At 54.6% G+C, this 56274-nt stretch carries 56 protein-coding genes, 2 other RNA genes, 1 pseudogene and 1 riboswitch (1 of these 60 cut by a window edge); of the genes and pseudogenes, 49 read left to right on the top strand and 10 right to left on the bottom strand.

Annotated elements, in window-relative coordinates:
* Positions 1-215: 215 nt before the first annotated feature.
* Both htpG and NQ490_RS00815 read left to right on the top strand, forming a co-directional pair.
* Positions 216-2117 carry a molecular chaperone HtpG gene (gene htpG / locus NQ490_RS00820; RefSeq protein ID WP_007046892.1) on the top strand — a complete coding sequence of 634 codons (1902 nt, stop codon included), beginning with the start codon at positions 216-218 and terminating at the stop codon, positions 2115-2117.
* 156 nt (positions 2118-2273) lie between these two features.
* Positions 2274-3137: a helix-turn-helix domain-containing protein gene (locus NQ490_RS00815; protein WP_050764692.1), complete on the top strand. Its 864-nt coding sequence runs from the start codon at positions 2274-2276 to the stop codon at positions 3135-3137.
* Positions 3138-3182: 45 nt separating this feature from the next.
* Here NQ490_RS00815 and NQ490_RS00810 read toward each other — a convergent pair whose 3' ends face one another.
* Both NQ490_RS00810 and NQ490_RS00805 read right to left on the bottom strand, forming a co-directional pair.
* A complete protein-coding gene (locus NQ490_RS00810) occupies positions 3183-3797 on the bottom strand; it encodes a thymidine kinase (protein ID WP_007046890.1) in 615 nt (204 codons plus the stop codon).
* 17 nt (positions 3798-3814) lie between these two features.
* Positions 3815-4453 (bottom strand): redox-sensing transcriptional repressor Rex, encoded by a 639-nt coding sequence (locus NQ490_RS00805; protein ID WP_007046889.1) that lies wholly within the window; start codon positions 4451-4453, stop codon positions 3815-3817.
* A 303-nt stretch (positions 4454-4756) separates the two neighbouring features.
* Between NQ490_RS00805 and NQ490_RS00800 the strand changes: the two genes are divergently transcribed.
* From NQ490_RS00800 to NQ490_RS00615, 38 genes are all read left to right on the top strand, one after another.
* A complete protein-coding gene (locus NQ490_RS00800) occupies positions 4757-5476 on the top strand; it encodes a ClpP family protease (RefSeq protein WP_007046888.1) in 720 nt (239 codons plus the stop codon).
* Between the two features lie 147 nt (positions 5477-5623).
* Positions 5624-8776, top strand: a complete 3153-nt coding sequence (locus tag NQ490_RS00795) for a DNA translocase FtsK (RefSeq protein WP_242654986.1) — start codon at positions 5624-5626, stop codon at positions 8774-8776.
* Positions 8754-9761 carry a ComEC/Rec2 family competence protein gene (locus NQ490_RS00790; protein ID WP_007046886.1) on the top strand — a complete coding sequence of 336 codons (1008 nt, stop codon included), beginning with the start codon at positions 8754-8756 and terminating at the stop codon, positions 9759-9761. The genes NQ490_RS00795 and NQ490_RS00790 overlap by 23 nt, the downstream gene beginning before the upstream one ends.
* Before the next feature lie 36 nt (positions 9762-9797).
* Positions 9798-10661 carry a methylenetetrahydrofolate reductase gene (locus NQ490_RS00785; RefSeq protein ID WP_007046885.1) on the top strand — a complete coding sequence of 288 codons (864 nt, stop codon included), beginning with the start codon at positions 9798-9800 and terminating at the stop codon, positions 10659-10661.
* Positions 10661-11329: a hypothetical protein gene (locus NQ490_RS00780; RefSeq protein ID WP_007046884.1), complete on the top strand. Its 669-nt coding sequence runs from the start codon at positions 10661-10663 to the stop codon at positions 11327-11329. The genes NQ490_RS00785 and NQ490_RS00780 overlap by 1 nt, the downstream gene beginning before the upstream one ends.
* A 72-nt stretch (positions 11330-11401) precedes the next feature.
* On the top strand, positions 11402-13744 hold the full coding sequence (locus tag NQ490_RS00775; protein WP_007046883.1) for a homocysteine S-methyltransferase family protein: 2343 nt from the start codon (positions 11402-11404) through the stop codon (positions 13742-13744).
* 62 nt (positions 13745-13806) lie between these two features.
* Positions 13807-14007, top strand: a riboswitch (cobalamin riboswitch).
* Positions 14008-14210: 203 nt separating this feature from the next.
* The gene (locus tag NQ490_RS00770; RefSeq protein WP_007046880.1) at positions 14211-15245 is read left to right on the top strand and encodes an ABC transporter substrate-binding protein; all 1035 of its coding nucleotides are present in this window, start codon (positions 14211-14213) and stop codon (positions 15243-15245) included.
* Positions 15242-16336, top strand: coding sequence for a FecCD family ABC transporter permease (locus NQ490_RS00765; protein ID WP_007046879.1), 1095 nt, complete (start codon positions 15242-15244; stop codon positions 16334-16336). The genes NQ490_RS00770 and NQ490_RS00765 overlap by 4 nt, the downstream gene beginning before the upstream one ends.
* Positions 16333-17106 carry an ABC transporter ATP-binding protein gene (locus tag NQ490_RS00760; protein ID WP_007046878.1) on the top strand — a complete coding sequence of 258 codons (774 nt, stop codon included), beginning with the start codon at positions 16333-16335 and terminating at the stop codon, positions 17104-17106. Before NQ490_RS00765 ends, NQ490_RS00760 begins: the two co-directional genes overlap by 4 nt.
* A complete protein-coding gene (locus tag NQ490_RS00755; protein WP_007046877.1) occupies positions 17103-17873 on the top strand; it encodes a sirohydrochlorin cobaltochelatase in 771 nt (256 codons plus the stop codon). The genes NQ490_RS00760 and NQ490_RS00755 overlap by 4 nt, the downstream gene beginning before the upstream one ends.
* Before the next feature lie 3 nt (positions 17874-17876).
* Complete coding sequence (cbiD, locus tag NQ490_RS00750) at positions 17877-19037, top strand: cobalt-precorrin-5B (C(1))-methyltransferase CbiD (protein WP_007046876.1); 1161 nt, start codon at positions 17877-17879, stop codon at positions 19035-19037.
* Positions 19038-19063: 26 nt separating this feature from the next.
* Positions 19064-19702, top strand: a complete 639-nt coding sequence (locus tag NQ490_RS00745) for a precorrin-2 C(20)-methyltransferase (RefSeq protein ID WP_007046875.1) — start codon at positions 19064-19066, stop codon at positions 19700-19702.
* A gap of 3 nt (positions 19703-19705) precedes the next feature.
* Entirely contained in the window at positions 19706-20467 is a 762-nt protein-coding gene (gene cobM / locus NQ490_RS00740; protein ID WP_007046874.1) for a precorrin-4 C(11)-methyltransferase, read from the top strand.
* Positions 20464-21450: a cobalt-precorrin 5A hydrolase gene (locus tag NQ490_RS00735; protein WP_007046873.1), complete on the top strand. Its 987-nt coding sequence runs from the start codon at positions 20464-20466 to the stop codon at positions 21448-21450. Before cobM ends, NQ490_RS00735 begins: the two co-directional genes overlap by 4 nt.
* Positions 21440-22177 (top strand): precorrin-3B C(17)-methyltransferase, encoded by a 738-nt coding sequence (gene cobJ / locus NQ490_RS00730; RefSeq protein ID WP_007046872.1) that lies wholly within the window; start codon positions 21440-21442, stop codon positions 22175-22177. Before NQ490_RS00735 ends, cobJ begins: the two co-directional genes overlap by 11 nt.
* Positions 22141-22920 (top strand): precorrin-6A reductase, encoded by a 780-nt coding sequence (gene cobK / locus NQ490_RS00725; RefSeq protein WP_320415297.1) that lies wholly within the window; start codon positions 22141-22143, stop codon positions 22918-22920. The genes cobJ and cobK overlap by 37 nt, the downstream gene beginning before the upstream one ends.
* Complete coding sequence (locus tag NQ490_RS00720; protein WP_007046870.1) at positions 22911-24113, top strand: bifunctional cobalt-precorrin-7 (C(5))-methyltransferase/cobalt-precorrin-6B (C(15))-methyltransferase; 1203 nt, start codon at positions 22911-22913, stop codon at positions 24111-24113. The genes cobK and NQ490_RS00720 overlap by 10 nt, the downstream gene beginning before the upstream one ends.
* Positions 24106-25479: a cobyrinate a,c-diamide synthase gene (locus tag NQ490_RS00715; protein WP_007046869.1), complete on the top strand. Its 1374-nt coding sequence runs from the start codon at positions 24106-24108 to the stop codon at positions 25477-25479. Before NQ490_RS00720 ends, NQ490_RS00715 begins: the two co-directional genes overlap by 8 nt.
* A complete protein-coding gene (gene cobT, locus NQ490_RS00710) occupies positions 25458-26531 on the top strand; it encodes a nicotinate-nucleotide--dimethylbenzimidazole phosphoribosyltransferase (protein ID WP_007046868.1) in 1074 nt (357 codons plus the stop codon). Before NQ490_RS00715 ends, cobT begins: the two co-directional genes overlap by 22 nt.
* Positions 26531-27070 carry a bifunctional adenosylcobinamide kinase/adenosylcobinamide-phosphate guanylyltransferase gene (locus NQ490_RS00705; protein WP_007046867.1) on the top strand — a complete coding sequence of 180 codons (540 nt, stop codon included), beginning with the start codon at positions 26531-26533 and terminating at the stop codon, positions 27068-27070. Before cobT ends, NQ490_RS00705 begins: the two co-directional genes overlap by 1 nt.
* On the top strand, positions 27067-27843 hold the full coding sequence (locus NQ490_RS00700; protein WP_007046866.1) for an adenosylcobinamide-GDP ribazoletransferase: 777 nt from the start codon (positions 27067-27069) through the stop codon (positions 27841-27843). The genes NQ490_RS00705 and NQ490_RS00700 overlap by 4 nt, the downstream gene beginning before the upstream one ends.
* Positions 27840-28178 carry a bifunctional adenosylcobinamide kinase/adenosylcobinamide-phosphate guanylyltransferase gene (locus NQ490_RS00695; RefSeq protein WP_007046865.1) on the top strand — a complete coding sequence of 113 codons (339 nt, stop codon included), beginning with the start codon at positions 27840-27842 and terminating at the stop codon, positions 28176-28178. Before NQ490_RS00700 ends, NQ490_RS00695 begins: the two co-directional genes overlap by 4 nt.
* Positions 28175-28774 (top strand): histidine phosphatase family protein, encoded by a 600-nt coding sequence (locus NQ490_RS00690; RefSeq protein ID WP_007046864.1) that lies wholly within the window; start codon positions 28175-28177, stop codon positions 28772-28774. Before NQ490_RS00695 ends, NQ490_RS00690 begins: the two co-directional genes overlap by 4 nt.
* Positions 28771-29739, top strand: a complete 969-nt coding sequence (gene cbiB / locus NQ490_RS00685; protein ID WP_007046863.1) for an adenosylcobinamide-phosphate synthase CbiB — start codon at positions 28771-28773, stop codon at positions 29737-29739. The genes NQ490_RS00690 and cbiB overlap by 4 nt, the downstream gene beginning before the upstream one ends.
* Positions 29740-29742: 3 nt before the next feature.
* Entirely contained in the window at positions 29743-30795 is a 1053-nt protein-coding gene (locus NQ490_RS00680; RefSeq protein WP_007046862.1) for a pyridoxal phosphate-dependent aminotransferase, read from the top strand.
* Entirely contained in the window at positions 30792-32288 is a 1497-nt protein-coding gene (locus tag NQ490_RS00675; RefSeq protein ID WP_007046861.1) for a cobyric acid synthase, read from the top strand. The genes NQ490_RS00680 and NQ490_RS00675 overlap by 4 nt, the downstream gene beginning before the upstream one ends.
* Complete coding sequence (locus NQ490_RS00670) at positions 32285-32959, top strand: precorrin-8X methylmutase (RefSeq protein WP_007046860.1); 675 nt, start codon at positions 32285-32287, stop codon at positions 32957-32959. The genes NQ490_RS00675 and NQ490_RS00670 overlap by 4 nt, the downstream gene beginning before the upstream one ends.
* Before the next feature lie 4 nt (positions 32960-32963).
* The gene (locus NQ490_RS00665; RefSeq protein WP_040917677.1) at positions 32964-33977 is read left to right on the top strand and encodes a FecCD family ABC transporter permease; all 1014 of its coding nucleotides are present in this window, start codon (positions 32964-32966) and stop codon (positions 33975-33977) included.
* Positions 33970-34719: an ABC transporter ATP-binding protein gene (locus NQ490_RS00660; protein ID WP_007046858.1), complete on the top strand. Its 750-nt coding sequence runs from the start codon at positions 33970-33972 to the stop codon at positions 34717-34719. The genes NQ490_RS00665 and NQ490_RS00660 overlap by 8 nt, the downstream gene beginning before the upstream one ends.
* A 90-nt stretch (positions 34720-34809) precedes the next feature.
* Positions 34810-34908, top strand: an RNA gene (gene ffs / locus NQ490_RS00655) — signal recognition particle sRNA small type.
* Positions 34909-34971: 63 nt separating this feature from the next.
* Positions 34972-36693 carry a DNA polymerase III subunit gamma/tau gene (dnaX, locus tag NQ490_RS00650; RefSeq protein WP_040917675.1) on the top strand — a complete coding sequence of 574 codons (1722 nt, stop codon included), beginning with the start codon at positions 34972-34974 and terminating at the stop codon, positions 36691-36693.
* Between the two features lie 18 nt (positions 36694-36711).
* On the top strand, positions 36712-37053 hold the full coding sequence (locus NQ490_RS00645; protein WP_007046856.1) for a YbaB/EbfC family nucleoid-associated protein: 342 nt from the start codon (positions 36712-36714) through the stop codon (positions 37051-37053).
* A gap of 11 nt (positions 37054-37064) precedes the next feature.
* Positions 37065-37661, top strand: a complete 597-nt coding sequence (gene recR / locus NQ490_RS00640) for a recombination mediator RecR (protein ID WP_007046855.1) — start codon at positions 37065-37067, stop codon at positions 37659-37661.
* Positions 37662-37733: 72 nt separating this feature from the next.
* Positions 37734-38201: an SsrA-binding protein SmpB gene (smpB, locus tag NQ490_RS00635; RefSeq protein ID WP_007046854.1), complete on the top strand. Its 468-nt coding sequence runs from the start codon at positions 37734-37736 to the stop codon at positions 38199-38201.
* A gap of 48 nt (positions 38202-38249) precedes the next feature.
* Positions 38250-38602: a transfer-messenger RNA gene (gene ssrA, locus NQ490_RS00630) on the top strand.
* A 130-nt stretch (positions 38603-38732) separates the two neighbouring features.
* Positions 38733-39020, top strand: a complete 288-nt coding sequence (locus NQ490_RS00625) for a hypothetical protein (protein WP_259951348.1) — start codon at positions 38733-38735, stop codon at positions 39018-39020.
* Positions 39017-39691 (top strand): hypothetical protein, encoded by a 675-nt coding sequence (locus tag NQ490_RS00620; protein ID WP_259951347.1) that lies wholly within the window; start codon positions 39017-39019, stop codon positions 39689-39691. Before NQ490_RS00625 ends, NQ490_RS00620 begins: the two co-directional genes overlap by 4 nt.
* A 404-nt stretch (positions 39692-40095) precedes the next feature.
* On the top strand, positions 40096-41874 hold the full coding sequence (locus NQ490_RS00615) for a GmrSD restriction endonuclease domain-containing protein (RefSeq protein WP_040918073.1): 1779 nt from the start codon (positions 40096-40098) through the stop codon (positions 41872-41874).
* Between the two features lie 170 nt (positions 41875-42044).
* On the opposite strand, the gene NQ490_RS00610 is transcribed toward NQ490_RS00615, so the two are convergent.
* Positions 42045-42599 carry a 6-carboxytetrahydropterin synthase gene (locus NQ490_RS00610; RefSeq protein ID WP_007046850.1) on the bottom strand — a complete coding sequence of 185 codons (555 nt, stop codon included), beginning with the start codon at positions 42597-42599 and terminating at the stop codon, positions 42045-42047.
* A gap of 308 nt (positions 42600-42907) precedes the next feature.
* Between NQ490_RS00610 and NQ490_RS00605 the strand changes: the two genes are divergently transcribed.
* The 4 genes from NQ490_RS00605 (at position 42908) to pta (ending at position 46142) form a co-directional block, all read left to right on the top strand.
* A complete protein-coding gene (locus NQ490_RS00605; RefSeq protein WP_007046849.1) occupies positions 42908-43162 on the top strand; it encodes an ATP-binding protein in 255 nt (84 codons plus the stop codon).
* 925 nt (positions 43163-44087) lie between these two features.
* The gene (locus NQ490_RS00600; protein WP_147644670.1) at positions 44088-44429 is read left to right on the top strand and encodes a hypothetical protein; all 342 of its coding nucleotides are present in this window, start codon (positions 44088-44090) and stop codon (positions 44427-44429) included.
* 46 nt (positions 44430-44475) lie between these two features.
* The gene (locus tag NQ490_RS00595; RefSeq protein ID WP_007046845.1) at positions 44476-44742 is read left to right on the top strand and encodes a DUF1294 domain-containing protein; all 267 of its coding nucleotides are present in this window, start codon (positions 44476-44478) and stop codon (positions 44740-44742) included.
* Positions 44743-45176: 434 nt separating this feature from the next.
* Complete coding sequence (pta, locus tag NQ490_RS00590) at positions 45177-46142, top strand: phosphate acetyltransferase (protein ID WP_040917673.1); 966 nt, start codon at positions 45177-45179, stop codon at positions 46140-46142.
* A 117-nt stretch (positions 46143-46259) separates the two neighbouring features.
* On the opposite strand, the pseudogene NQ490_RS00585 reads toward pta, so the two are convergent.
* From NQ490_RS00585 to pyk, 4 genes and pseudogenes are all read right to left on the bottom strand, one after another.
* Positions 46260-47108 (bottom strand): annotated as a pseudogene (locus NQ490_RS00585) (IS3 family transposase); the annotation flags it as partial.
* A complete protein-coding gene (locus NQ490_RS00580; protein ID WP_007046840.1) occupies positions 47099-47452 on the bottom strand; it encodes a transposase in 354 nt (117 codons plus the stop codon). The gene NQ490_RS00580 and the pseudogene NQ490_RS00585, both read right to left, overlap by 10 nt.
* A 100-nt stretch (positions 47453-47552) precedes the next feature.
* Positions 47553-48014: an S-ribosylhomocysteine lyase gene (locus NQ490_RS00575; RefSeq protein ID WP_007046839.1), complete on the bottom strand. Its 462-nt coding sequence runs from the start codon at positions 48012-48014 to the stop codon at positions 47553-47555.
* Positions 48015-48024: 10 nt separating this feature from the next.
* On the bottom strand, positions 48025-49770 hold the full coding sequence (gene pyk, locus NQ490_RS00570; RefSeq protein ID WP_007046838.1) for a pyruvate kinase: 1746 nt from the start codon (positions 49768-49770) through the stop codon (positions 48025-48027).
* 244 nt (positions 49771-50014) lie between these two features.
* On the opposite strand from pyk, the gene NQ490_RS00565 reads away from it, so the two are divergent.
* The 4 genes from NQ490_RS00565 to NQ490_RS00550 are packed head-to-tail and all read left to right on the top strand — an operon-like array spanning position 50015 to position 54319.
* Complete coding sequence (locus NQ490_RS00565; RefSeq protein WP_007046836.1) at positions 50015-51190, top strand: phosphopentomutase; 1176 nt, start codon at positions 50015-50017, stop codon at positions 51188-51190.
* The gene (locus NQ490_RS00560; protein ID WP_084759117.1) at positions 51174-52010 is read left to right on the top strand and encodes a YdcF family protein; all 837 of its coding nucleotides are present in this window, start codon (positions 51174-51176) and stop codon (positions 52008-52010) included. The genes NQ490_RS00565 and NQ490_RS00560 overlap by 17 nt, the downstream gene beginning before the upstream one ends.
* A gap of 12 nt (positions 52011-52022) precedes the next feature.
* Positions 52023-52784 (top strand): esterase family protein, encoded by a 762-nt coding sequence (locus tag NQ490_RS00555; RefSeq protein ID WP_007046834.1) that lies wholly within the window; start codon positions 52023-52025, stop codon positions 52782-52784.
* A gap of 26 nt (positions 52785-52810) precedes the next feature.
* Entirely contained in the window at positions 52811-54319 is a 1509-nt protein-coding gene (locus NQ490_RS00550) for a DUF6056 family protein (protein ID WP_007046833.1), read from the top strand.
* A 66-nt stretch (positions 54320-54385) separates the two neighbouring features.
* On the opposite strand, the gene NQ490_RS00545 is transcribed toward NQ490_RS00550, so the two are convergent.
* The 3 genes from NQ490_RS00545 to rpmB all read right to left on the bottom strand — a co-directional run bounded on the left by NQ490_RS00545 (position 54386) and on the right by rpmB (position 56049).
* Positions 54386-55579: an ATP-grasp domain-containing protein gene (locus NQ490_RS00545; protein ID WP_040917670.1), complete on the bottom strand. Its 1194-nt coding sequence runs from the start codon at positions 55577-55579 to the stop codon at positions 54386-54388.
* A gap of 33 nt (positions 55580-55612) precedes the next feature.
* On the bottom strand, positions 55613-55786 hold the full coding sequence (locus tag NQ490_RS00540; RefSeq protein ID WP_187118509.1) for a DUF4250 domain-containing protein: 174 nt from the start codon (positions 55784-55786) through the stop codon (positions 55613-55615).
* Positions 55787-55860: 74 nt separating this feature from the next.
* Positions 55861-56049 (bottom strand): 50S ribosomal protein L28, encoded by a 189-nt coding sequence (rpmB, locus tag NQ490_RS00535; protein ID WP_040917667.1) that lies wholly within the window; start codon positions 56047-56049, stop codon positions 55861-55863.
* A gap of 206 nt (positions 56050-56255) precedes the next feature.
* Between rpmB and NQ490_RS00530 the strand changes: the two genes are divergently transcribed.
* Positions 56256-56274, top strand: partial view of a site-2 protease family protein gene (locus NQ490_RS00530; protein WP_407084114.1) — the start only. The gene runs 644 nt beyond the window's last position; only the first 19 of its 663 coding nucleotides appear in the window; the start codon lies at positions 56256-56258; the stop codon falls past the right edge of the window.

Below are 56274 nucleotides of genomic sequence, written 5' to 3'. Positions count from 1 at the left end.
CATCACAATCCTTTTTGTTTGATAGAAAATCCAAGTACAGAATACCCCAATTCCAGGCATTTGAAAAGAGGAAAACACGTTTTTTTCGCAGTGGGATTTTAAAATTTTTGTTAAATGCCCAAGAAAGACTTGCACATTGCGGAAAAGAGTGCTAAACTACCATTAGCAGTTAAAAACAAAGAGTGCTAATTCAACCAAAAGCGAGGTCATATTTTATGGCAATGCGTCAGTTCAAGGCCGAAAGCAAAAAACTGCTCGACCTGATGATCAACTCTATCTATACCAACCGTGAAATTTTTCTGCGTGAATTGATTTCCAATGCATCGGATGCCTGCGACAAGCGCTACTTCAAGAGTCTGACCGATACTTCCATCGGGATTACCAAGGAGGACCTGAAGATTCACATCCAGCCGGATAAGGACAGCCGTACCCTCACCATCAGTGATAACGGCATCGGCATGACCAAGGATGAGCTGGAAAAGAATCTGGGTACCATTGCAAAATCCGGTTCTTTGGACTTCAAGACCGAGAACCAGAGCGACAATATCGACATTATTGGTCAGTTTGGCGTCGGCTTCTATTCTGCGTTCATGGTAGCCAGCAAGGTGACGGTCATTTCTCGCGCTCAGGGCGAGGATACCGCCTGGCAGTGGGAGTCCAAAGGCGTGGAAGGCTATACGCTGACTGAAGCCGAAAAGGATGATGTGGGTACGGACATCATTCTGGTACTCAAGGAAGATACCGATACTGAAAAATACAGTGAGTATCTGGATGAGTACACACTGGCGGGTCTTGTCAAGAAATACAGCGATTACATCCATTTCCCCATCACGGTGTACCGCGAGAAATCCCGGCAGAAACCGAAGCCGGAGGACGCCGGGGATGATTACAAGCCGGAGTACGAGACCTACACCGAGCTGGAGACCCTGAACAGCATGGTGCCCATCTGGAAACGTCCCAAGAGTGAGGTCAAGGACGAGGACTATAACGAGTTCTACAAGAGCAAGTTTATGGATTACTCGGATCCGCTGCGGGTCATTACCAGCCGGACTGAAGGCACCGCAACCTATACGGCATTGCTGTTTATCCCTGGCCGCACCCCGTATGACTACTACACCAAGGAGTACGAAAAAGGGCTGGCGCTGTATGCTTCCGGTGTTATGATCATGGAGAAGTGTGCCGATCTGCTGCCGGATTACTTCAGCTTTGTCAAGGGTGTGGTGGACAGTGAGGACCTGAGCCTGAATATCAGCCGTGAAACGCTGCAGAAAGATAGCCAGCTCAAGCTGATGCGCAACAGTTTGGAGAAGAAAATCAAGAACGAACTGCATGCGATGCTGGTGAATGACCGCGATAAATATGAAACCTTCTGGAAAGCCTTTGGCCGCCAGATCAAGTTCGGTATCTACGGCGATTATGGTATGCACAAGGATCTGCTGGCGGATCTGTTGCTTTTCTACTCTGCCAAGGAGCAGAAGCTGGTGACGCTGGATGAGTATATTGAGAAGATGCCGGAAGACCAGAAGTGCATCTATTACGCGGCCGGCGATGATACCGACCGTCTGGGCAAACTGCCCAATGCACAGCTTGTTCTGAGCAAGGGATATGATCTGCTGCTTTGCACCGAGGATGTGGATGAGTTCTGCCTGCAGATGATGCGGGACTACAAGGAGAAGGAGTTCAAGAACATCAACTCCGGTGATCTGGGTCTGGAGACTGAAGAGGAAAAGAAGGCGGCGGAAGAGACTGCCACCGAGAACAAGGATCTCTTTGAAGAAATCAAAAAGGCTCTGAACGGCAAGGTCAAGGAAGTCAAGGTCAATCCTACGCTGAAGGAGCATCCGGTGACGCTGTCCAGCGAAGGCGGCATCTCCATGGAGATGGAAAAGGTGTTGCGCAAGATGCCCAATGGTGAGGGCGTGGAGAGCACCAAGGTGCTGGAACTCAATCCTTCCCATGCGGTATTCGCCGCGCTCAAGGCTGCCCATGAGGCCGGTGACACCGAGAAAGTTGGCAAGTACGCCGAGCTGCTCTATGATCAGGCACTGCTGATTGCCGGGTTGCCCATCGAGGATCCTGTGGCGTATGCGCAGCTGGTCTGCGGGCTGATGAAGTAATTCCTCTTTTGTATCAGGAGTCGGGAGATTTTCCCGGCTCCTTTTCTTTTGGAAAAAGATTCCCCATTTGAAAACGTGCAAAAAAAGTGCTATCCTAATAAAAATGGCAAAAAAGGTCGGATCGCGGTGCAGGCGATTCAGCGAAAGAGGTTTGCAATGGTTTCGGAATATACCTACTGTCCGCAAACGGATTTCTTCATTGAGCGGCTTGATCGGGACAAAGGTCCCGATATGCCGAGCTTCCATATTCATCACAAGTTTGAAATCTATTACGAAATTGCCGGCACTTGCCGCTATTTTGTGGAAGGTGCTGCTTACATTGTCAACGCAGGCAGCGTGGTTATGATCGGTGAGAACCAGATCCACAAGACGGCTTCCCTGGGAGACTCGCCCTCCAGCCGAATTGTTGTGAATTTCAGCCGGGAATACCTGGAAAAGGTGGCCGCGGCGTTTCCAGAAGTGGATTTCTTTTCCTTTCTGACCGACGAAAGAAATCATCTTTTGTCGGCGATCACCGTCAAGCAGCAGAATCACATTCAAAGTATTTTGCAGCAGATGCTGGATCTGGAAGGGGAGACTTCCCCGGAGGATCAGGCTCTGCGCGCCATGTTGCTGGCGACGTTGCTGTTGGAACTGAAAGCGCTGTGCGTGCAGCAACAGTGCCAGGGGGGCGAAAAAGGGCGGGTGAGCAATCACATTGTGGAACAGATTCAGGCTTACATCGCCCAGCATTATGCCGAAAAGCTCACCCTGACCGGAATTGCCAGCCAGTTTTATATCAGTCCCTATTATCTCAGCCGCCTGTTCAAAAAATCCACCAACCTGAGTCTGATCGAATATATCAACGGGGTGCGCATCAAGGCGGCCCAAAATCTGATCGAAAAATCCGGTGAAAGCATTTCTTCTGTGGCAGGACAAACGGGATTTATGACGACGGCCCACTTTCGCCGGGTTTTCAAGGACGCCACGGGCTTGTCTCCGCAGCAATATCGTCAGCAGTACAAAAGAATCAATAAATAAAAACCACCTTCCCCGGGGTTCTGTACCTCCGGGGAAGGTGGTTTTTTACGATTCCTGCTTTCCGTGCCGTTTCAAAAAGGCTCGGTACTCACGGTACCAGCACTGTGGACAAAGGCTTTGATACTCCACATTGTCGACGGTGTCGATGGCAACCTGTGCGCCTTCAAATACGAATTCTCCGTTGACCTTGCGCCCGTTGCAGATCGCTTTTCGTCCGCAGGCACAGATGGTTTTGAGCTCTTCGATGGTGTGTGCGAGTTCCAACAGGCGGGTGGAACCCGGAAATCCGCGCATCATAAAATCGGCCCGCAGCCCATAGCAGATCACCGGGATACCAAGATCTACCGTGACCAGAAACAGCTGCTCTGCCTGTTCAGGCGTGAAGAACTGACTTTCATCGCAGAGCACACAGGCGGGGGCGCCGCGGGCGGCGGAGTCCTCTTTGACAAGATCTACAATGTTCATGTCTGGCGTGACAAGCTTGTCTACTTTACAACTGATGCCCAGGCGGGAAACAATGGAATCCTGCCCTTTGGTATCGATGGCAGGCTTGAGGATCAGGACACGCATGCCGCGCTCTTTATAATTGTAGGCTACTTGCATCAGAGCCGTGGTTTTGCCGCTGTTCATGGCACCATAGCGGAAGTATAATTTGGCCATAAGGGGACGATCCTCCGTTACTCTTTGTTGCGCAGCCGATAGCCAAGGCTCATCAGGCTGTCGCCCAGATGGACATTCTCCACTGTCAGTTCGGGGTATTCCACCGACAGATCATAGTGGCTGAAGTTCCATACGCCATGAATGCCGTAGGAGACAAGATCCCCGGCCAGATCAATGGCACTCTGACGCGGTACACACAAAACGGCCACCTCGGGATGGTGCTGGGCACAAAAATCCGACAAGGTGTGCAGCGGCAAAATGGGCACCCCGGACATTTCCTTGCCGAATAGATCGGGGTTGATGTCAAAGACACCGATCAGACGATAGCCATTGGTGTCCCGGCTGATAAAGCTGGACACGGCTGAACCCAGATGGCCGGCACCGATTAGGATGGTGGGCAGACGTTCACCATCGCCAAACAACAGTTTGCCGATTTCCGCGCGCAACACATCCACTTTGTAGCCGATACCCTGTTGGCCAAAACCGCCGAAGCAGTTGAAGTCCTGCCGGACCTGACTGGCGGTGGTGCCCATCATATGCGCCAATTCGCTGGACGAAATTTTTTCCTTACCGTCGGCAGACAGATTGGTCAGATAGCGGTAGTACTTGGGCAGTCGCTTGATGACCGGCAGGGAAACTTTATTTTGAACCCCCATGATGAAAATACCTCACAATGTGCCGGCAGCTGTGCTGCCAGGCAAAATTTGCAATACGCATTTTTATAATTTATTATAAATACTATCCGCGAACTTGTCAATTTTTTATCTAAGTTTTTTAAAAAACTGTTCAACAACGATGCTTTACAGCGAAAACAGGACAATTTTCTTGCGCTTTTTTCATTGGGAACAAAAATCGAGAAGAAAAAGAAACATATTTGCCTAGAAAAGCCGTGCATAGGGCGGCGCAGCCAGGGGTACACTGTTAAAAAGATGGTATCGTGAAAGGGGCTGTATCGGTATATGGAACCAACTTCCAAAAAATCCAAGGAAAAAACCAGGCTTAATCCTACAGAAACTGCCGCACTCAAGCGGCTGGAGCACGATTTGATCACCGAAGATGGGATTGTCCCGGCGACCAAGGGACGGCATGCCATTCATTGCCTGACGGTTATCGGAACCATTGAAGGACATACGCTGGCACCGGACAGCCAGAAAACAACCAAATATGAGCATGTGATTCCACAACTTGTGGACATTGAGGAAGACCCGGAGATCGAGGGGCTTCTCGTGATTCTCAATACGGTGGGCGGTGATGTGGAAGCAGGTCTTGCGCTGGCGGAGCTGATCGCGGGGGTCAGCAAACCCAGTGCCACACTGGTGCTGGGGGGCGGCCATTCCATCGGCATTCCGCTGGCAGTATCCGCCCGTCGCAGCTTTATTGTTCCGACGGCCACCATGACAGTGCACCCGGTACGACATTCCGGCATGGTGCTGGGGGTACCGCAGACGTTACGCTATTTTGAACAGATGCAGGAACGTATTGTGGGCTTTGTCGCGGGGCACTCCGGCATTACAGCGAGGCGTTTTACAACACTGATGCACAATACCGGAGAGTTGGTCATGGATATGGGTACGGTGCTGGATGGGCGCCAGGCGGTGGAAGAAGGCCTGATCGACGAACTGGGGGGGCTTTCAGATGCGCTGGGCTATCTGTATCGGGAGATCGAAAGAAAAAAATAAGCAAAATAGCCAATGCGGAACGAAAAGCAGTTCCGCATTTTTCATTTACAACCCCCCGCATTCGTGATAAAATAAAACCTGAATGTCCGTTTGGCTGATGAGCCTACTTATTTTATAAAGCATCTACTCAGAGGGGTATTATTCAATATGGCACAATCTCGTTCCGGAAAGAACAGCAGCAAGCGAAAATCTTCGGCCAGCCGCAGTTCTTCCTCTCGTTCCCGCAGCTCGAGCAGTCGCTCCTCCTCTGCCCGCGGGAAAAAAGCACCGTCCCGGCGCGCCCAGCGCCGTGCTGAAACGCCCAATCTGCTTCGCAGCGTCCTGCTGGCTGGGTTGGGACTTCTCTGCGTGGCGATGGTACTGGTTCCGGGGCAGAATATCTGGAAAGCAATGCGTGGAGGCCTGTTTGGCATCTTTGGCATCATGACTTACCTTGTGGGCCCGTTTCTTTTGTATCTGGCCTATCTGCTGGCGTCGGGGTACCGAGTCGGGCTCTTCGCCGGGAAAGTGGTTCTGATGGGGACTCTGTGTGCCAGCGTTCCTGTCATTTTCTCCAAGGTATCGGTTACCGAAGCCAACGCATGGGAAGTCGTCAAAATGCTGTTTATGCGCGGGCAGAGCGGATTCTGGGAAGGCGGAGTGCTGGGGGCGCCCATTGGCGCAACGCTGCTGGCGTTGTTTGGCCGGCCGGCTTCCAACTTTGTCATGCTTCTGGTGTTTGTGCTGGGGTTGATGGTGTTCTTCGCCATCACGCCGGTGGACGTGGTGGATTTTCTCAATGGCCAGTATCACAAGGTACAGCAGGTTCGTGCGGAGCGGGAAGCCGCCGAATCAGCTTATGACACCCAGCTTTTCGGCGGAGAGCCGGAAGAGGAACCCATTGAAAATCTGACCGGTACGCTGCCGGACGCCCAGCGCCGCCACCATCCCGCGTATGACGTGATAGCTGATACCGGGCGCATCCCGCAGCCGACGGCCCCGACAGCAGAAAATCCCGCGGCGGCAACTGCCGCAACCCTTTCGGGACTGTCTTCTGCTCTGGGGGGCAATTCCCGCGCGTCCTTCGATGTGGATCTGGGACCGTCACCGGAGAGTCAGGCCCTGAAGCAGGCGGTGGAACATGACCCGCTGGAACCTGTCACCATCGGGCCAGGCGGAACATTCGGCATGGATCCGCTGTCGCACCTGTCGGATTCTCAGCGCTTCCATGCGCCCAAGGCGGCGCCGGCTCCGGCCGCTGCCCCGCCGCAGGAAGATTTTGAACTGAAACTGGATGCCGAACCGGCGCAGCAGTCCGGTGAAGGGGATGAACTGGATTCCCTCATCAATCGCGCGGTCAGCGGTCATGCACCGTACTATGCCCAGCGGGATTACAATCCTCCGGAAGAAGAGGAAAGCTTTTCGGTGCCGCTTCAGCCGGAACCGCAGGCGGAGGGCTTTGATACGCCATTGGTACCGGTACAGCCCGAACCGGCAGCCCGCGTACCAGGGGATACGATGGCTTTTTCACCGGATGAGCTGCAGACCCCTGCAGCCGGTGGTGCCATTCCTACTCTCAATGGCAGCTTTGATGTGGGCCAGGCGGCCAGTGCCGCATGGCAGTCCGGCCGTCCGCTGTCGGAATTGCTGGACAATCAGGTGAGCCGGACGCCGCAGCCTACGGGAACGGAAAGCTCCTATATTGTACCGCAGCGCGGGGAAGCAGCCCAGCTGCAGGTCAGTACGGCGGTGGGCAATTCGGCTTCGGCGCCGATCCATACGCCGCCGTCTGCGGCTAAAATGGATCCCAACGCAATGTCCCTTGCCGGCGCAGCCAAGGAGCCGCCCAAACCTTATTGCTATCCTTCGTTGAATCTTTTCAACGCCACGCGCCCGGAGGACGAGGCCGGTGCGGCCCGGGAAATGAAGAAAAATGCCGACACCCTTGTCAACACACTGGAAAGCTTCGGCGTCAAGACCAAGATTCTGGATATCTGCCGTGGGCCTTCGGTTACCCGGTATGAACTGCAGCCGCAGGCCGGCATCAAGGTCAGCCGTATTACCAGCCTGGCAGATGATATTGCACTGAATCTGGCCACTGCCGGGGTGCGTATCGAAGCGCCGATTCCCGGCAAGCCGGCAGTGGGTATTGAGGTGCCCAACAAGATCCGTTCCACGGTGAACATCCGCACGGTGTTCGAATCGCAGAATTATATCAATATGCGCAGCCCGCTGACGATGGCACTCGGCAAGGATATTGCCGGTACGGCCCAGGTGGCGGATCTGTGCAAGATGCCCCATCTGCTGATCGCCGGTTCCACCGGCAGCGGCAAATCGGTTTGTGTGAACTCCATCATCATCAGCTTTTTGTTCCGCTCCGGTCCGGAGGATGTCAAGCTGATTCTCATTGACCCCAAGGTCGTGGAATTGGCGGAGTACAACGGAATTCCGCATCTTCTGATGCCGGTCGTTACAGAACCACGCAAGGCGGCCGGCGCGCTGGGGGCCAGCGTGGCGGAAATGGAGCGCCGCTACAAGCTTTTTGCCGAGAATAACGTCCGTGAGATCAAGGCGTATAACAAACTGGCCGCTCAGAAAGGCCTGGAACATCTGCCTTACATCGCCATCATCATTGATGAGTTGGCAGATTTGATGATGGTAGCCGGCAAGGAAGTGGAAGATTATATCTGCCGGATTGCGCAGAAAGCCCGTGCGGCCGGTATTCACCTGATCGTGGCTACCCAGCGTCCCAGTGTGGACGTGATTACTGGCCTGATCAAGGCCAACATTCCCAGCCGGATCGCTTTTGCGGTGTCCAGTCAGATCGACTCCCGTACCATTCTGGATTCTTCCGGTGCGGAAAAGCTGCTGGGCAACGGTGATATGCTTTTCCTGCCTGTAGGTGCCGCCAAACCGGTGCGTGTACAGGGCACCTTTGTCACCGACGAGGAGATTGGTGCGGTGCTCAGTTTCATCAAGTCGACATCTTCCTCGCAGTATGATGAGGAGATGATCGCCGAGATGGAGCGCCGTGCAGTGGCCGAGAAGGGGAGCAAGAAAGGCGACGATGACGGAGACAGCGGCGCATTGGATCCGATGTTTGATCAGGCGGTGGAATGCGTCATCGATGCCGGACAGGCGTCTACCAGCCTTTTGCAGCGTCGCTGCAAGCTGGGGTATGCCCGTGCCGCCCGCATCATGGACCAGATGGAGCAGGAAAAAATCATCGGGCCCTATGAAGGGGCCAAGCCGCGTGCGGTGCTTGTGACCCGGGCGCAGTGGCAGGAACGTAAATTGAATGGCCAATATGAAGAAACGTAAGAAAAGACGCCGGAAGGTAAAAACCGGTTGGCGGCGGACCATTAGCATTGTGGCGGTATTGCTGCTGGCAGCAGCCGCCTTTGTCATCGACAGGCACGGTGGCCGGTATGGGATTCCCACCTGGAATGAGGTATATACCGTACTGGGTGTGCCTGCCGACGGCCCGGATTCACAGCTTCTGGCAGACACCCAGACTACGGTGTCGGTCCTGGATGTGGGACAGGGAGATTCGGTGCTGATCGGTCAGGATGGACAGTACTGTCTGATCGATACCGGCACATCGGATTCCCAGGATGGGCTGGTGCGCAGCCTGCGACAGGCTGGCGTGACGGAGCTGCAGTATCTGGTGCTGACCCATCCCCATGCCGACCATACGGGTGGTGCGTTGGCGGTACTGGAAAATCTGCAGGTCGACGAACTGCTGTTGCCGGTCTGGGAGACCGAGGACGGCGATGATCCCTGGCCAAAAGGACTGCAGGAACAGGCAGCTATAGCGGGAACTGCGGTGACCCAGACGGTGGAAGGCAATCAGTATACGCTGGGAGACGGAACGCTGTATGTGCTGCAGGGCGGAAGTGCCTGGATGACAGATGCGGACGATGCCAATAACGGATCCCTTTGTCTTCTGTTTGAGGCGGGCAATTTTCGGTATCTCTCCACCGGTGATGCGGAGGAGGAATCTGAGCAGGCTCTGGTAGAACGGTATGGGAATGCTCTGTACGCCAATTTGTATAAGGCAGGGCACCACGGTTCCTCCACTTCCAGTGGGGAGGCACTCCTGTCGGTTGTGCGGCCGCAGGCGGTTGCCATAAGCTGTGGTGTGGACAATGAATACGGTCATCCCAACGCTGCGGCATTGCGCCGCATGGAGGAGGTCGGGGCGGAAATTTACCGTACCGACCTGATGGGGACCATCACATTCACCTACGAGGAAGGAACCCTGACGGCTGTTACGTCGAGGGAGGTTCTGGATGCAGCTGCCTGAGTTGCCGCTGCAAGAAGATAGAGGGAGTAAAAACGTATGAAGATTGTGGAACAGTTTAAGGCAAAACGGTGCGTGTTTTCCATTGAATGTTTCCCGCCCAAGCAGACGACGCAGATGGAAAAACTGCGCGGAACGCTGTTTGCCATGAAAGATCTGCAGCCTGATTTTATCAGCGTGACCTTTGGGGCCGGCGGTTCGGCGGGCGGTGTTTCCACGGTGGAAGTGGCGGATCTCATCCAGAACGAACTGGGAATTCCCGCACTGGCCCACTTGATCTGTATGGGAAACGATAAAACGAGTGCGGCAAAAATTCTGGACGAACTGGAACAGGTGGGGGTTCATGACGTACTGGCACTGCGCGGAGACCGCACACCCAACCGCCCGGAAAGCCCGGATTTTGCACACGCCTGTGATCTGACGGCGTTTATCAAGTCCTATAAGCCTGGATTCTCGGTGCATGGCGCCTGCTACCCGGAAGGACATCCGGAAGCGGAGAACCTGCGCCAGGATGTGGAAAATCTCTGCACCAAGCAGGCCGCCGGGGCGGAACATCTGGTGACACAGCTCTTCTTTGATAATATGCATTTTTACCGGTTCCTCAATCTGGCTCGCCGTGCCGGTATTACGCTGCCGGTTTCGGCGGGGGTCATGCCCATTGTCAAGCGCAGCCAGATCGAGCGGACGGTGGCGCTTTCCTCAGCCAGTTTGCCCTCCGATTTCACCCGGATGATCTCCCGCTGGCAGGATGATCCGGCAGCGCTGTATGAGGCCGGAATCGATTACGCGGTACGCCAGCTGCGGGACCTGATTGAGGGCGGCGCGGATGGGGTGCACCTGTACGCAATGAATGATGCTGCTGTGGCCAAGAAGGTCTACGACGGCATCCGGGATCTTTTGTAATGCTCCGCTCGAAACCGCAGGCCATCGATCGTATGGCAGCGCTGCGCTATATGGGGGCCGCTGGATGGGAACCCGATGCGGGGACCGATGCGCTGCTGAGTCGTGCAGAACGGCGATTGCTGGATATTGCCGTGCCCCGTGCAGTGTGGCGGGTTCTGCCGTGCACCGCACTTCCACTGGAGGATTGCGGCAGCGATCTGGAGCGCCATCTGCTTGGGTGTGACGAGGTCATGGTGATGGCAGCCACTTTGGGCAGTGAGGTCGATGCATTGCTTCGCCGCATGGAGCTGACGGATATTGCACTGGCGGCCACGACCGATGCCATGGCATCGGTACTGCTGGAGCAGGTGTGCGATGCCCTGGAAGAGGAACTGCGCGCTGCACAGCGGCAAAGAGGGCGTTATCTGACCGGGCGCTTTGCGCCAGGATATGGTGATTGCCCGCTGAAACTCAATGATGGAATCTGTGCGGCGGCAGATACGGCGCGCGGTTGCGGCATTGCCGTAACTGCGCAGCATTTGCTGGCTCCGCGCAAAAGTACCACGGCGCTGCTGGGAGTGGCCGACCATCCGGTCACCGGGACGCTGGCAGGGTGTGTGACCTGCCATCTGCGGGAAACCTGCGTTTTCCGCAAAAAAGGGACGACTTGCTTTTCTCGAAACGGATAGAGAGGGAGGAACCTGCCTGTGCAGCTTGAATCAATCTTTGAACGCCGACGTTTTGTATTTCTGGATGGCGGTATGGGAACCCAACTGCAGAAACACGGATTGAAGCCTGGTCAGAAGCCCGAACTGGCAGCGCTGGAAATGCCGGAAACGGTTACGGCTATCCATGCTGCCTATGCGGCCGCAGGGGCGGACCTGCTGCTGGCCAATACCTTTGGGGCCAACGCCCGCAAGCTGGCGGAAACGGGTTACAGCGTAGCCGAGGTGGTGAAGGCTTCGCTGCATTGTGCCCGCACGGCAGCGGAGCCAACCGGAGCACTGGTCGGCCTGGATATCGGCCCATTGGGTGAATTGCTGGCCCCGGCGGGAACACTGCCCTTTGAAGATGCCTATACGGCCTTTGCGGAGATTGTCCAGGCTGGCGTAGAGGCTGGCGCGGATTTCGTTTTTCTGGAAACGATGACCGATCTGTATGAGCTGAAAGCCGCGATTCTGGCGGCCAAGGAACATAGCCGACTGCCGGTATTTGTTTCCATGAGTTTTGAAAGCCGGGGCCGTACTTTTACCGGATGTACGGTGGAAAGTTATGGTGCGACGGCTGCGGGGCTGGGAGCTGATGCCATCGGCATCAACTGCTCCCTTGGCCCGGCAGAAATTCTGCCGTTTGCGCAGCGGCTCTGCCGGACAGTGCCTGCAGGCACACCGGTCTTCGTCAAACCGAACGCCGGCTTGCCCAATCCGGACGGATCCTATAATCTGGATGCAGAAGAATTTGCCCGGGAAATGGAGGCCTACGCGGCCATTGGTGTTTCCATGGTGGGTGGATGCTGCGGCACTACACCGGAATACATTGCCAGATTGCGCGATGTTTTTTCCTCGCTTACTCCGGCACAAAAAATCCCGTTGCGCCGCAGCTGCCTGTGCACACCGGTGCGGTTTGTGGAAGTGGACGGAATCACTGTGGTGGGGGAACGCATCAACCCCACCGGCAAAAAACGACTGCAGCAGGCGCTGCGGGAAGGGGACAGTGCTTATCCCTGTACGCAGGCTGTTGCGCAGGCGGAAGCCGGTGCGGAAGTGCTGGATGTGAATGCAGGCTTGCCCGGCATTGACGAGGCCGCCACGCTGGAACGCCTGGTCCGCGACCTGCAGGCGGTGACGGATCTGCCTTTGCAGCTGGATTCTTCCAATCCGGAGGCTTTGGCCAGAGCACTGCGGGTTTATAACGGCAAACCCATCGTAAACTCGGTGAACGGAGAGCAAAAGACGCTGGAGGCGATCCTGCCGCTGTGCAAAAAATACGGTGCTGCGGTGGTGGGCCTGACGATGGATGAGCAGGGCATTCCTTCCAGTGCCGAAGGGCGATTTGCCATTGCGCAAAAAATTGTGGAGGCTGCCGCCGCGGTGGGAATCCCGCGGGAAGATATCTATATCGATTGCCTGACGCTTACCGCCAGTGCACAGCAGGAAGGGGCGGCCCAGACGCTTGCGGCCCTGACGCGGTGTAAAGAGGAACTGGGGGTACGTACGATACTGGGCGTATCCAACATCAGCTTCGGATTGCCCTGCCGCGGATATCTGAATACGACTTTTCTGACCATGGCCATGGCTGCCGGTCTGGATCTTGCCATCATGAATCCGAATACGCCGGAAATGATGGCCGCGGTCCGCGCCTATCGCGTGTTGACGGCGCAGGACAAGCAGAGCGCCGCGTATGTTGCCGCCTATGCCGATGTGCAGATCCAAACCCAGCAGGTTAGCAAAAATGTAGAGGCTGCGCCTGCACAGTCATCCGAGGATCCCTTGTTTGATGCGGTGCGCCGCGGGCTTAAGGCAGAAGCGCACGAGGCGGCGGAAGCAGCATTGGCCGTCAAAGCACCCCTTGAAGTGGTGAATGCTTCGCTGATTCCTGCGCTGGATGTTGTGGGAGACGGTTTTGAAAAGGGAACCATCTTTTTGCCGCAGCTGCTGCAGGCGGCTACGGCAGCCCAGGCAGCCTTTGAGGCTGTCAAGGCGAAGATTGCGGCCCAGGGGCAGCCTCAGACAACCGGCAAGGGAAAGATTGTCGTAGCCACCGTCAAGGGAGATGTGCACGATATTGGAAAGAACATTGTGCGGGTCATCTTGGAAAATTATGGCTATGACGTGCTGGACCTTGGCCGGGATGTGCCGCCGGAACGTGTGGTGGAAGCGGTGCGGACCACCGGTGCAAAACTGGTGGGGCTGTCGGCGCTGATGACGACTACCGTGCCCAACATGAAAGCAACGATTGACGCCTTGCATGAAGCAAACCTTGACTGCCAGGTCTGGGTGGGCGGGGCGGTACTGACGCCCGGTTATGCCAAAGAGATTGGCGCCGACTTCTACTGTAAAGATGCCAAGGCCAGTGCGGATCTGGCCAAGCAGATCCTTGGATGAACGACATCAAAACGAAACGGACCGCTGCCTCTTGCGAGGCGGCGGTTTTTATGGTATTCTGATACAACAAAGCATCCCAAGGTGCCCGGGACCGTTTCAGGTTGGCCGGGAGAATAGGGAAGCAGGTGCAAGACCTGCGCGGGACCGCCGCCGTAATGGCCGAGCCTGAACCCAACCCCATGTCACTGCACGATGGTGCGGGAAGACGCGGGTCCGGGCCGTGACGCCAGAGCCGGAAGACCTGCCTTGGAATTCATACTGCGAGGCAAAACAGAGACAAACCGCTGTTTTGTCGGGAACAGGACCCGCGTGGCGGACGGACCAAACGTTGACGCGGAAAACAAAAGTGCATCGTGTTTTGATGGACGCTTTGTTTGGGTGTGGGTCTGTTCGGCTGCCATGGCGGAACAGACCCTTTGTTTTTGCGGTGCAAAAGTCTGGTTTGTATCATACATGGGAGGTTTTCATGCAAAGAACACTTTTACACCGCGTCGCAGCCCTGAGCGTATGTGCGCTATTTCTCGCGTCGTGTACCCGGCAAAGCACTGCTGCACAGTCTGTAACGCAGGAACCGACGGCAGAAACCGCGGAAAGCGCCGGGCAGTATCCGGTCACAATCACCAACTACGATGAAACGGGCCGGGAAGTAAGTTATACGTATACGAAGGCGCCTGAACGGGTCGTGGCTGTCTACCAGGGCTCCATCGAGACGATGATTGCCCTGGGACTGGAAGATCATGTGGTGGCCAGCTACGGTCTGGACAATGAAGTCAAAGAAGAATGGCAGGACGGTTTTGCGGCCATGCACTATCAGGAGGATGTCTTTGCACCCGACAAGGAGACAGTCACCCTGCTGCAGCCGGATATGATCCTCTCCTGGGGATCGCTGTTCAGCGACAAAATGCTGGGAGCGGTATCCGGGTGGAATGAAAAGGGCGTGGCCACCTACATGAATTCCAATACCCGGCCGGGCGGATATCCGCGCACGCTGGAAAATGAGTATACCGATATTCTCAACCTTGGCACCATCTTTGCGGTCGAGGGCAAGGCACAGGCGCTTGTGGCGGAAATGAAGTCGGAAATCGCCGGTACGCTGACGGCTGTGGAAGGAAAAGATCCGGTGCGCGTGGCCGTGGTGGAACCGTTAGGCGGCAGCATCAGCAACTACGGCGCCGATACACTGGCCGGGGACATGGTAACGCAGCTGGGAGGGAAGCTTGCTCATCCGGATGGCAGTGAGATGAGCAAGGAAGATCTTCTGGCCAGCAATCCCGATGTGATTTTTGTGGTGTACATGGCGTATTCCGGCGATGACCCGCAGAGTGTCATCGAAAGCCAGCTGGCGGTCATTGCGGAGGATCCTGCATTGGCAAGCCTTGCCGCTGTACAGAATGGGCGCGTCTGTCCGATCATGCTGGGCGATATCTATGCTGCGGGCCCCCGTTCCATGGATGGGATCCGGACGCTGGCAGCCGGCATGTATCCGGAGCTGGCGGCATGAGGGCATCGGGAACGGTCGGGCTGCTGCACAGCCGTTCGGCAGGCCGCATTCTGATTCTTGCGCTGCTGCTGTTGCTGCCGGTATCACTGATGGCTGCGGTTACGTTTGGGACCATGCGGCTGCCTCTATCGGATGTGTATGGCGTATTGTACTATAAACTGCTGCATACGTTGTTTGATGTCCCGGTTCCAGCTGAGTGGGCGGCGGGATCTGCCTTGCACGATGTGGTCTGGCTGATCCGTCTGCCGCGTCTGGTACTGGGGGCGGCAGTGGGGGCCGCTTTGGCAGTGTGCGGTGTTGTTATGCAGGCAATCGTCAAAAATCCTTTGGCGGATCCGTATGTCCTGGGGGTATCCTCGGGAGCGTCACTGGGGGCGACGGTGGCAACACTGTTTGGCGTCGGTGCAGTGTTGGGAGCGCGTTCTGTGGGGGCAGTGGCGTTTGCCGGTGCGTTGCTGGTTTCCTTTGCCGTGCTCTTTCTCGCTAATCTTGGTGGACGGGCTACGGCGGTAAAACTGCTGTTGTCCGGTTCGGCCCTTTCGGCAGTGTGCGGTGCCTTCTCCAATTTTGCCATCTATCTTCGCAATGACGATCATGCACCGGCACAGATCATCCGCTGGACGATGGGCGGCTTGGGGGCTGCCAACTGGCAGGATAATGCTGTCTTTACAGCTGCAGTGCTGGCGGGAAGTCTTTTCTTTCTGACCCAGAGCCGTGCACTCAACCTTATGCTGCTGGGGGACGAGAGTGCCGTGACACTGGGGATGGATTTACATGGGCGGCGGATCGTGTACCTGTTGGTGACCTCGCTGCTCATCGGACTGGCGGTATACAACGCGGGTATCATCGGTTTCGTAGGACTGGTTGTTCCTCATGTGACAAGGCTGCTGCTGGGGACCGATCATCGTCGTCTGGTGCCGGCCTCAGCTTTGGCGGGAAGCATTTTTCTTGTTTGGGCTGATGTGGCCTGCCGGACTGTGCTGCCCGGAAACGAAGTGCCGATTGGCATTCTTACATCAATGCTGGGGGCGCCGGTATTCTTGTATCTCATGGTGCGCTATCGCTATGGCTTTGGGGGGGGAGGCGGATGATTCGGACACAGGATCTCAGCGTGACCCTGGGCGGACAGGAAATTCTGGATCGGATCGGGATATCTGTAGGAAAAAAACAGGTCGTCGGTTTGATCGGGCCCAATGGTAGCGGCAAAAGCACCCTGCTTAAGTGTATCTATCGAGTCTTGCAGCCTACGGGTGGAGCGGTGCTGCTTGACGGACACGATCTCCATAACTATACAGTGCGCCAGAGCGCGCAGACGCTGGCAGTTGTGGCACAGCAGCATCATTACAGTTTTGATTTCTCGGTGCGGGAAATCGTCATGATGGGGCGCTCTCCCCACAAGCGGGCGCTGGAGCGGGACAATGCGGAAGATGAGCGGATCGTGCGCGAGGCCTTGCAGACCGTCGGCATGGCGGGCAGGGAAGAACGGGTCTTTTCTACACTGTCTGGGGGTGAACAACAGCGGGTCATACTGGCCCGTGCCCTGGCGCAGCAAACGCCCTGCCTGATCCTGGACGAACCGACCAACCATCTGGATATTCAGCATCAACTCCAGATAATGGAACTGATCCGCTCTCTGGACAAGACGGTTCTGCTGGCTTTGCATGATCTGAATTTGGCTGCCGCCTACTGTGATATGCTGTTTGCACTGCAGGATGGAAAGCTGGTGGGAAGCGGCACGCCAGGCGAATTGCTTACGCCTGCCTTTATTGAAAAAGTATACCATGTGCGGGCCCGGGTAGGGACCGATGAAGAAGGAAGGCCCTATATCCTGTATCGCCCTGCACGAAAGGAGTCACAATGATGAAGCAAGCCCTGGTATGTGTCAGTTTCGGCACAACGGTAGCCAACGGAAGGTTGGACCTGTCAGCGGTGGAACATGCCTTACAGACCGTCGCGCCGGAGATCCGATTTGCCAAGGCGCTGACCAGCAGGATTATCCGCAAGCGCCTGGCCGCGCAGGGCGAAAAGGCTGACAGCCTGCCGGAAGCGCTGGAAACATTGCTCTGTGAGGGATACACGCGGGTTGCGGTGCAACCGACGCACTTGCTTTACGGATACGAATACGATAAAATAAAAGCCGAAATTGCCCCGTACGAGGAACGTTTTGCGCATTTCGCCCTGGGGCGTCCGCTTCTGGCAGATACGACGGATCTGCAGACGGTGGCGCGGGTGCTGGGGCAGGTGTATCCGCCGCAGCCCGGAGAGGCGCTGATCCTGATGGGACATGGAACCGAACATTTCGCCGGGGTAGTATATTCGGCCCTGCAAAGTGTTTTTGCTTTACAGGGAAGAGGTGATGTGTTTGTGGCTACGGTGGAAGGATGGCCGGGACTTTCGGAAATTCTTCCCGGGATCCGGCCGGCTGGATACCATAAAGCGCACCTTGTGCCCCTTTTGCAGGTGGCGGGCGATCATGCCTGCCATGATATGGCGGGAAATGACCCGGAAAGCTGGAAAAGTCAGCTGGAAAGCGCCGGATTTACGGTACGGTGCACCCTGGAAGGGTTGGGCCGGCTGGAGGGTATCCAGCAGATGTATTGCAAAAAACTCAAAGAAATTCTGGAGTGAAGCATGTCGTTTGACCATTCCATCCGCAGCGGGCAACGGCTGCTGCGCTGCGGCTATACTACGGGGACCTGTGCGGCTTTGGCTGCTCAGGGGGCCGCAAAGCTGCTGCTGACCGGGCATGCTCCTTGCTCCCTGACGTTGTGTACGCCAAAGGGGTGGGATGTCACCGTCCGGCCGGATCTCTGCTGTATGCAGGGCGAAAGCGCTGTATGCAGTGTCCTAAAAGATGCCGGGGACGATGCCGATGTGACGCACGGATTGCCCATTCTGGCCACTGTGACAAAAACCGATCTGCCGGGCGTGCAGATTGACGGCGGTGCAGGGGTAGGCCGGGTGACCAAACCTGGCCTTGACCAGCCGGTCGGGGCTGCGGCAATCAACCACGTGCCGCGGCAGATGATTGCGCAGCAGGTGCAGGATGTTTGCAGGGAGAACGGTTATACCGGAGGAATTTCGGTGATCATCAGCGTCGAGGGCGGCGAAGCAGCTGCGCGCCGGACCTTCAATCCCCAATTGGGGGTGGAAGGCGGGCTTTCCCTTCTGGGGACCTCGGGCATTGTGGAACCCATGAGCGAACAAGCCATTGTGGATACCATTGCGCTGGAGATCCGTCAGCATGCGGCGGCCTCGAAGAAGCTCATTCTTACGCCCGGCAATTACGGTATGGATTTTTTGCATGCACAAGGCTGGGATGCCAGAGGCATTCCGGTAGTGAAGTGCTCCAATTTTCTGGGCGATGCGCTGGATTGTGCTGCGGTAGAAGGGATCCGGGAACTGCTGTTGGTCGGTCATATCGGAAAACTGGTCAAAGTGGCAGGCGGGATCATGAACACCCATTCCCGCTATGCGGACTGCAGGACAGAGCTGTTTTGTGCCCATGCGGCGCTGTGTGGAGCGGGAACGGAAGTCTGCCGCTCCCTTATGGCGGCGGCCACGGCGGATGCCTGTCTGGAAATTCTGGAAAAGGCAAACTATAGGGAGGCTGTGCTGCAGTCTCTTTTGGAGGCGGTGCAACGCCATCTGGGGCACCGTATGGGAGAAAACTGCCGGGTGGGGGCTGTTCTTTTTTCCAATCAGTTTGGTCTGTTGGGAATGACACAACCCGCCAAGGAGATACTGGAACAATGGCAGAAAAAAAGAAAAACGGAACCTTATATGGAGTAAGTGTCGGACCGGGAGATCCGGAGCTGATGACGCTGCAGGCAGTACGGCGGCTGCAGGCTTGTCCGGTGATTGCAGCACCCCAGACCAAAAGCGGCCAGATGCTGGCACTGGAAATTGCGCAGGGAGCTGTGGATCTGTCGGGAAAGGTGATTGTTCCGCTGCATTTTCCCATGACGCGCGACAAGTCTGTTTTGCAAACGGCCCATGAGGAGGCGGCACGGCAGCTGCAGTGCTACCTTGATGCAGGGCAGGATGTGGCAATGCTCAATTTGGGAGATGTCTCGGTCTATGCCACTTTCGGATACCTGCAGACGATCCTGCAGGCACAGGGGTATTCCACCGTCATGCTGGCGGGGGTTCCCAGCTTTTGTGCCTCGGCGGCGCGGCTCAACCAATCGCTGACGGCGGGCATGGAACAACCGCTGATTATCGTGCCGGGAGGAAATGCAGAAGAGGTCCTTGCTATCCCGGGCAGCAAGGTGCTTATGAAGACAGGACGGCAGCTGCCCAAAACGCTGGATATGCTGGCGTCCCACGGAAAATTGTCCTGCAGTGCTATGGTATGCAATTGCGGATTGCCCCAGGAAGAAGTCTGGCCGGATTTGTCCGTTTATGATGCACAGCGGCCGGCAGGCTATTTCGCTACCATACTGGTGAAGGAGTAATCTATGGTTCATTTCGTGGGGGCCGGGCCTGGAGCGCCGGATTTGATCACGCTGCGTGGCGCAGAACTGCTTCGTCGGGCAGACTGTATCATTTATGCCGGGAGCCTTGTCAATCCGGCCTTGCTGGCCATGGCAAAGGATGGCTGTTCCGTATATAACAGTGCAGAGATGACACTGGAAGAAGTCCTTGCAGTGTTTCAGGAACAGGAGCACCAGCATCGTGAAACAGTACGCCTGCATACAGGAGATGCCAGCATTTATGGCGCCATCCGGGAACAGATGGATGCGCTGGATCGTCTGGACATTGCATATGATGACACACCCGGGGTGTCCAGTTTTTGCGGTGCTGCCGCAGCGCTTCACGCCGAGTATACCTTGCCGGGAATCAGCCAGACCGTGATCATCACAAGGATGGCCGGACGCACGCCGGTGCCTGAGCGGGAAGCGCTGAGCAGCCTGGCTGGTCATGGCGCCAGTATGGTGATCTTCCTTTCCGCGGGGATGCTGCCCGCCGTGCAGGAGGCTCTTCTGCAGGGGGCTTATACCGAAACCACCCCGGCAGCGCTGGTCTATAAGGCTACCTGGCCGGAGGAAAAGGTGGTGCGCTGTACCCTGGGGACGCTGGCAGCCTGTGGTGCTGCCCACAAAATTACCAAAACGGCGCTGATTCTGGTGGGGGATTTCCTGCGTACAACGGCGTATGAGCGCAGCAAGTTGTATGATCCCGGCTTTACGACGGAATTCCGAAAGGGGACGCAAGGATGAGTGTCGCCTGCCTGGCCTTCACAGAAAAGGGGTACACACTGGCTTGCAGACTGGCAATGGCGCTGGATGGAACCGCAGACCGCAGCGGACAGCCGCTGACACTGCAGCAGTGGACCCAGACACATTTTGGACAGGAGAAAGCCCTGGTTTATGTGGGAGCCGTGGGCATTGCCGTGCGGGCCATTGCGCCTCATCTGCGCGGCAAGACGGTAGATCCTGCCGTAGTGGCAGTGGATGAATGCGGCCATTTTGCCGTGCCGCTTGTCTCCGGACATCTGGGCGGCGCCAATGATCTGGCCCGTCGAATCAGTGCAATCTGCGGCGCAGAACCGGTGGTAACAACGGCTACCGATAGCAACGGTGTTTTTGCCGTGGACGAATGGGCTCGCCGCCAGCATTGTGCGGTGCTGCATGCATCCTGTATCCGTCGTGTGTCCGGAGCTTTGCTGGCGGGGAAAACAATCCGCGTCAAGACGGAATTTCCTGTGCGGGGGGCGTCTCCGGAGCATGTGACACTGGTCACAGAGGACGGGTATGATGTCTATGTGGGCTTTGCGACCCAGCCAACTTCGGTATTATGGCTGGTGCCGCAGAATGTTGTCCTGGGAGCAGGTTGCCGTAAGGGGACTGATTGCCTGGCCCTGGAGTCGGCGTTGGAGGCGCTCCCTTTGCCGGAGCAGGCAATCTGTGCGGTGGCCAGTATCGATCTGAAGGCCAAAGAACCGGGACTGCTGGAATTCTGCCGGAACCATGGCTGGCCACTGCAAACCTACAGCGCAGCCGAACTGAAGAGTGTGCAGGGAGACTTTACTGCCTCTGATTTTGTGGAAAAAATCACGGGGGTGGACAATGTCTGCGAGCGCGCGGCGGTGCGGGCAAGTGGTGGAACACTGCTATACCGCAAAATGGCTGGCGGCGGGGTGACTCTGGCTGCGGCGGTAAAACCGATTTCACTGGATTGGAGATTTCATAATGAGTGGTAATTTGTATGTGGTCGGTTTGGGGCCGGGCAACAGCGAAATGCTGACGGAACAGGCCTGCAAGGCGTTGGCAGATGCGGACGTGCTGTGCGGATACACCGTCTATGTGGAACTGGTCAGACCGCTTTTTCCGGAAAAGGAGACCTATACGACTGCCATGCGCGGGGAGATGGACCGCTGCCGCTGGGCGCTGGAAACGGCGGCACAGGGAAAAAATGTTGCGCTTGTCTGCAGCGGCGATGCCGGCGTATATGGCATGGCATCTCCTGTGCTGGAACTGGCCGGTGCCTACCCCCAGGTGTCTGTAGAAGTGGTGCCTGGCGTGACGGCGGCACTTTCCGGTGCGGCGGTACTGGGGGCGCCTTTGGGACACGATTTTTGCGTGATTTCATTGTCTGATCTGCTTACGCCCTGGGCATTGATCGAAAAGCGTCTGCAGTGCGCTGCGCTGGGAGATTTTTCGCTTTGTCTGTATAATCCGGCGTCCCATAAGCGGAAAGACCATCTGCAGCGTGCGGTGGACATCCTGCTGAAGGCAGGAAAAGAGAAGGACACACCTTGCGCTACGGTGCGGAACATTGCCCGTCCCGGGCAGGAGGCACAGTTCTATACACTGGAGGCCCTGCGCAGCGCGCCGGTGGATATGTTTACAACGGTGTTCATCGGCAGCAGCACCACCCGACAGGAGGGCCCGTGGCTGATTACACCGCGCGGTTACCGCAACGCATGAAGATTGTGATTTTTTCCGGTACGACGGAAGGCAGAAAACTTTCCCGGGAACTGGCGGAAATGGGTGCGCCGGTATGGGTCTGTGTGGCGACAGAGTATGGAAAAGTGGATCAGGGGACGTATCCCGGCGTAAAGGTCCTTGCAGGACGCCGGGACCGGGATGGTATCGCGCAGCTGCTGGGAACGGATACCCTGTGCATTGATGCGACCCATCCCTATGCTGAACAGGTCACCCGGAACATCCGCGGCGCGGCACGGCAGACCGGAACGATGTATAAGCGTCTGCTGCGCCCGGCAAGTGCACTGCCGCAGGACTGTCAGATGGCAGAAAACATACCGGAGGCGGTGAATATTTTGCAGGCAACGTCGGGAAATGTCCTGCTGACTACCGGTGCCAAGGAAGTGACTTCGTTTGCGCCGCTGGGGGCGGAACGGCTGTACGCCCGGGTGTTGCCGGTAGAATCCAGTCTGGCCGCCTGCCGGGGTGCAGGCATCCCGGCGTCCCATATCATTGCCATTCAGGGGCCTTTTGGCGTTGAGCTGAATGTAGCTTTGCTGCATCAGTTTTCCATTCGGTGGCTTGTCACCAAAGATGGGGGAAATCCCGGCGGTTTTGCAGAAAAATTGGAGGCTGCCCGGAAGTGTGGTGTTCAGAGCATTGTCATCCGGCGCCCGGCGGATCACGGAGAGTCTTACGAAGCGGTTCTTGAATTTTGCAAGGAGTGGATTACGCAATGCAGGTGAGTTTACTGGCACTGGGAGGCGGTACGGATGCTACGCTGACAGAGCAGTGCAGACTGGCGCTTTTTCGGGCGCAGTGCGTTGTAGGCGCTTCCCGACTTTTGCAGGAGTTGCCGGAAGGCTGTACGCAGAACCGGATAGCGGCCACCAAGCCGCAGAAAATTTTAGAGGCATTGCAGACAGCAGACTGGCAAGCGGCAGCCGTTGTATACAGCGGTGATACGGGGTTTTATTCGGGGTGCCGGAACCTGGTGCCGCTTTTGGAGGAACAGGGCATTCCGTATACCGTTTATCCGGGAATTTCCAGTGTGCAGTTGTTGTCAGCAGCGCTGCATCGTCCCTGGCAGGAGTGGAATCTTGTTTCCGCTCACGGCGTCCAATGCGATGCTGTGGCAGCGGTCATGGAGGGCCGGCCTGCGTTTTTCCTGACGGGAGGCAGTCTGGGCGTCCCGGAACTTTGTGCCCAGCTGACGGCTGCCGGATTGGGAGACTTGCCGGTTATCGTAGGGGAAAATCTGAGTTATCCGGATCAGCAGATTGTGACTGGGACAGCGGCTCAAATGCAGGAGCGCCGTTTTGCACCACTGTGTGTACTGCTGGCAGAAGCAGCCCCTCAGCCGCCCTGCCGCGGAGCGGGGTGGCCGGATGACTGGTTTGTGCGAGGCAAAGTGCCCATGACAAAACGGCTGGTGCGGGTGGCAATTCTGTCCGCTTTGGGGCCCAAGCCCGGGGAAACCATCTGGGATGTGGGCGCCGGGACCGGCAGCGTCAGTGTGGAACTGGCAGCTTCTACAAACGGCGGGGCGGTATACGCCATCGAGTGTGAGGAAGCTGCGCAGGAGCTGATCGAAGAAAACCGCCGCAAGTTCCATGCCTGGAATTTGCATGAGATCAAAGGGCGTGCGCCGCAGGCCCTGGAAAATCTGCCGGTGCCGGATGCGGTCTTTGTGGGAGGCAGCAAAGGAGAACTGGAGCAGATCCTTTCGCTGGCGCTGGAAAAGAATCCCGGCGTCCGTCTCTGTGTAAGCTGCATTGCGCTGGAAACCTTGGAAACGGTACGGCGTTTTTGCCGGGAGCACGGCCTTGTGCCAACGGTCACGCAGTTGGCCGTCAGTGAAGCGCGCCCCATGGGAAAGCTGCATCTTTTGATGGCACAAAACCCGATTTTTCTTGTGACGGTACATTGTGATGATTGAATGTATGATTGCGGCCCCGCAGTCCGGCGGCGGCAAAACGGTCATGACCTGTGCGCTGCTGGCAGCGTTGAAACACCAGGGACACAGGGTCTGCGCGTTCAAGTGCGGGCCCGATTATATTGACCCTATGTTTCATCGCGCGGTATTGGGGGTTGACAGCCATAACCTTGACCTTTTTCTTTCTGAAGAGGCAACGGTCAGGAGCCTCTATGCCCGCTATACCCAGGGACATGATGTTGCGGTCTGCGAAGGCGTTATGGGATTTTATGACGGGGTGGGGGGCACTACCACCCGCGCCAGTGCCTGGCACCTTGCGGAAGTGTTGGATTTGCCTGTATTGCTGGTGCTTCGTCCGAAGGGTGCCAGCCTGACACTGGCAGCCATTATACAGGGGCTGAAGCATTTTCGCCCTAACAGTCATCTGGCGGGTATTTTGCTCAACGACTGCAAACCGATGCTCTACCAGACGCTGGCTCCTATGCTGGAACGGGAGACAGGACTGCCGGTACTTGGATATCTGCCGCCCATGGAAGAGGCTTGTTTGGAAAGCCGGCATCTTGGACTTTATACGGCAGGGGAAGTCCGGAATCTTGCAGCAAGAATCCGCGCGTTGTCGGAACAAGCCGAGAAGACAGTGGATCTTTCTCGGATCCAGGCCCTTTGCATGCGTCCGGAAAGGCGGGCAAAGGGGAACCGGGCCTCTGTGACGGAAGTTCCTCTTGCCGTAGCGCGGGACGAAGCTTTTTGTTTTTGCTATGCCGAAACATTGGATGCGCTGCGAGCGGCCGGTGCAGAACCGGTATTTTTCAGCCCGCTGCGGGACAAAAAGCTGCCTGCCGGTTGCGCGGGACTGTATCTGCCGGGGGGCTACCCCGAACTGCATGCAGAGGAGCTCAGCCGGAACGAAGCTATGCGCAGGGCAGTGAAAGAGGCTTTGGAGCAAGGAATACCGACGGTGGCGGAATGCGGCGGCTTCCTCTATCTCGGCCGGACGCTGGAAGATGATCAGGGGACTGCCTGGCCGATGGCTGGAAGCCTGCCGGGGCAGGGATATCGGACCGGACGGCTTGTGCGATTTGGATATGCAGAACTTACGGCCAAAACGGACAGCATGCTGCTTCGCGCCGGAGAAACTGTGCCGATTCATGAGTTCCATTACTGGGACAGCACACAAAATGGAACGGACTGCGTAGTCCAAAAAACGATGGGCCGTCGTCAGTGGGAGTGCGGGTTTGTATCGCAAAACCTGTTTGCTTCCTTTGCCCATCTGTATATGGCGGGAGCGCCGCAACTGGCCGAGCGTTTTGTGGCGGCGGCAAGGCGATATGAAAGGAAGCGGGGAACATGCCCGAAGCAAAGCAACTGAAGGAACTGCTGAAAACCATTCAGCCGCCGTCTGACGCAGCCAAGGCGGAAGCAGAGCGGCAATGGGCGGCTTGTGCCAAACCGCTGGGCAGTCTGGGGCTTCTGGAAGATACATTGACGGAGATGGCGGCCCTGACCGGTACGGCGCAGTTTCAGCTTACGCCGCGTGCGGTGCTGGTGCTGTGTGCGGATAACGGCGTGGTGGCGCAGGGAGTGTCCCAGTCCGGCAGCGAGGTGACCGGTATCGTGGCCAGAGCGCTGGCGGCAGGGCAAAGCAATGTCTGCCGCATGGCGGCGCTGGCGGAGTGCCATGTATTGCCGGTGGATATGGGAATTCGGGACTTTGCCCCTCAGCCGGGTATTCTGTCCTGCCGTATTGGAAATGGCACGCAGGATATGACAGAGGGCTCTGCAATGACGTATGCTCAGGCCGAACAGGCGATCCTGACGGGAATCGATCTGGTTCGTCAACAGAAAGAGGCGGGTGTGCATCTGTTGGCCACGGGGGAAATGGGCATCGGAAATACCACAACCGCTACGGCGGTGAGTTGCCTGTTATTGGGAAAGTCTCCCCAGGAACTGACCGGTCGTGGCGCAGGCCTGTCGGATGCAGGGCTTGTCCGAAAGAGGCTGGCCATCGAGAAAGCCATTCAAGTAAATCAGCCCGATCCAGGTGATCCCGTCGATATTCTTTCCAAGGTGGGCGGTTTTGATATCGCTGGCCTTTGCGGTGTGTTTTTGGGTGGTGCGCTCTATCGGATTCCGGTTCTGATCGATGGAGCCATCAGTGCGGCCGCCGCGTTGTGTGCGGTACGGCTGTCGCCGTTGGCCTCTGCTGCAGCTTTTGCAACACACCAGAGTGCAGAACCAACCGGGAAGTTGCTGCTCAGGGAACTCGGCAAGCATCCGTTGATTACGGCGGGGATGCGGCTGGGAGAGGGCACCGGTGCGGTTGCGGCAATGCCGCTACTGGATATGGCGATGGCAATCTACCGCGGCAGTACCTTTGCTGATTACGGCATGCAGCCGTACACACCACAAGGGGGCTGCTGATGCTGGTACTGGTGATTGGCGGTTCCGGCAGTGGAAAAAGTGAATATGCCGAGCGATTGACGGTGCAGTTGGCAGACGATATGCCGCGGTATTACCTTGCCACTATGCAGGTCTGGGACGAGGAATGCCGCAAAAGAGTCGAAAAGCATCGTCATCAGCGCGCCGGGCGCGGGTTTGTAACGGTGGAACGTACGCGGGACCTGGCAGGAATTTCGCCGGCCATGCTTGACAACGGTGGTACGATTTTGCTGGAGGATCTCGGCAATCTGGCGGCCAATGAGTTATATGCACCCGGACAGAGTTTTCGCCAGGCCGAAGAAAAGATTCTCAAAGGAATCGAAAATCTTCATGCCGTGTGCCGACACCTTGTGGTGGTCTCCAACGAAGTGGGAACCGGCGGTGCCGATTATGCCGGGGAAACGGAGATTTATCTGCGCCTGTTGGGGCATCTGCATCAAGAGATTGCCAAGCGAGCGGATGCTGTCTGCGAATTGAACGCTGGCCTGCCAATTTTCTATAAAGGAAGGAATCTTCTATGATTGTGGCGGAAACCATAGCGGTCGCCTTTGCCATGTTCAGTGCCATCCCGGTGCCGCAGCCGATCTGGAATGAAAAAAACATGCGCTATGTAATGTGCGCGTTCCCTCTGGTGGGGGTGGCGTGTGCGGCGGTGTATGGGGGCTGGGCGTTGTTGTGCGGGATCTGGCCCGTGCCGTCTTGGCTGCAGGCAGCTGGTTATTGTCTCATTCCGGTATTTGTCACGGGTGGCATCCATCTCGATGGGTACGCTGATACCTGTGATGCGCTTGCCAGTTACGCGGACGCTGCCAAAAAGCAGGAAATTTTAAAAGATCCCCATTGCGGTGCCTTTGCACTGATCCGCGTGTGCAGCTATTTTGTGGCATATTTTGCGCTGTGTGCTTCCCTGGCTATGGACAGGCAGGCACTGGTGTGTCTGGGCCTTGGCTTTATACTGGAAAGAACACTGTCCGGCTGGGCTGTGGCAACGTTCCCCATTGCCCGGAATACGGGTCTTGTGCATACCTTTGCCACTGCCGCAGACCGTGCAGTCGTGCGCCGGGTTCTGGCAGCGATGGCGGTGTGCCTGTGCCTTGCCCTGATGGCAATCGGTGGCGTGTCTGGGGCGGCCATGGCGGGCGCGGCGCTTCTGGTCCTTTGGCGGTATAAATGTGTGGCCGAAAAGCAGTTTGGTGGAATTTCCGGAGACCTCGCCGGATGGTTTCTGCAAAAAGCAGAAATTTGGATGCTGGCAGCGTTGGTGATTTGCCGTATTGTGGAGGCGGGTATATGATTTTCCTGTTTGGACCGCTGTACAGCGGAAAACGCGCTTTTGCCTGCAGAATTCTTCACTGCACCGAGGAAGAACTGGACGGTCATGCGGTAGTAAATGCACAACAGCTTGCCGCACAGGCACAGGATCTTACAGCGTTGGCAGATGAACTGGCCCAAAATGAAATCGTGATCGCTACGGAAGTGGGCGGGGGCATTGTTCCTGTCGATTCTGATGCGCGTGCGGCCCGGGAAGCGGCTGGAAGATTTAACTGTCTGCTGGCAGCTCGGGCGGATATCGTGGTGCGGGTCTTTTATGGGTTGCCGCTTGTTTTGAAAGGAAGTCTGGAATTGTGATCATCTATTTGCTGCGTCACGGTACTACTATTTACAATGTGGAAAAGCGTTATCAAGGGCAAAGAAATATCCCGCTTTCGGAGGAGGGAAAGGCGAATATCCGGCAGGCAGATTTTTCCCCGGAGGTTGTGTACGTCTCTCCGCTGATCCGCACGCAGCAGACGGCAGCAATCCTCTTTCCACAGGCAAAGCAGATCGTGGTAGAAAACCTCAAGGAAATGAATTTCGGTAGCTTTGAAGGCCGCAATTATATCGAAATGGAGCATGATCCGGATTATCTCGCCTGGGTAAAGGCTAACTGTGAAACGGCCTGCCCTGACGGAGAACGGAAAGATCAGTTCTGCGACCGCACCTGCGCGGCTTTTGCCAAGCTGGTGGAGGAAGCCTTTCGGCAGGGAAAAGAGCAGCTGGTCATTGTTGCGCATGGCGGCACCCAGATGGCCGTGATGGAACGATATGCCGTGCCTCATCACGAATACTACCACTGGTGCGCACCCAATGCCGGAGGGTACAAACTGGATGCTTCCCGCTGGCCGCAGGAACGGGTGCTGACACTGCTGGAAACCGTTCAGTATACCAGGGAGAACCGCAGATGAAAATTTGTCTGGCAATCGCCCTGGGATTCCTTCTGGATCTGTGGCTGGCCGACCCCGGTTGGATGCCGCATCCGGTGGTGGCGATGGGAAAGTGCATCGCAAAATTGGAAAGCGTTTTGCGCCGGAGCTTTCCGGCAACGCCCACAGGCGAAAGGACAGCGGGAATTGTGCTGGCAGCAGTATTGCCGTTGGGGACGCTTCTCTTTACGACGCTGGTCTGTTGGGCGGCGGATTTCCTGCATCCGGCATTGGGATTTGCCGTGCAGACGATTTGGTGCTGGCAGGCGCTGGCTGTGAAAGGATTGGCAGCAGAAAGCCGCAATGTGTATGGATGTCTTGCCGCGGAGGACCTGCCGGCGGCCCGCAAAGCTGTGGCACGTATTGTGGGGCGAGATACGCAGAATCTGACGGTGGAAGGTGTGACCAAAGCTGCCGTGGAGACTGTGGCCGAAAATTTTTCCGATGGGGTAGTGGCGCCGCTTCTGTATATGCTCATTGGCGGTGCACCGCTGGCACTGTGTTACAAAGCCATCAATACGATGGACAGCATGGTTGGGTATAAGAATCAGCGATACCTGTATTTTGGCTGGGCGGCTGCGAAGCTGGACGATGCAGCCAATTTCCTCCCGTCCCGTCTGGCGGCGCTGGTCTGGATTGTTGCCGCAGCCCTGACCGGGCAGGACGCCAAAAATTCCTGGAGAATCTGGCGGCGTGACCGTCGGAATCATGCCAGCCCCAACAGTGCACAGACGGAATCAGCCTGTGCCGGGGCGTTGGGGGTGCAGCTGGCCGGACCGGCGTACTATTTTGGCGAATACTATGAAAAGCCAACCATTGGCGATGCACAGCGTCCGGTGGAACCACAGGATATCCTCCGTGCCAATCGGATGCTCGTTGCGGCAGCAATCTTGTCAGTGCTCGCAGGACTTGGAATTCGTTTTGGATTTTTGCTTTTCTTGAGGTGAAATATGCAGCTGGTTCACGGCGGCGATTGGGCCGGTTTTGAAACAGAATATGGTCGATCACCGTTGGACTTTTCAGCCAATGTCAGCCCTTTAGGCGTGCCGCAGGGCGTGCAGGATGCCGTCAAAGCGGCTGTGGCGGCAGCAGATCGTTATCCGGATCCTTTGTGCCGGAAACTTGCCGGGCACATTGCCGAGGCAGGGAATCTGCCGCAGGAGTGGATCCTCTGCGGCAACGGAGCGGCTGATTTGATCTGGCGGCTGGCGGCGGCCCTGCGACCGCAAAAGGCGCTGCTGCCGGCACCGGCCTTTTCCGAGTATGAAGCGGCTTTGCGCAGCGTGAATTGTCGGATTCGGCGCCATTTCCTTTTGCCGGAAAAGGATTTTACTGTGGAGGATTCCTTCGCGGAAGCGATCACGGAACAAACGGGAATGGTGTTTCTCTGCGAACCCAACAATCCCACCGGCCGTACCACGCCGATGCCTGTTTTGGAACATATCATGACGCGGTGCGCTGCAGTGGGGGCCATTTTGGTTGTGGACGAATGTTTTGGCGATTTTTTGGATGAGCCGGATACCCATACGTTGGTTCCATGGCTGAAGAAATATCCCAATCTCGTAATTCTGAAAGCCTTTACCAAACTCTATGCCATGGCAGGAATTCGTCTGGGGTACGCTTTGTGTTCTGATGTGGAGCTGCTGGGCAGACTTCGCATGGCGGGACCTCCCTGGGCGGTGAGTACGCTGGCCCAGGCGGCTGGTTGTGCGGCCCTGCGGGAGCAACCGTATGTGCAGTCGGTACGTGCTTTGATCCGGACGCAACGGCCGTTTCTGCAACGGGAACTGCGGCGGCTGGGATTACGGGTGGTTGCAGGGGAAGCCAATTATCTGCTGTTCCGCTGCAGGACTCCGCTGATACAGCCTTTGCGGGAACGAGGAATCCTGCTGCGAAGCTGTGAGAATTATCCGGGCCTGGATGATACGTGGTATCGTACAGCGGTGCGGACCGAAGAGGAAAACCGTCGTCTGCTGGCGGCGCTTAAGGAGATTCTTTCATGAGCCAGATTCACCATGCCCGCTGTATTATGGTGCAGGGGACGATGTCGGGGGCAGGCAAGAGCTTGTTGTGCACGGCCCTCTGCCGGATTTTTGCCCAGGATGGACTGCGCGTGGCACCGTTCAAGAGCCAGAATATGGCGCTGAACAGCTACGTGACGCGTCAGGGGCTGGAGATGGGGCGGGCCCAGGTGGTCCAGGCCCAGGCGGCTGGGGTGGAGCCTGATGTACGGATGAATCCGATTTTGCTCAAACCCTGCAGTGATACCGGGAGTCAGGTTATCGTTAACGGAAAGGTGCGCGGGCAGATGCCGGCGGCAGAATATTTCCGTTACAAAAAACAGCTGGTTCCGGAGATTCTGGATGCTTACGAAAGTCTGGCCCGGACATACGATGTCATCGTGGTGGAGGGCGCCGGCAGCCCGGCAGAAATCAACCTGAAAGCGGACGATATCGTCAATATGGGCCTGGCCAAAATGATCCATGCACCGGTGCTTCTGGCGGGGGACATTGACCGGGGCGGTGTGTTTGCGCAGCTGTACGGCACGGTGGCGCTTCTGGAGCCGGAAGAGCGGGCACGGATCGGCGGACTGGTCATCAACAAATTCCGCGGGGATCCATCGATCCTGGCGCCGGGACTTTCCATGCTGGAAGAAAAGACCGGGCTGCCGGTATTGGGCGTGGTGCCCTTTATGAACTTGGATATCGACGATGAGGATTCTCTGGCTCCGCGCCTGGGAGAAACCTCTGTGCATAAGCCCCTTGATGTGGCGGTGATTCGTCTGCCGCGAATTTCCAATTTTACAGATTTCACGCCGTTGGAAACGCACCCGGCTTTGGGTGTTCGGTATGTGGGGGATCCTTCTTCGCTGGGACACCCGGATCTGATCATTCTGCCGGGAACCAAAAACACGATGGAAGATCTCCTTTGGCTGCGGCAGTGTGGACTGGAAGCGGCTATCTGTAAGGCGGCTGCTGGAAATATCCCGGTTTTGGGGGTGTGCGGCGGGTATCAGATGTTGGGAAGGACGCTGCAGGATCCTTTCGGTTTGGAGGGCGGCGAGGCAGGCCGCACACTGCGTGGCCTGGCACTTCTCCCAATCGACACGATCTTTACGCGGCAAAAGACGCGTACCCGTGTGCAGGCAAAGACGCTGCCAAAGCCTTTTGAAGGGGCCCGGCTGGATGGATATGAGATCCACATGGGGGAGACGACGGGAGAGGGCGTGCCCTTCTGCCGGCTGTCGGACGGCAGACCCGAAGGCTGCTGGCAGGGGATGGTATATGGCACCTATCTGCATGGCCTCTTTGATACCGGTGAACTGACGGTCAAGCTGGCGGACTGGCTCTGTAAGAGAAAAGGGCTTTCTGTACAACAAGCGGCTCCTGTCAGTCATGCAGCCTACCAGCAGCGGCAGTTTGATGCTCTGGCCCAAGGCGTGCGAGAAGCGCTGGACATGCGGGCCGTTTACCGTTTGATGGAGGAATACCGATGAGACAACACACGCTCCCCGCTGATATTGAGCGGACCAGTATGCAGATCATCTCGGAAGAACTTTCGCAACAGAAGATAGAACTTGCGCCGGAAAATGCGGCAGTGGTACGGCGGGTTATCCATACAACGGCGGATTTCGAATATGCGCACACGCTCCGTTTTACACAGAATGCTGTACAGTATGGTGTTGACTCGCTGAAGCGAGGAAACACGATTGTGACTGATACAAACATGGCGTTGGCCGGTATCAGCAAGCCGTCTTTGGCCGCGCTGGATGCAACAGCACAATGTTTTATGGCAGATCCTCAGGTGGCTGCAACCGCCAAGCGGCAGGGGACAACCCGTGCGGTAGCTTCCATGCAGTATGCTGCGCAGGTTTGTCCCAACGCAATCTTTGCGGTGGGAAATGCCCCGACAGCGCTGCTGGCACTGTGCGATCTGCTGGAACAGAATGTTTTGCGCCCGGCGTTGGTGATCGCTGTGCCGGTGGGATTTGTCAATGTGGTGGAAAGCAAGGAAAAAGTGTTCTCGGCCTGCCTGGCCCGGAATATCCCCTGCATAGCGGCCATGGGACGCAAAGGCGGCAGTACGGTGGCTGCGGCTATCTGCAATGCACTGCTTTATACCGCCACAGGACGCCTGGATCCGGCGGCACGGGGCTGGCAGGGGTGACAGTATGAAAAAGAAAAGACAACATAAGGCATCTGCTCCTGCTGTGCTGGGAATGCTGGCAGTTGCTGTGGTGGTATCCTCTGTGGCTGCATTGTGCCTTGGCAGTCAGCCTTATTCGCTGGGACAACTTTGGCAGGCGCTTTGTACGCGGGGAGAACAGGATCCCGTCTGGCGTGTTATCGCCTATGTTCGGTTGCCGCGTATGCTGGGCGGCCTATTTTCCGGGGCGGCTCTTGCGGTGGCCGGTGTGCTGCTGCAGGCAGTGCTGAATAATGCGATGGCCAGCCCTAATGTGATTGGCGTGAATGCCGGTGCGGGATTTTTTGCACTGTTTGCCATGGTCGTGGCGCCAGCGGTGCCAGGTGCCATGCAATTTGCTTCCTTCCTGGGGGCACTGGGCTGTTCTATGCTGGTCTATCTGCTGGCCTGGCGGGCCGGCCTCTCCCGCACGACTCTGGTTCTGGCGGGCCTCGCGGTCAGCGGTATGCTGACTGCCGGCATCAATACATTGAAGCTGCTCTGGCCGGAGATCGTGGCCAGCTCTCCGGGATTTCTGACAGGGGGGCTCTCCGGCGTTACCATGAAGATGCTGACGGCGGCTTTTCCTTATTTTGTGGCCGGGATGCTCCTGGCTCTGTTTTTGACGGTGGATCTGAACGTCCTTTGCCTGGGGGAAGAAAGTGCAACAGGCCTTGGACTGCATGTGACCCGGACAAGATTTCTGGGGATTCTGGCATCGGCTCTGTTGGCCGGGGCGGCAGTCAGTTTGGCAGGGCTGCTGAGTTTCGTGGGACTTCTTGCGCCGCATATTGCGCGTCGGCTTATCGGAACCGATTATCGGATTCTGGTGCCCGCGTCGGCACTGCTGGGGGCGGCTTTTGTGGTGGTATGCGATATCGCTGCACGGCTGCTGTTTGCACCGTTTGAACTCCCCGTCGGAATTCTGCTTTCCCTTATCGGTGGCCCTTTCTTCCTGAGCCTGCTGCTTCACCGCAAAAGGAGGCGTATCTATGTTTGAACTGCGGCACGCGTCGGTTGGTTACGAAGGAACTCCTGTTTTGCGGGATATCAGCTTCACGGCGCAGGATGGTCAGATCACGGCATTGGTGGGAACCAACGGGTGTGGTAAAACCACACTGCTTAAAGCGATTGCCCGGCAGTTGCCGCTGTTGAATGGGGAAATTCTGCTGCAGGGGCAACCAATTCAAAGCTTTGACCGCAAGGCGTTTGCCCGTGCCGCTGCTTTTATGCCGCAGGTGCGTAATATCCCGGAAATCTCCGTGCGAGGTCTTGTCAGCCACGGACGGTTCCCGTATCTGGGACTTTCCCGTCAGATGACTACCCGGGACCGTGCGGCAGTAGAACAGGCGATGCGAGCTACAGGTGTGGCACAATGGGCGGAGCGGGATCTGCGGGAACTTTCCGGTGGCGAACGACAGCGAGTCTACCTGGCTATGGCGTTGGCACAGGGAGGCGATGCCATTCTTCTGGACGAACCAACGACCTACTTGGACGTATCAGCTCAGTTTGAATTGTTGGAATTGCTGCGGACCTTGGCGGATCAGGGAAAAACGCTCCTGCTGGTACTGCATGATCTGGCCCAGGCGCTCCAGTACAGTGACCGGGTGGCGGTGGTGGCGGAAGGCAGGCTGCTGGCTTTTGACAGTCCTGCGAACCTATTTGAACAAAAAATTCTGGACCGCGTGTTCGGGGTTACTCTTTGCCGTGCCCCGGAAGGAACCTATTATCTTCGGCGGTGAAATCGACCCAAACCTCCTCTTGCAATTGTCCGGGCAATATTGTATAATAGCTTTTGCGGACAGGGCTGAATTGCGCTGTTTTGCGTACAGATGCGGGCCCCGTGCGTGGGCGGCCTGTGAACCATGTCAGGCGGGGAACCGAGCAGCATTAAGCGGCGCTCGTCCAGTGCTGCGGCAAGCCTGCATCTGTACGCAAAGCAGCGCAGCCGCGTGCTCTGCCCGCTTTTTCTGATTTTCGGGGGAGGTGTGCCTATGTACCGAGCGCTGTATCGAAAATGGCGCCCGCAGCGGTTTGCCGATGTGGTAGGGCAGACGCCCATTGTTACTGCGCTGCAGAACCAGATTGCGGCGGGACGTATCGGGCATGCTTATCTCTTTACGGGAACCCGCGGCACCGGCAAGACGACCTGCGCCAAGATTTTTGCGAAAGCGGTCAACTGCCTGGATCACACAAGCCCGGATCCCTGCTGCGAATGTGAGATCTGCAAAGGCATCGACAGCGGAGCCATCATGGATATCATCGAGATGGACGCCGCCTCCAACAACGGCGTAGATGATATTCGGGATCTGCGGGATGAAGTGGCCTATCTGCCGTCGGTGTGCCGTTACAAGGTATACATCATCGATGAGGTGCACATGCTTTCCACGCAGGCATTCAATGCTCTGCTGAAAACGATGGAGGAACCGCCGGAGCACGTCATTTTTATTCTGGCGACCACCGAAGTACAGAAAGTTCCTGTAACCATCCTCAGTCGTTGCCAGCGATACGATTTTGCACGGATCACAGCGAAGGACATTGCGGGACGCTTGACCTATGTGGCGGAGCAGGAAAAAATCGAATTGGAATCCGGCGCGGCGCAGCTGATCGGCCGTTTGGCCGATGGCGCTATGCGTGATGCGCTGTCCATTCTGGATACCTGCGCAGGCGTTGACAATCATGTGGATGAAGCACTGGTACGCCGGATGGCGGGTGTGACCGACCGTGGATACCTGTTTGAAATCAGCGATGCCATTGCGGCAAAAGACTCAGTTGCAGCCCTTGGGAAAATCGCAGAACTCCGGCAGCAGAGCGTAGATATGCGCCGCCTTTGTATGGAACTGGCAGGGCATTACCGGGATTTGATGCTTTGTGCACTGCAGGGGGGGACCGATCTGCTGACCGGTACTTCGCCGGAGGAAGAGGCAGCCTACGCACAGCGCAGGGATTTTCCGCAGGCAGAGGCAATCCGCGCCATCAATGCATTTGGTCAGTCGTTGGAAAAGATGAGCCGCGGCACCGACCAACGTATCGAACTGGAACTGGCAGTCTTTTCTCTGACGCAGCCGCAGACGGCGGTGACTGCGCAGGCGGCACCTGTGCAGATGGCACAGCCTGTGGCACCGCAGCCTTTTGCGGCAACAGCACCGGCTCCGTTTGCCTCAGTACCACCTGTACAGAGCAGCAAACCTGCTACACCGCCACCGACGGTTCAGTCTAAAGCCCAAGAACCTCCGGAGGAACTGCCTCCGCCAGAGGAAGAGCCGGAGTTTCTGCAGCCGGAGCTGCGCCCGGCTGTTGCGGTCAAAGCGCCGGAACCTGAACTTCAGCCGGCTTCTAAGGCTGCGCCGCGCCGTACGCCCCCTAAACAGGAAGCAGGACCGTTGGAACCGTTTCCCCAATGGGCGTTGGTACTGGCCGATCTGGAGGAAACCGACGGGATGATGATTTCCTTCCTGCGGGGAACCAGAGCGTATTATGATGGCAAGCATGTGCTGTTTGAATGCAGTGATGCCTTCCGTGATTATATTCGCAACAACCGCGAAGTCAGCAAAAAACTGAAAGAAACGATCTACCGGGTTACCAAAATCCGGTGCAGTATTGGTCCTTACGAAGCGCCGAAGACGGAAGAACAAGCAGGGCCGCAGATGTCCCTTGATCAGACGCTGCAGAATATGCAGGCACTCGGTGTGGACGTTCAAATTGAAGATAAATAATTTTTGGAGGATATTCCCATGAAAGCAAGACTGCCTAAAGGCTATGGCCGGCCCGATCCTAACGCGATGATGCGCCAGGTTCAGAAGATGCAGGATGAAATCCGCGCCAAGCAGGAAGAGCTGGAAGCCAAAGAGTACACCGGTACGGCCAGTGGCGAGATGGTTACTGTCACGATGACCGGCAAGCATGAGATTACTGCGGTCAAGATCAAGCCGGAAGCCGTAGATCCTGAGGATATCGAGATGCTGGAAGATCTTATTGCGGCTGCAGTCAACAGTGCTGTGGCAGCAGTCGACAAAGACTCGGAAGAGGAAATGGGCAAGCTGACCGGCGGAATGAACATTCCCGGTTTGGGCTAAGAGGCAGTACCATGCCCCAGAATGTTGAACCGCTGGAAAATCTGGTTGACCAGTTTGCGCGCTTCCCGGGAATTGGCCGCAAAGGGGCTACCCGGATGGCTTATGAAGTGATGTCCATGTCCAATGAGCAGGCGATGGAACTGGCCAGAGCCATTGAACATGCCAAGAAAGACCTCCACCGTTGCCGCATCTGCCAGGATTATACGGCGGGTGAGGTGTGTAAAATCTGTTCTTCCCCCAAACGGGATCGCAGTGTGATCTGCGTGGTAGAAAGTCCGCGGGATATCAAGTCCATCGAACGCACGCATGAATATAATGGTCTGTACCATGTACTTCATGGGTTGATCTCACCGATGGATGGCATCGGGGCGGATCAGCTCTGCGTCAAGGAACTGCTGGCGCGCCTCAATGAGACCGTTAAAGAAGTTATTATGGCGACCAGTCCGACGGTAGAAGGAGAAGCTACGGCCATGTATCTGGCCAAGCTGATCAAACCGCTGGGAATACGGACGACTCGCCTTGCCTATGGCTTGCCGGTAGGATCCAGTCTGGAATATGCGGACGAGACAACTCTCTATCGTGCCATGCAGGGACGCGGAGAGCTGTGACGGCTTTTTCTTGACTTTTGCACATATCTGCGCTATAATCATAAACCACCACACGCAAGGGAGGTGTGCTTTGTGGCAGAGGATAAATCCGGGAAAAAGGTGATTGCCCAAAACCGCGAGGCGCGCCATGAATATTTTGTGATTGAGGCACTTGAAACCGGTATTGAACTGGTGGGTACCGAGGTTAAGAGCCTGCGTGCAGGTGGCGTGAATCTCAAGGACTCCTGGGCGGACATTGATGATGGGGAACTGATTGTCAAAGGAATGCATATCAGTCCTTATGAGCAGGGCAACATCTTTAATAAAGACCCGCGCCGGCCGCGTCGTCTGTTGGCCCACAAAGCGGAGATCCGCCGCCTGGGCCAGCAGATCAAACTGCAGGGGTATACCCTGATTCCGCTTTCGCTTTATTTTAAACACGGGCGCGTAAAGTTGGAGTTGGGGCTTTGCAAGGGCAAAAAACTCTATGACAAGCGTGCTGCCGCTGCGGCACGGGATGCCAAACGTGATATTGACAGAGCATTGAAAATGCAGCGATAAAAGCTGTTTGCTTTTGCCTTCCCGGTGGGCATTGCCCACCGATTATGCGGGGCTGTAATGGTTTCGACGGGGAGAGAAAGGCGTGAGCAGCGGGCCGTGGCGGTGCACCACGATAAAAGTACCAAAACAAATTAACTGACAACACTTATCCTGTTGCCGTCGCTGCCTAATTAGGCGCGACCGTTCTGCCTGCGTTAGTACCGCGCAGGGCCAGAGCGTCGATTAGGTACTGAACGTGAACGGGCTTAAGCTTTGCGGCCCGTCATGAATTTATGAAGCTACCAAGGCGTAGCGCGTGTGTGCTCGCCCGCGCCAAGGGAAATTCAATAAACACACTGCGCCCGGAGATACTCTAACCGATTTCTTTTCGGACACGGGTTCGACTCCCGTCAGCTCCACCAAATGGACATTACACGAACACCTATTTTTTCAAAGGCGGCTTTGCCGTAAGGGTGTGGCTGTAATGTCATGCCGCTAAGTCCTCAAGGACTTAGCGGCATTTTTATATAGTAATCAGGGAGGAAAATCGTTGTGGATACAGAAAAAACTTTTTTCCTTGGGAAAGATTCGATAGAAATAGAGTGTGCTGAGCTAGAAAACAATGACCTGGCCACGATGGAACTTTGTGTAGATTGCATTCGTCATTTGCAAGAAATACACAATTTGTTCTTGGTCTTTAAGTTTCAAACAGAGCAAATATGGAAAAACTACACGCTTATGAGCGATGGAAAAGTTTTCCGCGATCAATTTCCGGCAAAGAGGACTACATCGCGATCAATGCCTATACAACGAATATTATCAGCGCTGGAAAAACGATGATCGAATCCATGAAAAATTTTACTGATTTGAAATGCCTGACAGACGAAAATCGAAGTAGTTACTCGGCAATGGTTAGCAAAATTTATGATACGGTGTTTTCCTATAAACTATTGATTCGTCTGCGAGATTATGCCCAACACGGCCATTTGCCTGTAAACAGTTCAGAAAATATATACTATTTCGATCTTATCAACATTTTGGGAAAACCGCATTTTAACCACAATAAAGCAGTAAAAGAGCAGATGATCCAGGCGATTGCAACGTGCGAAGACCTTTTCAAAGATACGCCAAGATTGTCCCTTACAAAAAGTCTGGCGGAATTTGTAGCGGCCACTATTCGTATCTATCGGAATTTCTGGATGTTTGCTGAATATGCGGTGCTAAACGCTAAGAAGAAAATCAAGGACATTGTGGACACCTATCCGGAAAATATTATACAGGCGCCCGCTGATATGTCGAAGTGGTTTATTTATAAAGTCGCAGATGGGAATGCAGATACTATAGCCCTTGCGGATGATCCGGAAAAAATGTTTGTTCAATTCAAAGAGGAAGCCGAAAAAATTTCTGATCAATATATACAAGCCTGGCATGAATTGATAAAAGATGCACAGCTTATCCGATTTCTCGATAAGGACCATATTAAAATAGTACCATACGACCAACACATTTAGTTAAATCGATGCATGAGAATGCGATATGGAATTTGCTTCGTGTAGAGTGGGTTTTCGACAGATGCGGGGCTCCCAAAAGCAACTATTTATTATGCTAGATCTTTATCTGTAAGGAGCCTCTTACTAAGCTCAGCCACGAGCAGGTCGTTATACCAACAACTACTTTTTTATAGAGGGTTTTGCCGTCAGGGTGCGGCGGTAACGGCGAAGCAAAGTGCTGAATGGAAAGGTACAAGGTTACCTTTCCATTCAGCATTTACTGGAACTATACATTCTTGTTTTATGAATTGCCTTGACTTATAATGTAAGAAAATAATGCAATTAGATAGAATGAGCAAAAAGCGCTGTACAATCACGTGGTTGATTGATGGATTGTTCAAAGGATGAGTTGTGGGAGGCAGTTCATGAAAACGAATGATAGACCGCTTACTGATTTGATGAAAGCTGTGGACACCGGTGCAGCACAGTTACCTGATTTTCAAAGAGGTTGGGTATGGGATGATGACCGTATTAAGGCTTTAATCTTGAGCGTGATTCACAATTTTCCGGTTGGTGCAGCGATGTTTCTGGAATACGGAAATGAAAGCATCCATTTCAAGCATAAACCGATTGAGGGCTCAGATGCTGCTCCCAACGCAGAACCAGATGAGCTTATTCTTGATGGGCAGCAAAGATTGACTTCCCTTTACAATGCCCTGTACAGCAAGAAGCCCGTCCATACAAAAACAGATAAAGGCAAAGAGATAGACAGATATTATTATCTGAACATCGAAAAGGCACTCGATCCAAGTGCCGATGATGAGGAAATTGTAATCTCGGTTCCTGCAACGAGACAGGTTACATCTGATTTTGGTAGGAGGATCGAAATAGATCTTTCAACCAGGCAGGATGAATTCCGTATGAAGATGTTTCCCCTTAACATCATTCTGAACTCCGGCGAGGAACAGGGATGGCAAAATGAATATTATGCCTATTACAATTATGATCCAGTGATTATTCAGAAGTTCACGGAACTTTTCTCAAAAGTAATTATGCCAACACAAAGGTACGCTATGCCGGTCATTCTGCTAGACAAAGAGACTCCGAAAGAGGCAGTGTGTCAGGTTTTTGAAAACGTGAATACTGGCGGCGTTTCTTTAACGGTTTTTGAACTTGTCACCGCAATTTTTGCTATGGACGATTTCCCGCTGCGCGAGGATTGGAAAGATCGAAAGGAGAAGTATTTCTCAGGAGATTTGCTGGATATTGTAACGGCTACAGACTTCCTAACCACTCTTACGCTTTTATCTTCGTTTAAATCTGGGGGAACTGTGAGCTGCAAGAAGAAGGATGTGCTAGCGTTAAAGCTGACATCATATAAAAAGTACGCAGACGACCTTTGTATGGGGTTTTCTATTGCAGATAAGCTGTTGCAGGAAGAACGGATATTCTCAAGTCGTGACCTTCCATATAGTACACAGCTGATTCCTCTTGCAGCCATTTGCACTGTTTTGATGGATGGGAACAAGATTTACACTACCACTGTCAAAAATATGGTAAAACAATGGTATTGGTGCGGCGTTTTCGGTGAGTTGTACGGTTCGGCAAATGAGACAAGGTATGCAAACGATATAACGCAGGTTATCAAGTGGATTACAGATGGCGGTGATCTTCCAAAGACCATCACGGATTTCTTTTTCAATCCGACGCGCCTTCTCAGTTTGCAGTCCAGGCAGTCGGCGGCGTACAAGGGCATTATGGCTTTGATTCTTAAGAACCACGCCCGCGATTTTATCTCTGGTGCGGAGATGGACTTCTCAACATACTCAAACGAGAAAATCGACATTCATCATATCTTTCCGAAGGATTACTGTATAGGGCAAGGCTATGACAAGAACAAATGGAACAGCATTGTGAACAAGACACCAATTTCTGCAAGCAGCAATCGTGAAATAGGCGGCGTTGCACCGTCCGCTTATCTTGGAAAGCTTGAAAAGAAAGGTTCTGTATTACCGTCCGATTTGGATAGCTATGTAGAGACGCACTGGATCGACCACAATCTACTTAGGAATAATAAGTTCCAGGATTTTATGATTGATCGAGCCAAAAAACTGTTATGTGCAATTGAAGCGGCTACTGGTAGAACAATATCAGGAAAAAATTCCGATGAAGTGCAACAAATGTTTGGAGCACAGTTGAATTAAGCCTACTTTTACTTGTGGGAACCAGTGCCAACCAACATGAAATACAGAACCATATTCTGTGGCTATGGGTTCGTTAGGTGCTTTTGTGGGAGATGCAAAAATACAGCCCTGATTCTAGAAACATAGGGTGTAACGAAAAGTGACACCCTTTTGGAGCGCAGGATATGATATTAGCCGCACTTGGGACATACACCGTTTTCATCCAGTGCAATGCCGCAAAGAGGGCAGCGATCCAGGTGCAGACGAGATTCGTATTCCTGGGATGCTGCGTTGACGCCACTTGTGAACGTCAACTTAACGATGTTCAGCTGATCTTTGAGCAGATCATATACGATTTTGATCATGCCTTCCACGGTCAGTGTTTCCTTGGTGACGACCAGGCGGCAGTCCGGGTAGGCGGTAGCGAGATCCGTATGGAAGGCAGGGCCTTTCATAATGTTGTTGGGGTCCCCGTCTTTGATACCCTGCTTTTCATAGACGGCAAGAACAGCCGGCAGCAGAGGGTCGTCTTCCCGCAAAATCAGCGCATGATCAAAGTTCTTCAAGACGTTCCAGGCAGTTTTCTGGATTTCATTACAGGGAAATGCCATGTTGACGCCGGGATTGATGGTGTCCTCCACTTCGATGGTTAACACACCAGTGTGGCCGTGAAGGTACTGCGCTTCTCCGCGAAAACCGTAAAAACGGTGTGCGTACTGAAGATCGAGTTTTGTAATGCTTCTCATGGTGTTTGCTCCTTTATTTTTATATTTACGGAGAGAGACTCCGCAGTGCCAGTAACAAAAAGATCTGAAAAACGGGAAGAGGATCCAGGAATGAAATCACTGTGTACGATGAAAAAACAGTCTTAAAATATATGAGATTTAAAGAAATCTAAAAGTGAGGTGAATCTATATTTAAGATTATATCCTAAAAATGTTTATAGTGCAATATTGGCAAAATGTGCTTGCATAGGGCAAAAATAATAAAGGCGAGTAAATTGTGTAAATAACAAATAAGAATAAATATCTATACTGGCCGATAAAGCACTCTTGTGACGCTGCTTCGCAACCTGGTTCTGAACGCGGCGGCCGACACAGGCGGAAACGGTATCCGCATCTGGAGTCAGGGCGACCGGAGAAAAATACACATCGAGGTTACCGACTGCGGATCCGGTATATCGGAAGAGAAAGTGGAAAAAATCAAGGAGCCGTTTTACCGGATTGACAAAAGCCGCTCACGGGAGGCTGGCGGCAGCGGTCTGGGACTTACCACCTGTGAGCAGATCATAATACGGATTTGCAGATAGAAAGCCGACTTGGACGGGGGACGACCAAATCGATTTCACTGCAGGAGGATTAAGGATGACACGATAACCATGGGCTCATCTGCGGTTCGGTTTGATGGTCGCGTTTTGTGTGTTCTTTCAATCTCTTCCATATCTGTACGGCAAGGCGAGTGATCGGTGGCTGGGGAAATGGGAAGAGTACGGGCCGTACAACAGGGAATACCCAGCGAGAAAGGGCAGGAAAATGCCTTGTATCAAAATCGCTTTCTGACAAATACAACCCATTTCCCAGCTTGCTGCCGGTCTGTGCGCTTGGCTATCCCAAAATCTCGCGTGCCCGCTCCGCCTCAGCTCGGGACAAGACCCCGGCTGTCGTCAGTGTTTCCGTTCGGTCCACCAGTTCCTTGCGGGTCTGGTCCGCGTCCGCGCTCGTCTCAATGGTTCTACAGCGCAATCTATTGGGCGCCGGATCATGAGGGCCGAGCAGGAGAAAGGATCCAGGTTACTTTGCAGGAAAAGACCGGCCTTGTAACGTTTTATTCGGTCAGTGCGGACAAGGGACGGGAAGATTTGGATGAAAGTCTGAATGCTTACAGGGATTAGATACGGAAACCTGTATGGCCAGTTCTGGGGAGGGGAAAATATTTACTTTGTGTATGCCTTGCGGGACGGAACACTGGTTTACATAGAGTCGGACGATCAGGTCGGTGTGGAGGCAGATCAAATTTGTCTTGCGGATGGCGGTAATCGGAGGTTCGGCAGGAGGAAGAACGGTATCAGGCTGCAATGGATGCAATGGTAACGGACCGTCGGGTCTATCTTCTTTCTGTGAATACCGGAGTGGAGCAGAATCTGTTGAACTGGGGATGGCAGTTCCGGAGAGGGTGCCGTTGATTGGCCGGAAGAGATTCTATCTCCCCGGTCCACCGATGATATGATTATTTATATGGAGCAAATGCTGGGGGAAAGGATACTGCTCACGGTATACGGTCTCTGGGGGAGAAATCTGGTCAAGCGCTATTCTCTGGAGCCTGATAGTGGTGTGTTGCAGGAAATTCCTCTACAATACATCAGTAATGCTTCTGAAAAGCCGATGCGTATTCTGGGAAAAATGGAAAATGCATTGTTGGCGATATTTGAAGAACAGGCACACACGATCGAAAATATAGACCCGGATGGACTGCCTGCCCAGAACTTGACTTTTACGCACCGCGCTGGCCTGATCCGCGAGGAAGACTTTTTGGGTGGAATGCCTAACTATCAGGAAATCCAGCCTTTGGAACCCTGAAACCTTCCACTGGACAAGCGTCCCGGCGGCAGGGTATAATGCAGGTATGAAAATACTGATTTTATATTTTGTGCTTATCAATCTGGTCGCATGGGGATTGATGGGTGTGGATAAACACCGTGCCCAAAAACATGAATGGCGTATACCGGAGCGCACCTTGTTCGCTGCGGCATTGCTGGGGGGCAGTCTAGGCGCCATTCTGGGAATGTATCTGTGGCATCATAAGACGAAGCATTGGTATTTTGTCATCGGTATGCCGCTGATTCTGGCAGTGCAGATCGTGGTAGGAATCTGGGTCGGGAGCTGGTTCTGATGTTCTGGAATTATTGGAGGAAAAAGGGAAAGACGCCGCGTCGTATGCCCCCGGCGGGTATGACGGCAGATGATATCAGGACACAAAGCAGTGTCTGTACCGGGGAAACGATGATTGGTTTCTGGGACTCACATACAGGCCGACTGCAGCAGGCTGTTGTTGTGCGAAATGATGCAGATATTGCTGCGTTTTACCGTTCATACGGCTGGGAACCTCCATGTGGAAATTGACAAAAAAATACCAAACCAATTTTGACATTTTATTAACTTTGTGAAGTATCTTGCGGTTTCGCATATTTCTTGCGCAATCTGTAGTGAAATCGTGCATATTCTTTGCAAATTGTAAAAACGATGTTATAATAGTTCTGTAAGTGTCAAGCAGAGGATATTATAGTCAATATTTCTGCGGTAAATGATATGGAGGTAGTTTTTTGTATGTCCATTTTTGAGAATTTTGAAGCCAAGCTGCGCGCAGAGTCCAAGTCCATTGTCTTTACGGAGGGGACGGATGCACGGATTTTGTCGGCTGCCAGCCGTCTGCTGGCAGGAAAGACACTGCGCGTAATCCTGCTGGGCGAGCCCGATGCGGTTCGCAAAGCAGCTGCAGATGCGGGCTTCGACATCACCGGCGCAGAAATCCTGAATCCGGCTGCTTACGAAGGCTTTGATGAAATGGTAGCCAAGATGGTTGAGCTCCGCAAGGGCAAGATGACCGAAGAGCAGTGCCGTGCGGCGCTTTCCAAATCCAATTATTTTGGCACTATGCTGGTCAAGATGGGCAAGGCGGACTGCCTGCTGGGCGGTGCCACCTATTCTACGGCGGATACTGTGCGTCCGGCGCTGCAGCTGATCAAGTGCAAGCCTGGTATCAAGTCTGTTAGCTCTTGCTTTATTCTCATGCGCGGTGAAGAAAGCATCGCCATGGGTGACTGTGCAATCAACATCGATCCCAGTGAGGACGAAATTGTGGAGTCTACGGTGGAGACGGCTCACACAGCGCAGATCTTCGGCATCGATCCGCGTGTGGCACTGCTGTCCTACTCCACCAAAGGCTCTGGTAAGGGCGAAACGGTGGATAAGATGCGCAATGCAACGATCCGCGTCCAGGAGGCCCATCCGGAACTGAAAGTGGACGGCGAACTGCAGTTTGATGCCGCTGTGGCGCCTGAAGTCGGCCAGCTGAAGGCGCCGGGGTCCCAGGTGGCCGGCTATGCCAACACCTTTATCTTCCCCAACATCAATGCCGGCAACATCGGGTATAAGATTGCCCAGCGTTTGGGTGGCTTTGAGGCGTACGGCCCTATCCTGCAGGGGCTGAATGCACCGATCAATGATCTGTCCCGTGGCTGCAATGCAGAGGAAGTCTATAAGATGGCTCTCATTACGGCAGCGCTCATCTGATTTTGTACATAAAAAGAGCGTCCGGTGCGCCGGACGCTCTTTTGCATAAAAATCCCGGAACGGCATAATTGTGAAGTGACCCCAAAAAGTTAGACAATAATTTCAAATAAAAATTGTTCAAGCAACCGAAAGGGCTTGTTGTCTGTGAACCGCAGGTGGCAGGCCCTTTAGCTTTGCCTTAATCCGTCGGTTATTGTAGTAGTCCAGATAGTCAATAAGCTCTTGTTTGAAGTATTGCATGGAGTGGAACTTTTGCAGATAAAGCAATTCACTCTTGAGCAGGCCGAAGAAGTTTTCTGCTACTGCATTGTCCAGGCAGTTTCCTTTGCGGCTCATACTTTGCCGAATGCCTTTTGCGTTGAACATACGCTGGTACTGCTTATGCTGGTATTGCCAGCCCTGGTCGGAGTGAAGAATGAGACCTGTCCCATCTGGTATGGTTGAAAAAGTTTTGGTAAGCATCGTTGTTACCATGCTCAAAACCGGTCGTTCAGAGATGGCATAGCTCACCCAATACCCGTTGTGCAGATCCAGAATGGGAGAAAGATAGAGCTTCTGGCCAAACAGGCTGAACTCAGTCACATCCGTAACCCGCTTCTGGTTCGGTCTTTCCGCATGGAAGTTTCTGTTCAACAGATTGGGTGCGATCCGCCCCACTTCCCCTTTGTAAGAGCGATATTTTTTGACTCTGACACGGCAAACCAACCCCAACTCCTTCATGAGTCGCTGCACCGTCTTGTGGTTCAGATATATCTCCTTGTTGTGTAATGCCGCGGTGATACGTCGGTAACCATACCGGCCTTTGTTTTCGTGGTAAATGGAGGAAATTTCTGCTTTTGCTTCTGCGTATTTATCTGGTTTTCCCATTCGCTTCAGATGGTAATAGAAAGTAGCACGAGGTAAGTGAGCGATTTCAAGCAGAAGCCACAAGGGATATCTCGGCCTCAGCTTTTGGACTACCTGGGCTTTTTCCCCTGGCGTCGCGCTCTCTCCAAAACCAAGGCTTGCAAGTTTTTTAAGTACTCGTTCTCTGCCCGCAGCCGTTGTACCTCAGCAAGCAAATCCTCTTCCACTTGTTTTGGCAGTTGCTTTTTCGGGTTCCCTTTGCGCTTCCTGACGTGTCGTTCCACCGCAAAGCCTTCCGCGCCTTCGGTCAAATAGATGCGTTCCCAATTCTGGATGCTATGATGATCGCTTATATCGAACCGTCGCGCTGTTTCACTGTAACTCAGCTTTTCCTCCAGCATGGTCTCGATCACTAGCTTCTTGAATTCAGGTGTGTATCGTTTGTTTGGTATTCCTTTTGGCATAGCAAAGCACCCCACTTGTTATTCAGTATACCATACTGTCTAACAAATGGGGTGCAGTTCATAATTGCTGTTCCGGGATTTTTTTATAATTCAGAGCGAATCAATACCGCAGATGATCGGCATCCAGGGCATTCAGAATGGGAAGCATAGCCGCAGCTTCTGCACGGGCAGCAATCGGATCCATCAGCAGGTAATTGCCGCATTCCACGGCAGATGCGCCGGGAATTTCGCCCTCGTAGCTGGCCATCCAAAGGAAGGCACTGCGCACCAGATCCAACGCTTCGGCATCGGACAGACCGGTGGTCAGCAGATAAAATCCAGTCAGACAACCCATGGGGCCCACGTAGACAACGCCCTCGCTGTATTTGCTGTTGCGTGCGTAGGTGGCAAACAAGTGCTCCAGAGTATGGGCCGCCGCAGAGGAAAGATATTGACCCTGGTTGGGACGCTTCATGCGGATATCCCAGGTACGGATTTCACCGTTGGGGCCATCCTGGCGGGAAAGGTACATCCCCGGCAGCAGCTTGGTATGGTCTACACAAAAACTGGCAATGCGTTCCATCCTGTTCACCTCACTCCGGCATGACCTGCACGACACCGCGGGAGCAGTCCATCGAAATCATCATGCCGTCCTTCAAAGTACGGGTGGCGTTGGTGGCGCCGACGATCACTGCCTTGTCCAGCGTCAGACCGACAATGGCGGAATGGCTGTTGGTGCCGGCCTCTTCGGTGATGATGCCAGCAGCATCGCGCATAAAGGGCAGAGCCGCGTTGGTGGTGAAGGGGAGAACCAGAATCTGGCCGGGCTTGAATTTCTTGGCGGCCTCGGCAGCACTGCGGCAGACGCAGACCTCGCCCTTGGCGTTGTGCTGACCGATACCGACACCAGCCAGCAGGGTATTGCCGACCAGGTGGATCTTGATCATATTGGTGGTGCCGGAGACGCCCACCGGAACACCAGCCGTTACGACTACCAGGTCACCGGAATGAATCAGGTCTGCCTTTTCAGCCGCAGCTACCGACATGCTGATCAGCTCGTCGGTGGAGTTGGCGTACTCCATCAAAAGCGGTGTGACGCCGCGGTAGATGTTCATCTGACGGCGGGTGCGCTCATCGAGAACACAGGCGATAATCTGCGTATCGGGACGGAAACGGCTCAGCAGACGGGCGGTTTCGCCGCTCTTGGAAGCGGAAATAATGGCAGAAGCACCAATGTCGCTGGCAGTGGTGCAGGCGGCGTGGCCTACAGCGGCGCCGATCGTCAGGTGGGAATCCTGATTGCCCGCATGGTGGACGAGGCTGTCAAAGCTGGAATCGGCCTCGGTGGTCTCGGCAATGGTGGCCATGGCTTTCAGGGCCTCCACCGGGTATTTGCCGGCAGCGGTCTCACCGGAAAGCATAACCGCACCAGTGCCGTCGTAAATGGCATTGGCCACGTCGGTGATCTCGGCACGGGTGGGACGGGGATTGACGATCATGGAATCCAGCATCTGAGTCGCCGTGATGCAGATCTTGCCGGCGCTCATGGCGCGATCAATCAGATGTTTCTGAATGGCGGGGATCTCGGCAAAATCGATCTCGACGCCCATGTCTCCGCGAGCAACCATGATGCCGTCGGCGACCGTCAGAATTTCGTCAATGTTATCGATGCCCTCCTGGTTTTCGATCTTGGCAATGATGCGCATCGTGCAGTCGTGCTCGTCCAGCAGGTGACGGATCTCCATGATGTCCTGTGCGTTGCGGGTAAAGCTGGCAGAAATCAGGTCAAATCCCTGCTCGATGCCGAAGAGGATATCGTTGCGGTCGCGCTGGCTCATATACGGCATGGAAAGATGGACGCCGGGGACGTTGACGCCCTTCTTGGTCTTGATGACGCCGTCATTCTGAACGGTGCAATGAATCTCAGTGTCCTCTACAGAATCAATCGTCAGCTCGATCAGGCCGTCGTCCAGCATGATACGGCCGCCGGGGGTTACATCGTGAGGGAGGTCCTTGTAGGTGACGGAACAAATCTCGTTGGTGCCTTCCAGCTCCCGGGTGGTGAGAGTGAATTTCTGCCCGGCGCTCAGATTCTCGGAACCATTGGCAAAAACGCCAAGACGGATTTCGGGACCTTTGGTGTCCAGCATGGCAGCGACCGGCAGATCCATCTCGGCCGTCAGGGCACGCAGCGCATCCAGGCGTCCTTTGTGCTCCTCATAATCACCGTGGGAAAAATTAAAACGGGCGACATCCATACCGTTTTCAAGCAGCTGGCGCAGAATGCCGGGCTTGTCGGTGGAAGGGCCCATCGTGCAAACGATCTTTGTTTTACGCATATACAAATGCCTCCATGGATTCTTTATTCATAAACACTATACGGCGTTATTATACTACAATTTCCGGCGGATAGACAAGTCCTCCTCGTCTTTTTTACTCGCATTTTACCGCTTCTGCTGATACGGCAAACGCTTTGTTAGAAAAAATCATGAAACATTTTACATTTTTGCCGCTATCGGGTATAATGTAAAACAACAATGGCGTATTGTAGCCTTTCCTATTTTGCAGACAGGAGATTATACTATGGCAAAACGAGTCTTTCTCATTGTGCTGGACAGCTTTGGTGTGGGGGCAGAACCTGATGCCGCACAGTTCGGCGATGCAGGAACCAATACACTGGCGGCGATTGCGGCACATCCCGATTTCAAGGGAGAACACCTGGCAGAACTGGGGCTGTTCAATCTGGATGGCGTAACCTGCGGCACGCCTGTGGAGCATCCCGCAGGCAGTTTTGCCCGCCTTCGAGAGGCCAGTGCTGGCAAAGATACGACGATCGGACATTGGGAAATAGCCGGCTTGCTCAGTGCAGAGCCTTTGCCGACTTTTCCGGACGGTTTTCCCCAGGAACTGCTGGACGCTTTCACCGCCAAAACCGGGTATAAGGTGCTGTGCAACAAGCCCTATTCTGGAACAGAAGTGATCCGGGATTATGGGGAAGAACACGCAAAGACCGGCGCGCTGATCGTTTATACCTCGGCAGACAGTGTGTTCCAGATTGCGGCCAACGAGGCTATTGTGCCGGTGGAAAAGCTGTATCAGATCTGTGAGCAGGCCCGTGAGCTGCTGGTGGGAAAATACGGAGTGGGCCGCGTGATTGCACGGCCCTTTGTCGGTGACTGCGCTGCCAACTTTACGCGGACTGCCCGCCGTCATGACTACAGCCTGGTTCCGCCAAACGATACCATGCTGGATGCCTTGCAGGCGGCTGGCAAAGCAACAATCGGTGTTGGCAAGATCCATGATATTTTTGCAGGCAAAGGTGTAGGGGAAACCATCCGCACCAGCGGGAATACCGAAGGCCTGCAGGTAACGCTGGAGCTGGCTGACAGGGACTTTGAAGGCCTGGCCTTTGTGAATCTTGTGGACTTTGATATGCTGTACGGACATCGCCGGGATGTGGCTGGTTATGCTGCTGCGGCGGCGGAATTTAACGATTGGCTGCCGCGTTTCAGGGCAAAGATGCGCCCGGGGGATATCCTGATGGTGACAGCCGACCATGGCTGCGACCCCAGCTATACCAAAACCACCGATCATACCCGGGAGTATGTGCCGTTCCTGATCTGCGGCGACGAGATTCAGGGAGGAATCAATCTGCATACGCGGTATAGCTTTGCCACCATCGCGGATACGGTCTGCCGGAGTTTGAACGTTCCCTATTGCCCGGCCGGATGCGGCGTGTACGATGAAATTTCTAAATAAGATGCCCTTGACTCTGCTGTATCTGCTGGCGGCGGCGCTGGTAATATATTCCATCGGTCTGGTGTTCACCAGCAATTTCAATATGGGAAACCTGATGGTGTGGCTTCTGGCAGCGGTGGTCACAGTTTATGCAATCTGGCACAAACCGCTGCACGCATGGCTTCATGCGCCTGGACTGGGGCGTGTTGTTTGGTGGGGGTTGGTTGTTGGCGGCATTCTCTATGCATTGCTGATCGGGTTTGTTGCAGTCAGCGGCTATACCAACCCTCCCACGGGACAGGAAAAGGTCGTCATCGTACTGGGGGCCGGGCTGCGGCGCGACAAACCCAGTACATTGCTTCGATACCGCCTGGACAAGGCCTATGCCTATGCGGCGGCACATCCCGATGTGCTGGTCATTACGAGCGGTGGGCAGGGGCGTGATGAGTGGATACCGGAAGGTCAGGCTATGCGGGAGTATCTGATTGCAAAAGGGCTGGACCCGGAACAGATTGTCGCAGAAAATGCGTCTACATCTACAGAAGAAAACTTTGCGTTTTCTCTTGAGATTCTGCGCCAACGTGGTTATGATGAATCTACGCCCATCGTATATGTGTCCAACGCTTTTCACTGCTATCGAGCCGGGCACTATGCGGAGCGGGCTGGATTTACGACAGTGACGGCTCTGCCGGCCGCCACACCCTGGCGCAGTGTGATTCCGTGCTACCTGCGGGAGGCATTGGCGCTGGCGTATTATTGGGTATTCAAAACATCCGCCAGCGGGCCGATGCATGCGCTGGTGGGATTTTTGGATTTGAATAAACGATTTTTTTATCAATAGGAGGGAACTGCCATGCAGATCCGCTATTATAAGGAGTATAGTCGTTATCTGGACCGTTTTATGGAATTCAAGGCCTACGGTCATGCCGGCCGGCCGATCATCATTTTCCCGTGCCAAAGCGGTCGCTTTTATGATTGGGAAGACCGCCATATGTGCGATTTGGCCGCGCCGTGGATCGACAGCGGGAAGCTGCAGATCTTTACCGCAGACAGTATTGACCCGGAAAGCTGGGACAACCATGGTCCGGAGCGCCCGCGCATCGAGATGCAGGAACGCTGGTATAACTATGTGTGCGAGGAACTGACACCGCGAATTCTGCAAATCAATCGGGAACAGGGAGAAGACCACACCGGTCGTGTGCTGGTCGGTGGTGCCAGTATGGGCGCCGGTCATGCGGTAAACTTCTATCTGCGCCGTCCGGATCTGTATAATGGCACGATCGCGCTCAGTGGCCTGTATTCTTCCCGGATGTTCTTCGGTGATTATATGGATGACCTGGTATATCGCAATTCTCCCTGCGACTACATGCGCAATTTCCCTGACGATCATCCTTATAAAAAGCTCTATGCCCAGGCGGATAAGTTCATCATGTGTTGTGGACAGGGCGCCTGGGAAGGGGATCTGCTGGCCTCCACGAAGGAATTGCAGTCCATTCTGGAAAGCAAGGATATTCATCCCATTGTGGATATCTGGGGAACCGATGTGTCCCATGACTGGCCCTGGTGGGAAAAGCAGTGGACCTATTTCCTCCAGATGACACTGGGCAACCCGTGACGGCCTGAAAGATCAAGGAATTTCTTATGGATTTTTGGCATGATGCAGTGGCTCAGAAACGCTGGCTCCGTCGGTTCGTCCTGCTGGTCGTGATTCTGTTGCTGCCTGCGGCGGTTCTGGCATTTTATGCCCGTCCCTCTGCGGATGATTACGTCTATGCGGCACGGACGCATGCTGTGGTACAGCAGTATGGTGCCAGCTGGCCGCGTTTGCTGGCGGCTGCGTGGGAGACAACGGTCTACTTCTTTCAGAACTGGCAGGGCCTGTATGTCTCCGGTTTTGTATTGGCACTGCAGCCCGCTATTTTTGGAAATCGGTGGTATGGACTGACTTTTCTATGCGTTCTTGTACCATTGTTTCTGTGTTTATATGGCTGCGCCAAACTCATTGTCCATCGTCTGGAACCGGCACAGAAACGCCTTCCGCTGGCGTTGGCGGTTTTACTTCTGTTTGCGTTTGTAGAAGGAATGCCGTCGCCGGTAGAAGGTCTTTACTGGTTTAACGGCGCCATGAATTATCTGCCGTATTTTTCGGTTGCAGTTCTCAATACGGGGCTTGCAATCACGCTTTTGGAGCCGGAGCGACTTTCTTTCGATCGTCGTGTCCTGTTTGCGGCTGCGGGAGTTGTTATCGGCTTGGTGATTGGCGGAGGCCATCAGGTTGTCGGGGAACTGAATCTTCTGGTGCTGCTTTTCCTGACAGCGTTGTGCCTGCGCTGCCGGAATCTCTGGCTTTGTCCGGCGTTGGCAGCATCCGTTGCCGGACTGGTTTTCAATGTGACTGCCCCCGGGACGAGGGTCCGCACCGAGGGGTTTGCCCAGGCAGGCTTGCTGGAGGCATTTGTAAAAAGCTTCGTTTTAGCCGCTATGGAGTGGATCCGGTGGCTGGACGTGCCGCTTTTGTGTTTGCTGGTCCTGCTGGCGCTTCCCATGCATCGCCTGGCGAAAAGCACCTGTGTGCCGGACCGGTTGTTCCGACATCCCTGGGCAGGTCCGGCGGGGGCGTTTGTGCTGATGTGGGCTATGATTTTTCTGCCGTCCTATACCATGGGGGGGATCGGTGCCGGACGGTTGCTGAACGTCGTATGGATGACTTTTATACTGGGACTTGCGGTTTCCGAGTTTTTGCTGTTCGGCTGGATCGAACGTGTGCGGATGATTTCCCTGGCGCCGGCAGAGTATTTTCTGCAAAAGTACCACCATGTACTCCCGCGGGTTTCGGTTGTTTTGTTGGCCTGTATGGCCTGCATTGGCAGCCATACCGTCAAGGAGGGACAGGACAATCATTTCGCTACCAGTCTGGAGGCTGCTTATGAATTGGCCAGCGGGGAGGCTGCCGCTTTTGCAGACGCGCTGGATGAGCGAGAGGCTATTTTGAAGGATCCCTCCCTGAAAAATGCTGAAATCACGCCTCTTGGAGAAGGGGAGTGCCCGTGGCTTTTGTATTATACAGATGTCTCGGTGGGGCCTGATCTGTGGGGCCTGACTCCTTACTATGACAAGGAATCCGTTGTGATTGTGCCGGAAAAAGAATAATCATAAAACTACACCCCGCGGAGAACACAGTTCTCCGTGGGGTGTGATTTTGTTTGGCTCAAGGCGTCAGGTTCGTTCCTGTACATAACGGATGAAGGCGTCCCGTTCGCTGCTTGTGCGCAGATTGACGGTATACATCCGATCGCCCATATCCAGGCGAAGAGCGGGGGGCAGTTCGTCGCACATTTTCATGCGGCCGCCATAGCGAGCCATGATCTGTTCATGAGAATGTTTGTAAGTGTGGCAGTCTCGGCGGGAGGCATATACGCAATAGAATTTGGGGCCATTCAGATCCAGATTCCGTACTTCGTCGTAGCAGACCATATCTGCCCAAATCTGATAGCAGTCTACTGAGTTTGCGTAATTGATCATATCCGGGGTGTAACCGCCGGCGGGGCGCATGTTGACCTCCAGCGCCACATAATCCCCTTTGCGGCCCAGCCCTGGTTTGTCGTTTTTCAGCTGGAAAAATTCACAGTGGAAAAAACGGCTTTTGGCTCCAAAGGCTTTGATGGTACGAAAGCCTACGTCCTTCAGTGCAGCAGGTACCGACTTCTGTGTCCAGTAGGCAAGATCGCCTTTCTGGCTGACGATGTCCAGCAAAGGCGTGGGGAACACATTGGAAGTATAAAACAGCGGTACACAATGGGAATCTGCCACACCGTCAAAACTTACGATGGTGCCGTCGATGTACTCTTCCATAATATAAGGGATGGTGGGCAGTTTGGAAAAGAACGCCTGCAGGTCCTCGTCGTTTTTCAGTTTGTAGGTGGCTTCTGCGCCACAGCCGTTGTCCGGTTTCACAATAACGGGATACCCGACTGTGCGGATGAATTCACGAGCGGCTTCGATGGTATGCACCATGTGATAACGCGCAACAGGTACCCCTGCTGCGCGATAGCTGTCTTTCATTTTGCTTTTGAACTTGATGCGTTCGATAAAATCGTTTTGCGCACCGGTGGTGATGTTGAAATCGGTGCGCAGCTGGGCATCCATTTCCAGCCAGTACTCGTTGTTGGATTCCAGCCAGTCGATCTTTCCGTAATGGAATGTAAAGTAACCGACAGCACGTACCATTTCGTCGTAGTTGCCCAGATTGTTCACACGATAGTATTCGGTCAGGCAATCTTTCAATTCGTGGGGGATCTCGTCGAAGGGGGCGTCGCCGATGCCCAGTACATTGACACCGTTGCGGCGCAAGCGCTCGCAAAAATTCCAGTAGGTTTTGGGAAAATGCGGGCTGACGAAAACAAAATTCATGGGTTGTTGTACTTCCTCTCTCACAAAGCGCGATCAAACAAACTGATTACGCGCGGGATCGTATTCGTATCCCACTTCTGCAAGGGCCGCACGCAAAGAAGCTTCATCGGCTTCCTCTTCCTCGCAGAAAATTGCCAGACTGGCATCACGGTCACGCAGTTTGGTGTTGACGTAGCTTAGTAAAATGATAGGGTCACGGGGCGGCATAAGCAAACTCCTTTACAATCTCTGAAAAGAGAAAAAGCCGGTCACGCGAAGTGACCGGCAATTTTTCTTTCCAATCAGACCGCGCGGGTAACTTTACCAGAGCGCAGGCAGCGGGTGCAGGCGTAGATATACTTCGGGGAACCGTCCACGATCGCCTTCACGCGCTTGACATTGGGATTCCAGGTACGGTTGCTCCGACGATGAGAATGGGAAACCTTGATACCGAACGTGACACCCTTGCCACAGCAAGAACATTTGGCCATAATTGCTTGCACCTCCTTTTCAATAGCTTTACAATTATAGCGAATATTTCCCGGAAATGCAAGCCCTTTGCACAAAAAAGTTGAAGTTTTTTTGTAAAATCGTCCTTTTGGGAGAATTCGGGGCAAAACCCTTCTCCCACTGGCGGTACAGGACTTGTTTTGCGCCATTTTGTACGATATAATAAAGTGATTCTTTCCATGGGGTGGTGTTTCCTTTGAACGGCT

The sequence above is a fragment of the Subdoligranulum variabile genome, from assembly GCF_025152575.1.
GTDB classification, from domain to species: Bacteria; Bacillota; Clostridia; order Oscillospirales; family Ruminococcaceae; genus Gemmiger; species Gemmiger variabilis.
This window is presented reverse-complemented; position numbering and strand designations above follow the sequence as displayed.

What these genes read in the sequence shown, in the direction of transcription:
- NQ490_RS00705 (WP_007046867.1), top strand. Translation starts at nt 26,531, where the DNA reads ATGCTGGTACTGGTGATTGGCGGTTCCGGCAGTGGAAAAAGTGAATAT.
- htpG (WP_007046892.1), top strand. Translation starts at nt 216, where the DNA reads ATGGCAATGCGTCAGTTCAAGGCCGAAAGCAAAAAACTGCTCGACCTG.
- NQ490_RS00575 (WP_007046839.1), bottom strand. Translation starts at nt 48,014, where the DNA reads ATGGAACGCATTGCCAGTTTTTGTGTAGACCATACCAAGCTGCTGCCG.
- NQ490_RS00800 (WP_007046888.1), top strand. Translation starts at nt 4,757, where the DNA reads ATGGAACCAACTTCCAAAAAATCCAAGGAAAAAACCAGGCTTAATCCT.
- NQ490_RS00675 (WP_007046861.1), top strand. Translation starts at nt 30,792, where the DNA reads ATGAGCCAGATTCACCATGCCCGCTGTATTATGGTGCAGGGGACGATG.
- pyk (WP_007046838.1), bottom strand. Translation starts at nt 49,770, where the DNA reads ATGCGTAAAACAAAGATCGTTTGCACGATGGGCCCTTCCACCGACAAG.
- NQ490_RS00745 (WP_007046875.1), top strand. Translation starts at nt 19,064, where the DNA reads ATGACGCTGCAGGCAGTACGGCGGCTGCAGGCTTGTCCGGTGATTGCA.
- NQ490_RS00695 (WP_007046865.1), top strand. Translation starts at nt 27,840, where the DNA reads ATGATTTTCCTGTTTGGACCGCTGTACAGCGGAAAACGCGCTTTTGCC.
- cobJ (WP_007046872.1), top strand. Translation starts at nt 21,440, where the DNA reads ATGAGTGGTAATTTGTATGTGGTCGGTTTGGGGCCGGGCAACAGCGAA.
- NQ490_RS00545 (WP_040917670.1), bottom strand. Translation starts at nt 55,579, where the DNA reads ATGAATTTTGTTTTCGTCAGCCCGCATTTTCCCAAAACCTACTGGAAT.
- NQ490_RS00810 (WP_007046890.1), bottom strand. Translation starts at nt 3,797, where the DNA reads ATGGCCAAATTATACTTCCGCTATGGTGCCATGAACAGCGGCAAAACC.
- NQ490_RS00665 (WP_040917677.1), top strand. Translation starts at nt 32,964, where the DNA reads ATGAAAAAGAAAAGACAACATAAGGCATCTGCTCCTGCTGTGCTGGGA.
- NQ490_RS00660 (WP_007046858.1), top strand. Translation starts at nt 33,970, where the DNA reads ATGTTTGAACTGCGGCACGCGTCGGTTGGTTACGAAGGAACTCCTGTT.
- NQ490_RS00610 (WP_007046850.1), bottom strand. Translation starts at nt 42,599, where the DNA reads ATGAGAAGCATTACAAAACTCGATCTTCAGTACGCACACCGTTTTTAC.
- NQ490_RS00735 (WP_007046873.1), top strand. Translation starts at nt 20,464, where the DNA reads ATGAGTGTCGCCTGCCTGGCCTTCACAGAAAAGGGGTACACACTGGCT.
- NQ490_RS00700 (WP_007046866.1), top strand. Translation starts at nt 27,067, where the DNA reads ATGATTGTGGCGGAAACCATAGCGGTCGCCTTTGCCATGTTCAGTGCC.
- cobT (WP_007046868.1), top strand. Translation starts at nt 25,458, where the DNA reads ATGCCCGAAGCAAAGCAACTGAAGGAACTGCTGAAAACCATTCAGCCG.
- NQ490_RS00670 (WP_007046860.1), top strand. Translation starts at nt 32,285, where the DNA reads ATGAGACAACACACGCTCCCCGCTGATATTGAGCGGACCAGTATGCAG.
- NQ490_RS00565 (WP_007046836.1), top strand. Translation starts at nt 50,015, where the DNA reads ATGGCAAAACGAGTCTTTCTCATTGTGCTGGACAGCTTTGGTGTGGGG.
- cbiD (WP_007046876.1), top strand. Translation starts at nt 17,877, where the DNA reads ATGTCGTTTGACCATTCCATCCGCAGCGGGCAACGGCTGCTGCGCTGC.
- NQ490_RS00795 (WP_242654986.1), top strand. Translation starts at nt 5,624, where the DNA reads ATGGCACAATCTCGTTCCGGAAAGAACAGCAGCAAGCGAAAATCTTCG.
- NQ490_RS00620 (WP_259951347.1), top strand. Translation starts at nt 39,017, where the DNA reads ATGATCGAATCCATGAAAAATTTTACTGATTTGAAATGCCTGACAGAC.
- NQ490_RS00720 (WP_007046870.1), top strand. Translation starts at nt 22,911, where the DNA reads ATGCAGGTGAGTTTACTGGCACTGGGAGGCGGTACGGATGCTACGCTG.
- NQ490_RS00755 (WP_007046877.1), top strand. Translation starts at nt 17,103, where the DNA reads ATGATGAAGCAAGCCCTGGTATGTGTCAGTTTCGGCACAACGGTAGCC.
- dnaX (WP_040917675.1), top strand. Translation starts at nt 34,972, where the DNA reads ATGTACCGAGCGCTGTATCGAAAATGGCGCCCGCAGCGGTTTGCCGAT.
- NQ490_RS00770 (WP_007046880.1), top strand. Translation starts at nt 14,211, where the DNA reads ATGCAAAGAACACTTTTACACCGCGTCGCAGCCCTGAGCGTATGTGCG.
- NQ490_RS00715 (WP_007046869.1), top strand. Translation starts at nt 24,106, where the DNA reads ATGATTGAATGTATGATTGCGGCCCCGCAGTCCGGCGGCGGCAAAACG.
- recR (WP_007046855.1), top strand. Translation starts at nt 37,065, where the DNA reads ATGCCCCAGAATGTTGAACCGCTGGAAAATCTGGTTGACCAGTTTGCG.
- NQ490_RS00580 (WP_007046840.1), bottom strand. Translation starts at nt 47,452, where the DNA reads ATGCCAAAAGGAATACCAAACAAACGATACACACCTGAATTCAAGAAG.
- NQ490_RS00555 (WP_007046834.1), top strand. Translation starts at nt 52,023, where the DNA reads ATGCAGATCCGCTATTATAAGGAGTATAGTCGTTATCTGGACCGTTTT.
- NQ490_RS00560 (WP_084759117.1), top strand. Translation starts at nt 51,174, where the DNA reads ATGAAATTTCTAAATAAGATGCCCTTGACTCTGCTGTATCTGCTGGCG.
- NQ490_RS00615 (WP_040918073.1), top strand. Translation starts at nt 40,096, where the DNA reads ATGAAAACGAATGATAGACCGCTTACTGATTTGATGAAAGCTGTGGAC.
- NQ490_RS00775 (WP_007046883.1), top strand. Translation starts at nt 11,402, where the DNA reads ATGGGAACCCAACTGCAGAAACACGGATTGAAGCCTGGTCAGAAGCCC.
- NQ490_RS00540 (WP_187118509.1), bottom strand. Translation starts at nt 55,786, where the DNA reads ATGCCGCCCCGTGACCCTATCATTTTACTAAGCTACGTCAACACCAAA.
- cobM (WP_007046874.1), top strand. Translation starts at nt 19,706, where the DNA reads ATGGTTCATTTCGTGGGGGCCGGGCCTGGAGCGCCGGATTTGATCACG.
- NQ490_RS00600 (WP_147644670.1), top strand. Translation starts at nt 44,088, where the DNA reads ATGGAGCAAATGCTGGGGGAAAGGATACTGCTCACGGTATACGGTCTC.
- NQ490_RS00765 (WP_007046879.1), top strand. Translation starts at nt 15,242, where the DNA reads ATGAGGGCATCGGGAACGGTCGGGCTGCTGCACAGCCGTTCGGCAGGC.
- NQ490_RS00550 (WP_007046833.1), top strand. Translation starts at nt 52,811, where the DNA reads ATGGATTTTTGGCATGATGCAGTGGCTCAGAAACGCTGGCTCCGTCGG.
- cbiB (WP_007046863.1), top strand. Translation starts at nt 28,771, where the DNA reads ATGAAAATTTGTCTGGCAATCGCCCTGGGATTCCTTCTGGATCTGTGG.
- NQ490_RS00805 (WP_007046889.1), bottom strand. Translation starts at nt 4,453, where the DNA reads ATGGGGGTTCAAAATAAAGTTTCCCTGCCGGTCATCAAGCGACTGCCC.
- NQ490_RS00760 (WP_007046878.1), top strand. Translation starts at nt 16,333, where the DNA reads ATGATTCGGACACAGGATCTCAGCGTGACCCTGGGCGGACAGGAAATT.
- NQ490_RS00595 (WP_007046845.1), top strand. Translation starts at nt 44,476, where the DNA reads ATGAAAATACTGATTTTATATTTTGTGCTTATCAATCTGGTCGCATGG.
- NQ490_RS00790 (WP_007046886.1), top strand. Translation starts at nt 8,754, where the DNA reads ATGGCCAATATGAAGAAACGTAAGAAAAGACGCCGGAAGGTAAAAACC.
- NQ490_RS00645 (WP_007046856.1), top strand. Translation starts at nt 36,712, where the DNA reads ATGAAAGCAAGACTGCCTAAAGGCTATGGCCGGCCCGATCCTAACGCG.
- NQ490_RS00785 (WP_007046885.1), top strand. Translation starts at nt 9,798, where the DNA reads ATGAAGATTGTGGAACAGTTTAAGGCAAAACGGTGCGTGTTTTCCATT.
- NQ490_RS00815 (WP_050764692.1), top strand. Translation starts at nt 2,274, where the DNA reads ATGGTTTCGGAATATACCTACTGTCCGCAAACGGATTTCTTCATTGAG.
- NQ490_RS00680 (WP_007046862.1), top strand. Translation starts at nt 29,743, where the DNA reads ATGCAGCTGGTTCACGGCGGCGATTGGGCCGGTTTTGAAACAGAATAT.
- rpmB (WP_040917667.1), bottom strand. Translation starts at nt 56,049, where the DNA reads ATGGCCAAATGTTCTTGCTGTGGCAAGGGTGTCACGTTCGGTATCAAG.
- NQ490_RS00780 (WP_007046884.1), top strand. Translation starts at nt 10,661, where the DNA reads ATGCTCCGCTCGAAACCGCAGGCCATCGATCGTATGGCAGCGCTGCGC.
- pta (WP_040917673.1), top strand. Translation starts at nt 45,177, where the DNA reads ATGTCCATTTTTGAGAATTTTGAAGCCAAGCTGCGCGCAGAGTCCAAG.